This window comes from Pseudarthrobacter sp. 1C304 (assembly GCF_052245515.1).
In the GTDB taxonomy this organism is placed as follows: domain Bacteria; phylum Actinomycetota; class Actinomycetes; order Actinomycetales; family Micrococcaceae; genus Arthrobacter.
The window spans coordinates 56,997-114,667 of the sequence record NZ_JBQQCH010000010.1 but is presented as its reverse complement, the minus strand read 5'-3'; the positions used below and the strand labels follow the sequence as shown (position 1 = coordinate 114,667).

General features: G+C 61.5%; 48 protein-coding genes and 1 pseudogene (1 of these 49 only partly in view). 28 read left to right on the top strand and 21 right to left on the bottom strand.

The window, feature by feature from the left end; all coding sequences use genetic code 11:
• The 6 genes from ACTWQD_RS16630 to ACTWQD_RS16605 all read left to right on the top strand — a co-directional run.
• Positions 1-204, top strand: the 3' end of a protein-coding gene (locus tag ACTWQD_RS16630) for an ABC transporter substrate-binding protein (protein ID WP_443197238.1). 1,089 nt of this gene lie to the left of the window's left edge; 204 of the gene's 1,293 nt are visible here — the last part of the coding sequence; its start codon lies beyond the left edge, outside the window; the stop codon is at positions 202-204.
• 57 nt (positions 205-261) lie between these two features.
• Complete coding sequence (locus tag ACTWQD_RS16625; protein WP_443197237.1) at positions 262-1,167, top strand: carbohydrate ABC transporter permease; 906 nt, start codon at positions 262-264, stop codon at positions 1,165-1,167.
• Positions 1,164-2,063, top strand: coding sequence for a carbohydrate ABC transporter permease (locus tag ACTWQD_RS16620; RefSeq protein WP_443197236.1), 900 nt, complete (start codon positions 1,164-1,166; stop codon positions 2,061-2,063). The genes ACTWQD_RS16625 and ACTWQD_RS16620 overlap by 4 nt, the downstream gene beginning before the upstream one ends.
• 161 nt (positions 2,064-2,224) lie before the next feature.
• Entirely contained in the window at positions 2,225-3,088 is an 864-nt protein-coding gene (locus ACTWQD_RS16615; RefSeq protein WP_443197235.1) for a hypothetical protein, read from the top strand.
• 39 nt (positions 3,089-3,127) lie between these two features.
• Positions 3,128-4,570: an arabinose isomerase gene (locus tag ACTWQD_RS16610; protein ID WP_443197234.1), complete on the top strand. Its 1,443-nt coding sequence runs from the start codon at positions 3,128-3,130 to the stop codon at positions 4,568-4,570.
• Between the two features lie 166 nt (positions 4,571-4,736).
• Complete coding sequence (locus tag ACTWQD_RS16605; RefSeq protein ID WP_443197233.1) at positions 4,737-7,571, top strand: right-handed parallel beta-helix repeat-containing protein; 2,835 nt, start codon at positions 4,737-4,739, stop codon at positions 7,569-7,571.
• 219 nt (positions 7,572-7,790) lie between these two features.
• Here the strand turns inward: ACTWQD_RS16605 and ACTWQD_RS16600 are convergent.
• Both ACTWQD_RS16600 and ACTWQD_RS16595 read right to left on the bottom strand, forming a co-directional pair.
• Positions 7,791-7,910, bottom strand: a pseudogene (locus tag ACTWQD_RS16600) (L-rhamnose mutarotase); the annotation flags it as partial.
• Positions 7,911-7,995: 85 nt separating this feature from the next.
• A complete protein-coding gene (locus ACTWQD_RS16595; RefSeq protein WP_443197232.1) occupies positions 7,996-10,293 on the bottom strand; it encodes a family 78 glycoside hydrolase catalytic domain in 2,298 nt (765 codons plus the stop codon).
• A gap of 161 nt (positions 10,294-10,454) precedes the next feature.
• Here ACTWQD_RS16595 and ACTWQD_RS16590 point away from each other — a divergent pair, with 161 nt between their 5' ends.
• The gene (locus ACTWQD_RS16590; RefSeq protein WP_443197231.1) at positions 10,455-11,384 is read left to right on the top strand and encodes a substrate-binding domain-containing protein; all 930 of its coding nucleotides are present in this window, start codon (positions 10,455-10,457) and stop codon (positions 11,382-11,384) included.
• 100 nt (positions 11,385-11,484) lie between these two features.
• Here the strand turns inward: ACTWQD_RS16590 and ACTWQD_RS16585 are convergent, their stop codons facing one another.
• On the bottom strand, positions 11,485-12,510 hold the full coding sequence (locus ACTWQD_RS16585; RefSeq protein ID WP_443197230.1) for a LacI family DNA-binding transcriptional regulator: 1,026 nt from the start codon (positions 12,508-12,510) through the stop codon (positions 11,485-11,487).
• 176 nt (positions 12,511-12,686) lie between these two features.
• On the opposite strand from ACTWQD_RS16585, the gene ACTWQD_RS16580 reads away from it, so the two are divergent.
• From ACTWQD_RS16580 to ACTWQD_RS16560, 5 genes are all read left to right on the top strand, one after another.
• Positions 12,687-13,055, top strand: a complete 369-nt coding sequence (locus tag ACTWQD_RS16580; protein WP_443197229.1) for an L-rhamnose mutarotase — start codon at positions 12,687-12,689, stop codon at positions 13,053-13,055.
• A gap of 44 nt (positions 13,056-13,099) precedes the next feature.
• A complete protein-coding gene (gene rhaI / locus ACTWQD_RS16575) occupies positions 13,100-14,266 on the top strand; it encodes an L-rhamnose isomerase (RefSeq protein ID WP_443197228.1) in 1,167 nt (388 codons plus the stop codon).
• 2 nt (positions 14,267-14,268) lie between these two features.
• On the top strand, positions 14,269-16,320 hold the full coding sequence (locus ACTWQD_RS16570; protein ID WP_443197227.1) for a bifunctional aldolase/short-chain dehydrogenase: 2,052 nt from the start codon (positions 14,269-14,271) through the stop codon (positions 16,318-16,320).
• Positions 16,317-17,834 carry a rhamnulokinase gene (locus ACTWQD_RS16565; RefSeq protein WP_443197226.1) on the top strand — a complete coding sequence of 506 codons (1,518 nt, stop codon included), beginning with the start codon at positions 16,317-16,319 and terminating at the stop codon, positions 17,832-17,834. Before ACTWQD_RS16570 ends, ACTWQD_RS16565 begins: the two co-directional genes overlap by 4 nt.
• Before the next feature lie 534 nt (positions 17,835-18,368).
• Positions 18,369-18,839 carry a GNAT family N-acetyltransferase gene (locus ACTWQD_RS16560; RefSeq protein ID WP_443197225.1) on the top strand — a complete coding sequence of 157 codons (471 nt, stop codon included), beginning with the start codon at positions 18,369-18,371 and terminating at the stop codon, positions 18,837-18,839.
• Positions 18,840-19,280: 441 nt separating this feature from the next.
• On the opposite strand, the gene ACTWQD_RS16555 is transcribed toward ACTWQD_RS16560, so the two are convergent.
• From ACTWQD_RS16555 to ACTWQD_RS16535, 5 genes are all read right to left on the bottom strand, one after another.
• Positions 19,281-21,581, bottom strand: a complete 2,301-nt coding sequence (locus ACTWQD_RS16555) for a glycoside hydrolase family 3 N-terminal domain-containing protein (RefSeq protein ID WP_443197224.1) — start codon at positions 21,579-21,581, stop codon at positions 19,281-19,283.
• 33 nt (positions 21,582-21,614) lie between these two features.
• Positions 21,615-23,987: an alpha-L-rhamnosidase-related protein gene (locus tag ACTWQD_RS16550; protein WP_443197223.1), complete on the bottom strand. Its 2,373-nt coding sequence runs from the start codon at positions 23,985-23,987 to the stop codon at positions 21,615-21,617.
• Positions 23,988-24,102: 115 nt separating this feature from the next.
• Entirely contained in the window at positions 24,103-25,365 is a 1,263-nt protein-coding gene (locus ACTWQD_RS16545; protein WP_443197222.1) for an ABC transporter substrate-binding protein, read from the bottom strand.
• Positions 25,366-25,457: 92 nt separating this feature from the next.
• The gene (locus ACTWQD_RS16540; protein ID WP_443197221.1) at positions 25,458-26,276 is read right to left on the bottom strand and encodes a carbohydrate ABC transporter permease; all 819 of its coding nucleotides are present in this window, start codon (positions 26,274-26,276) and stop codon (positions 25,458-25,460) included.
• Positions 26,273-27,244, bottom strand: a complete 972-nt coding sequence (locus tag ACTWQD_RS16535) for a carbohydrate ABC transporter permease (RefSeq protein WP_443197220.1) — start codon at positions 27,242-27,244, stop codon at positions 26,273-26,275. The genes ACTWQD_RS16540 and ACTWQD_RS16535 overlap by 4 nt, the downstream gene beginning before the upstream one ends.
• A gap of 299 nt (positions 27,245-27,543) precedes the next feature.
• Between ACTWQD_RS16535 and ACTWQD_RS16530 the strand changes: the two genes are divergently transcribed.
• The gene (locus tag ACTWQD_RS16530) at positions 27,544-28,620 is read left to right on the top strand and encodes a LacI family DNA-binding transcriptional regulator (RefSeq protein WP_443197219.1); all 1,077 of its coding nucleotides are present in this window, start codon (positions 27,544-27,546) and stop codon (positions 28,618-28,620) included.
• Between the two features lie 325 nt (positions 28,621-28,945).
• The gene (locus ACTWQD_RS16525; RefSeq protein WP_443197218.1) at positions 28,946-29,263 is read left to right on the top strand and encodes a PDDEXK nuclease domain-containing protein; all 318 of its coding nucleotides are present in this window, start codon (positions 28,946-28,948) and stop codon (positions 29,261-29,263) included.
• Positions 29,264-29,453: 190 nt separating this feature from the next.
• Here the strand turns inward: ACTWQD_RS16525 and ACTWQD_RS16520 are convergent, their stop codons facing one another.
• Positions 29,454-30,059, bottom strand: a complete 606-nt coding sequence (locus tag ACTWQD_RS16520) for a glycerol-3-phosphate responsive antiterminator (RefSeq protein WP_443197217.1) — start codon at positions 30,057-30,059, stop codon at positions 29,454-29,456.
• Positions 30,060-30,406: 347 nt separating this feature from the next.
• Between ACTWQD_RS16520 and ACTWQD_RS16515 the strand changes: the two genes are divergently transcribed.
• The 4 genes from ACTWQD_RS16515 to ACTWQD_RS16500 all read left to right on the top strand — a co-directional run bounded on the left by ACTWQD_RS16515 (position 30,407) and on the right by ACTWQD_RS16500 (position 35,548).
• Positions 30,407-31,870, top strand: coding sequence for an FAD-binding oxidoreductase (locus ACTWQD_RS16515; protein ID WP_443197216.1), 1,464 nt, complete (start codon positions 30,407-30,409; stop codon positions 31,868-31,870).
• A gap of 90 nt (positions 31,871-31,960) precedes the next feature.
• Positions 31,961-32,749: an SDR family NAD(P)-dependent oxidoreductase gene (locus tag ACTWQD_RS16510; RefSeq protein ID WP_443197215.1), complete on the top strand. Its 789-nt coding sequence runs from the start codon at positions 31,961-31,963 to the stop codon at positions 32,747-32,749.
• Between the two features lie 24 nt (positions 32,750-32,773).
• A complete protein-coding gene (locus ACTWQD_RS16505) occupies positions 32,774-34,210 on the top strand; it encodes an FGGY-family carbohydrate kinase (protein ID WP_443197214.1) in 1,437 nt (478 codons plus the stop codon).
• Positions 34,211-34,222: 12 nt separating this feature from the next.
• Positions 34,223-35,548, top strand: coding sequence for an MFS transporter (locus ACTWQD_RS16500; RefSeq protein ID WP_443197213.1), 1,326 nt, complete (start codon positions 34,223-34,225; stop codon positions 35,546-35,548).
• Positions 35,549-35,865: 317 nt separating this feature from the next.
• On the opposite strand, the gene ACTWQD_RS16495 is transcribed toward ACTWQD_RS16500, so the two are convergent.
• Entirely contained in the window at positions 35,866-36,573 is a 708-nt protein-coding gene (locus ACTWQD_RS16495) for a hypothetical protein (protein WP_443197212.1), read from the bottom strand.
• Between ACTWQD_RS16495 and ACTWQD_RS16490 the strand changes: the two genes are divergently transcribed.
• The gene (locus ACTWQD_RS16490) at positions 36,544-37,776 is read left to right on the top strand and encodes an AAA family ATPase (RefSeq protein WP_443197211.1); all 1,233 of its coding nucleotides are present in this window, start codon (positions 36,544-36,546) and stop codon (positions 37,774-37,776) included. The two genes, ACTWQD_RS16495 and ACTWQD_RS16490, sit on opposite strands and share 30 nt — an antisense overlap.
• An 82-nt stretch (positions 37,777-37,858) precedes the next feature.
• On the opposite strand, the gene ACTWQD_RS16485 is transcribed toward ACTWQD_RS16490, so the two are convergent.
• Together ACTWQD_RS16485 and ACTWQD_RS16480 are read right to left on the bottom strand one after the other, a co-directional pair.
• Positions 37,859-38,398, bottom strand: a complete 540-nt coding sequence (locus ACTWQD_RS16485; RefSeq protein ID WP_443197210.1) for a hypothetical protein — start codon at positions 38,396-38,398, stop codon at positions 37,859-37,861.
• Between the two features lie 53 nt (positions 38,399-38,451).
• Positions 38,452-39,192: a hypothetical protein gene (locus ACTWQD_RS16480; RefSeq protein WP_443197209.1), complete on the bottom strand. Its 741-nt coding sequence runs from the start codon at positions 39,190-39,192 to the stop codon at positions 38,452-38,454.
• Positions 39,193-39,303: 111 nt separating this feature from the next.
• On the opposite strand from ACTWQD_RS16480, the gene ACTWQD_RS16475 reads away from it, so the two are divergent.
• The 3 genes from ACTWQD_RS16475 (at position 39,304) to ACTWQD_RS16465 (ending at position 40,689) form a co-directional block, all read left to right on the top strand.
• A complete protein-coding gene (locus ACTWQD_RS16475; protein ID WP_443197208.1) occupies positions 39,304-39,456 on the top strand; it encodes a hypothetical protein in 153 nt (50 codons plus the stop codon).
• A gap of 41 nt (positions 39,457-39,497) precedes the next feature.
• Positions 39,498-40,196 (top strand): hypothetical protein, encoded by a 699-nt coding sequence (locus tag ACTWQD_RS16470; protein ID WP_443197207.1) that lies wholly within the window; start codon positions 39,498-39,500, stop codon positions 40,194-40,196.
• 91 nt (positions 40,197-40,287) lie between these two features.
• Positions 40,288-40,689: an excisionase family DNA-binding protein gene (locus tag ACTWQD_RS16465; RefSeq protein WP_443197206.1), complete on the top strand. Its 402-nt coding sequence runs from the start codon at positions 40,288-40,290 to the stop codon at positions 40,687-40,689.
• A gap of 133 nt (positions 40,690-40,822) precedes the next feature.
• On the opposite strand, the gene ACTWQD_RS16460 is transcribed toward ACTWQD_RS16465, so the two are convergent.
• A complete protein-coding gene (locus ACTWQD_RS16460) occupies positions 40,823-41,569 on the bottom strand; it encodes a DUF3800 domain-containing protein (protein ID WP_443197205.1) in 747 nt (248 codons plus the stop codon).
• Between the two features lie 328 nt (positions 41,570-41,897).
• Positions 41,898-42,554 carry a GntR family transcriptional regulator gene (locus tag ACTWQD_RS16455; protein ID WP_443197204.1) on the bottom strand — a complete coding sequence of 219 codons (657 nt, stop codon included), beginning with the start codon at positions 42,552-42,554 and terminating at the stop codon, positions 41,898-41,900.
• Between the two features lie 164 nt (positions 42,555-42,718).
• Here ACTWQD_RS16455 and ACTWQD_RS16450 point away from each other — a divergent pair, with 164 nt between their 5' ends.
• Genes ACTWQD_RS16450 through ACTWQD_RS16430 form a run of 5 tightly spaced genes read left to right on the top strand, consistent with a single transcriptional unit; the run spans position 42,719 to position 48,014 of the window.
• Positions 42,719-43,912, top strand: a complete 1,194-nt coding sequence (locus tag ACTWQD_RS16450; protein WP_443197203.1) for a 4-oxalomesaconate tautomerase — start codon at positions 42,719-42,721, stop codon at positions 43,910-43,912.
• Positions 43,909-44,934, top strand: coding sequence for an amidohydrolase family protein (locus tag ACTWQD_RS16445; protein ID WP_443197202.1), 1,026 nt, complete (start codon positions 43,909-43,911; stop codon positions 44,932-44,934). The genes ACTWQD_RS16450 and ACTWQD_RS16445 overlap by 4 nt, the downstream gene beginning before the upstream one ends.
• A 28-nt stretch (positions 44,935-44,962) precedes the next feature.
• The gene (gene ligK / locus ACTWQD_RS16440; RefSeq protein ID WP_443197201.1) at positions 44,963-45,646 is read left to right on the top strand and encodes a 4-carboxy-4-hydroxy-2-oxoadipate aldolase/oxaloacetate decarboxylase; all 684 of its coding nucleotides are present in this window, start codon (positions 44,963-44,965) and stop codon (positions 45,644-45,646) included.
• Between the two features lie 19 nt (positions 45,647-45,665).
• Positions 45,666-46,583, top strand: coding sequence for an amidohydrolase family protein (locus tag ACTWQD_RS16435; protein ID WP_443197200.1), 918 nt, complete (start codon positions 45,666-45,668; stop codon positions 46,581-46,583).
• A 42-nt stretch (positions 46,584-46,625) separates the two neighbouring features.
• Positions 46,626-48,014, top strand: a complete 1,389-nt coding sequence (locus tag ACTWQD_RS16430) for an MFS transporter (protein WP_443197199.1) — start codon at positions 46,626-46,628, stop codon at positions 48,012-48,014.
• Positions 48,015-48,394: 380 nt separating this feature from the next.
• Here the strand turns inward: ACTWQD_RS16430 and ACTWQD_RS16425 are convergent, their stop codons facing one another.
• Positions 48,395-48,856 (bottom strand): hypothetical protein, encoded by a 462-nt coding sequence (locus ACTWQD_RS16425; protein WP_443197198.1) that lies wholly within the window; start codon positions 48,854-48,856, stop codon positions 48,395-48,397.
• A gap of 915 nt (positions 48,857-49,771) precedes the next feature.
• Here ACTWQD_RS16425 and ACTWQD_RS16420 point away from each other — a divergent pair.
• A complete protein-coding gene (locus ACTWQD_RS16420) occupies positions 49,772-51,103 on the top strand; it encodes a hypothetical protein (protein ID WP_443197197.1) in 1,332 nt (443 codons plus the stop codon).
• A gap of 854 nt (positions 51,104-51,957) precedes the next feature.
• On the opposite strand, the gene ACTWQD_RS16415 is transcribed toward ACTWQD_RS16420, so the two are convergent.
• The 6 genes from ACTWQD_RS16415 to ACTWQD_RS16390 all read right to left on the bottom strand — a co-directional run bounded on the left by ACTWQD_RS16415 (position 51,958) and on the right by ACTWQD_RS16390 (position 57,611).
• Positions 51,958-52,584 (bottom strand): bifunctional 4-hydroxy-2-oxoglutarate aldolase/2-dehydro-3-deoxy-phosphogluconate aldolase, encoded by a 627-nt coding sequence (locus ACTWQD_RS16415; protein ID WP_443197196.1) that lies wholly within the window; start codon positions 52,582-52,584, stop codon positions 51,958-51,960.
• Positions 52,584-53,516, bottom strand: coding sequence for a sugar kinase (locus ACTWQD_RS16410; RefSeq protein ID WP_443197195.1), 933 nt, complete (start codon positions 53,514-53,516; stop codon positions 52,584-52,586). Before ACTWQD_RS16410 ends, ACTWQD_RS16415 begins: the two co-directional genes overlap by 1 nt.
• The gene (locus ACTWQD_RS16405) at positions 53,509-54,369 is read right to left on the bottom strand and encodes an HpcH/HpaI aldolase family protein (RefSeq protein ID WP_443197194.1); all 861 of its coding nucleotides are present in this window, start codon (positions 54,367-54,369) and stop codon (positions 53,509-53,511) included. The genes ACTWQD_RS16410 and ACTWQD_RS16405 overlap by 8 nt, the downstream gene beginning before the upstream one ends.
• Positions 54,370-54,486: 117 nt before the next feature.
• Complete coding sequence (locus tag ACTWQD_RS16400; protein ID WP_443197193.1) at positions 54,487-55,332, bottom strand: carbohydrate ABC transporter permease; 846 nt, start codon at positions 55,330-55,332, stop codon at positions 54,487-54,489.
• Complete coding sequence (locus ACTWQD_RS16395) at positions 55,332-56,123, bottom strand: carbohydrate ABC transporter permease (protein ID WP_443197192.1); 792 nt, start codon at positions 56,121-56,123, stop codon at positions 55,332-55,334. Before ACTWQD_RS16395 ends, ACTWQD_RS16400 begins: the two co-directional genes overlap by 1 nt.
• 183 nt (positions 56,124-56,306) lie before the next feature.
• The gene (locus tag ACTWQD_RS16390; RefSeq protein WP_443197191.1) at positions 56,307-57,611 is read right to left on the bottom strand and encodes an extracellular solute-binding protein; all 1,305 of its coding nucleotides are present in this window, start codon (positions 57,609-57,611) and stop codon (positions 56,307-56,309) included.
• Between the last annotated feature and the right edge of the window lie 60 nt (positions 57,612-57,671).

Below are 57,671 nucleotides of genomic sequence, written 5' to 3'. Positions count from 1 at the left end.
ATCGATCTCAGCTCCGCGAACCCGCTGATGAAGGCCTACGTGGATGCCGCCAACGGGGGCTTCATCGACTCTTCGACCTACATGCCGGCGTTCTCAACGGCGGGAAACAGAACCTTTACCACCGAGGTGCTGCCCCGACTCATCTTCGATGACCTGAGTCCGGAAAAGGCCGCCGCGGCGACCGAGGGACTTTTCAATAAGTAAGCACTTGGTGCGGTGGAGGGGGCGTCCGTCACCTCCACCGCAGGGAAAGGCATTGGTATGACCGCAACTCGATCGCAGCGTCGATCCCATTCACGAACAGGTGTTCTCCTCGCCGTGCCTGCGGCGGCTCTGCTCGCTCTGTTCGTCCTGTGGCCCATTGTGACTGCTGCGCAGTACAGCGTCACCAGCGCTTCGGGGTACGGGGACGTGAAGCCTGTCGGAGTGAACAACTTTCTTCGAGCGCTGGGCGACGGAGCGCTGCACGCCTCGTTGGGCCGCAACCTTGTTTATGCTGCCATCGTTGTATTCGTCTCAGTCACTGCTGGATTCTTTCTCGCCTACTTCCTGTACCTCCGGGTCGGTGGGTGGCGGGTGTTGCAGGTGCTGTACATGGTGCCGTTCGTGATGCCAGTCGTCGTCGTGGCGCTGTTGTGGCAGTTCATCCTGGAACCCGAAAACGGCCTGGTCAACTCCGCACTCCGCGCCGTAGGCCTGGGAAGCCTCGCAAACGCATGGTTGACGGGGGAAGCAACATCACTGCTGACCGTATCTCTCATCCAAGCCTGGGTGACCGTGCCCTTCACGACGCTCATCCTGCTTGCGGCAATGACAAGTCTCTCCGATGAGACCTTGGAAGCTGCCGATCTTGACGGTGCCAACCACCGGATCAAGCTGTTCAGCATCGTGCTTCCATCGATCCAATCTTCGATCATCGTTACCGGCGCGATCGTGACGATCAACTGCTTCCGCTCATTCGATTTGGTCTACCTGCTCACCCGCGGTGGCCCCTTCGACTCCACCACCATCGCCACTTTGTACGTCTACGTGCAAGGTTTCGTCAACAACAAATACGGCTATGCCAATGCAGTCGGAATCGTTATCGGGCTGGTCCTGGTCCTCGTGGCCGCCGTGCCAATGGTCAGGAATCGACGATCCGCCCGAGTGAACGAGGTCCGCTCATGAGCATCATCACGAAAGCACATCCCTCCAAAGCACCGCACATTCTTAGCAACACGCGGCGGAGGAAGATGCCGCGCCGTCAACTGCCACCGGTTGCGATCCTTTTGGCCTGGGCGTACGCGCTGCTAAGCGTCGCGCCGCTGCTCTGGATGGTTATGCAATCTTTCCGGACTGATGCGCAGATCCTTGGCCTACCATGGGGGCTGCCCATCCCAGGATCGCTGGACGCTTATGGAACGGCGTTCACGAACACCCCGTTGTTGCAGTACTTCGTCAACAGTCTGCTCGTCACTCTAGCGGTCGTACTCCTGGCCGTCGCCTGCTGCGCGGGCGCCGGCTACGCATTTTCCAAGCTTCGATTCCCCGGCAGTAGCGGTGTTTTTGCGGTCTTCGTGGGTGTGCTTCTGATCCCCGCCCCGCTGCTCTTACTTCCGGTGTTCCTGATCTCTCGTGACCTTGGCATCCTCAACAGCTACGTTGGCCTGATCGCCCCATACGCGGCGGGTGCTTTACCCATCGGCGTGTGGCTGATCAAGACGCACTTTGACAGCGTTCCCGATTCTTTTTCTGAAGCAGCAGAGCTGGACCGCGCGACCCCGTTTCAGGTTTTCTGGCACGTCATGCTGCCGCTTGTAAAGCCGGCTGCGGCCACGGTTGCGGTCCTCACCTTCATGACCGCCTGGAACGAGTACATCTATGCACTCGTCGCGATCCGCAACGCCGAGCTCTTTACCTTACCCATAGGCATCGCTGATCTGAACGCAAAGAAGTTCCTGTACGGCTACGCACCAGTGTTTGCAGCCATGGTGTTGACCTCCGTGCCCGTTTACGCCGCTTTCCTCGCCGCGCAGCGAAGCTTCATCAACTCACTCACCCTGGGCGGCGGAGTCAAGGCATGACTCACGCCGCCAGCGAAAGGACCCCCATGAACCCGCGACAAGACCTCCCCTACATCCCGATTTCTGATTCGGTCGTTGTACTCCGGCATGGCGACCGCACATTTTGCGACCAACTCGGGGCTCGTGACGTCTGGGTTTGGAAGCACGACGATACCTACTTCATGCACTATGACGCCGCCGGAGACGCAGGGTGGCTCGCAGCGCTGGCCACGAGCAAAGACGGCGAAACCTGGGCCAAACACGGGCCCGTGCTCTCCCTCGGTGCCGAGGGTTCCACCGACTCCGGATCGGCCAGCTACGGGACTACGTACTTCGACGGGGCGAAGTGGCACATGTTTTACCTCGGGACCCCCAACGTCTCCCAGGACGGCTTACGGACACCATCATTTCCGTACCAGACAATGAAGGCCGAAGCACCCTCCCCCTATGGCCCGTGGCGCAAACGCCCAGACATCGTGCCGTTTATCGCCAAACCTGACTCCTGGTACGACGACACGGCCAGCCCGGGACAGGTCGTCAGGACGGATGACGGATACATCATGCTGTTCAGTGCTGCCACCACAGTGGACGGCTCGATCCAACGCACTCTGGGCATCGCCCGCACCAAAGACCTCGACAGCACCTGGACTGTTGACCCGGAGCCGGCCCTGCCGCTGGAGGAACAAATAGAAAATTCCTCACTCCACTTCGAAGCCGCAACCAAGACGTGGTTTTTGTTCACCAACCACATAGGACGCGCGGATGACGTAACCCCCGTCCCGCCGCAGCTCACCGGCGAATACACCGACGCCGTTTGGGTTTACTGGACCACTGACGTCACCAAGTGGGACCCCGCAAAACGAGCCGTTGTCATCGACGCGAAATCCGCTGGTTGGTCCCCCCGCGTTATTGGCCTTCCAAGCGTCGTGGTTAACGGCAACCGGCTCGCCGTCTACTACGACGGCGCCGTAGCCGACGACATAAGCCACGGCCACCGCGATGTTGCTGTCACCTACATCGATTTGCCCCTCGCCGACGGCTCCTGAGGCGCAATTACGCCTCACCACCAAACAGAGAGCAACTTAATGACCGAATTGTTAGCCCCCCTCCAAAGCACGCTCACGCCCGTAGTGCGTCGGCAACCGCGAATCGGCCTCGTCGCCGGCGGCCTCGGCACCTACTGGCCCCAGTTCCCTGACTTGCTGCCCAAACTTCAGGAGTCTTCCCGCTACGTCTCCGGGCGGTTCGCCAAGATGGACGCAGAGGTCATCGATGTAGGGTTCATCTCAGACGCACAGGAGGGAGCCGCAGCGGCCGAGCGGCTCCGCGCAGCCGACTGCGACCTCATCGTCCTCTTTCTCACCACTTATCTGACAAGTTCCATGGTCCTGCCAATTGCGCAGCGCTCCTCGGCACCCGTGCTCGTCATCGACCTGCAGCCGACCCAGCGGATGGATCATGCCTCATTCAACACTGGAGATTGGCTGGCATACTGCGGACAATGCCCGGTTCCCGAGGTCGGCAACGTATTCCGGCGCGCGGGTATCCCCTTCCGGTCCGTCTCGGGATGGCTGCACCAGGAATCCGCGTGGCGACGCATCAGCGAGTGGATCGCTGCCGCCCACGTCCGCGCGGCACTCCGGCACGGACGGCACGGGCTCATGGGACACGTATACCCAGGGATGCTTGACGTCTCCACGGATCTGACGCTCCTCCCAGCACATTTTGGATCACACGTCGAAGTACTCGAATTCGACGACCTCCGGGTGCGCGTTGACCAGGTTACCCCGGCAGAAACCCAACAGCGTTTGGACCTGGCCAAAGAACTCTTCACCATCGATGCATCCGTCGAAGACGAAGACTTCGCCTGGGGAGCACGCGTATCGGTGGGTTTGGATCGTCTGGTCGAAGACTTTGAACTTGACTCACTCGCTTATTACCACCGCGGACTCAATGGGGAACTACACGAACGCCTCGCGGCAGGCATGATTCTCGGAGCCTCACTCCTGACTGCACGCGGCATTCCTACAACCGGTGAATACGAACTCCGCACCACCGTTGCCCAGCTCGCCACACAGGTAACCGGCGCTGGCGGGTCCTTCTGCGAGATCCAGGCGCTCAACTTCGAGGACAACATTGTCGAAATGGGCCACGATGGCCCCGCACACTTGGCTGTATCAGCGAAAAGCCCTCTTTTGCGCGGTCTGGGCATCTACCACGGCAAACGCGGCTGGGGAGTATCCGTCGAATTCGATGTCCACCACGGACCCGTCACACTTCTTGGCCTCGGGCAGGACGCCGACGGCTCTCTCGCCTTCATCGCCTCCGAAGGAACCGTCGTGGGCGGCGACCTGCTACAGATCGGAAACACCACCAGTCGCGTGGATTTCGGCCGGGACCCGGGAGAGTGGGTCGATGAGTGGTCGTCAACGGGGATTGGGCACCACTGGAGCCTTGCGGTGGGGCACCGCGCATCAACCTACCGTGCCGCGGCGTCCCTCCTTGGGATCGCATTCCGGCAGGTCTAATACCGACACGCACAAAACAGCACCAGAAATGGACAAAGGCGTCAACATGGTTCACCTCAAGCTAACCGGATTGTCGCAGCCGGAATCCAACTACTACCGCAGCCCCTAAAGAACTGATCAAGAGCAGCACTGCGGTATACATCTTCATCGAGACAAGGACGTCAGAATGTTCCATCAGAGAGCCCATTTATGGGGTGCGGCCGTCACCGCCACCCTCCTGTTCAGCCCATTGGCCCCCCTAACTGTAGCCGTGGCGGCCGGAGCAACTTATTACGTCAATAGTGCAGCGGCCAGTTGTGATGACAGCGGTTCCGGAAGCAGCTTAGAAACGCCATGGTGTTCCCTGACCGCTGCCAGCCGATCATATTCACCGGGCGACCGGTTGCTCCTCGCACGCGGGTCCACCTACTCCGGCGAATTCCTGACTGTAAGCGGGCAAGGAACGGAGCAGGCCCGCATAACTGTCGACGCGTACGGAGAAGGCGATCTGCCAGTCCTGGACGGAGAAGCTGAGGCTGGCCGCGCTCTCGTGCTCCTGGAGAACCCGAGCTACGTGACCGTCTCCAATCTCGAACTGAGCTACGCCGGGGCGGGAGTTCTCGCCCAATACCGGGACGACTTCCCAGGCAAGTCCACGGGAAACAAATCACTGGAGTTCACCGACTTATACGTTCACCACATCTCCGGCATCGGATCAGCCCGTGTGAACGGTGGAGTCCAAGATTTCTTCTGCGAGTCAAATGACCTCGATCTGTGGCAATCCGGCGGCGCCGCGGTCACGGGCGACTTTGATGTCAACGTTCCCACGGACTCCTACTTCGTCAGCGGCGTCCTGTTTGACCGAATCACCGGACACGACAATCTCAACGTCGTCAATGTCGATACGTGTGACGGTCGTGTTGGCTCCCCAAACGCACCCGAACCGGCTGCGCCGCACCTCGTACGCGACGTCACCGTGAACAACGTGCACGCATATGACGGCAACGGCGCCGGCTACGCCGAACTTTGTAACGAGGGCATGCGGTTCGACGGCATCACTGGACTCACCGTTATGAATTCGCGGTTTGAGAACCTTGGTGCTTGCCACGTCTCGGGCGGCACGGCCGGATTCATCCTCGTCGCCGTCGATGACGTGACCTTCAAGAACAACATCATCAGCGATGTGCCAAATACCGGTTCTTATGACATGACGGGCATAGACAATGAGCTCTACGTGAACAATGTCACGCTTCGCAATAACCTGATCGCCCGCAATGCCGGCCCTGGAGTCGAATTCCTTTCACTGCGCTCGGGCATCAATGACTACAACACGAACCACCACATCGAGGGCAACTCTTTCTACGACAATGGCAAGGGCTCCCTCTTCCGTTTGAACCCGGCTCAAGCTCCCTTCTCTGGCCGCATTGTGAACAACCTGACTGCCGATTCTGTTTTCGTTCAGCCGGGCGCCGACTTTGTCGGGCTGGTACCAAGCGACGCCCGCAACCTGCACGCCCTCGAAGGAACGGTGCCCTTCTACGCTGCGGACCAATTCGACGGCACAGCGAATAAGGACGGCTGGTCCTACCAGGTCGGCGACGACGCCTCAACAGTAAACGACTGGGCCTCAGCTTCCTTCACACCTGGTGCACGTCAACACGGCACGTGGGGGGACGGAGCTGCCCGTTCGATGTCCGCTTTCGAGCAGACACCCGGAACCGCAAGAGTGTGGCGCGCACCGGCAGACGGTGACGTCGCCATCCGAAGTCTCGCCTTCAAAACTCGAGCTGGCGGCGGCAATGTGACCGCGACAGTTCTCCATAACGGAGTCCCAGTCAAAAGCGAAGCGATCAGCGGGACCAACACTGAAGGAATCACCCTCGACAGGGACCTGGCCGTAGCCGAGGGAGACAGGCTCGCCTTCGTCGTGACCGGGCAGCCCGCCGCTTCCGACTGGACCAGCTGGGCTCCGTCCGTCATGTATGTCGCCACACCCGGGGTTAGCACCGGCGAGGTGCGGAATGCCTCATTCGAGACCCCCTTCACGTCAGGAGCCGAGTTCGCACCGCGCGATAACGCCTGGGAATACTCCCCCTTCGCGCCCGGCGTCGGAGCGGGAATCGTCGGTAACGGCAGCGTCTACCACAATGTAGCCGCCCCCGAAGGACGGCAAGCCGCGTTCCTGCAAGGTTTGGGAAGCATGAGTCAGCGGATCTCGGGCCTTGATCCTGCACTCGCCTACGAAGTTTCCTTCGATCTAGCCTCCCGCGGCGCACAGCAGCAACAGATTGAGGTCCTCTGGGACGGGACTGTTGTTGGGGAAATCACCCCTCCGTCCGCCTCCTATACCCGGCACACCATCCAAATCCCTCGCGTCTCGGACGGTGAGAACAAACTGACCCTCCGTGGAACTGCAACTTCCGATTCCACCGCATTCGTCGATCGAATCGATCTCCGATTCGCCGTGACGAAAGCTCCCAATCAGTTCACGCAGAATGGTTTCGAGTCACCCACGGTCACAGGCATCGGCTACAGCGTGACCGGGTCGGACTGGTCTTTTCCTCCAAGCCTGAACGGTAACGGTGACGGAATCGCTGCCAATGGATCCGCATTCGGGCAAGCAAACGCCCCTCAAGGAGTCCAGTCCGCGTTCGTCCAACGTGGCGGTACATTCTCACAATCGGTGACAGGGTTCGAACCTGGCCAGCTGTACGCAGTACGGTTCCAGGCGGCTCAACGCGGCGCGGAGAAGCAAGGAATCGCAATCCTTATTAATGGCGCAGAGGTCTCGACTGTCACGCCCACCGGCCCAGCGTGGGCCGAATACACATCTGGCATGTTCGAGGCCACCGAGACCGAGCACCTCATCACTTTCCAAGGAACCTCCCCGGACGATCGGACCGCGTTCGTCGATGTTCCTGAAATCATCCGTCTGACGAAGGCCCCGGATGGGTCGACGGTGCCGGAGGTCCCTCGGGGTGTCACAGCGACCGCAGGCGACGGGCAGGCACACCTCTCCTAAGCGGCCAGGGATTGGCCCATCGCAGAGGTCCCCGTTCCATTTGGGACGGGGACCTCTTCGTTGCTGAAAGTTCAATGTCAATTTCGTTGGGCGCTTCCTTGGATAGCACAGGATGAATCTCGACTGGAGTCCTAGCCTGCCCGGCGCAGCGGGCGCAATTTCCTTGGGGTTCTTCTCGACCGGTCTTCAACCCACGGTCCGCGGACCATCCCCGAAGTCGTACTGCACCCAGCGGGCGTCCTTGAGCGCGCGGAGCATTTCCGGCCACACGGCGGCATGCCGCCGGCGGTATTCATCGATCATGGCCGGCTGGAGAGTTGAGCGGGAGCACACCCTCACAGCGGCCTTCTGTCTGGGGAAGTCCTCCGACACAGTCGTTGATCGCAGGGCAACGACTCGTGGAGAAGGAGCGTCGTCGTCATTTTCAAACGAGCGCTTCAACGTCATAGTCGACGACGATGGAGTGTCGCCCCGGGGGAATTTCGGACGAGGCGACACCTGCGAGATTGAGAACGGCCGACGTCCCTTCGGGCAGTTCAACGTCGATGATCAACTTGCAATTCTCAAGCCGCCACGCGACGTCAACCTTGCCTTGCGGGGTGAGAAGGTTTGCCCGGGCCCACGTAAGCCCTCCTCCTGGGCGTGGAGCCACGAGGACTTTGCGGTAGCCGGGTTCAAGGGGAGCCAACCCGGCGAGAGTCTTGTGCATCCAGTCCGCGATGCCGCCGAGGGCGTAGTGGTTGAAGCTCGTCATTTCACCGGGGTTAATGCTTCCGTCGGGAAGCATCGAATCCCATCGCTCCCACACCGTTGTTGCACCCATTGCCACTTGATAGAGCCAGGACGGACTGTTTTCTTGGAGGAGGAGCTTGTAGGCGTCGTCGAGGTGTCCCGTCAGCGTGAGAGCATCAGCCACGTACGGTGTCCCAGCGAATCCCGTACTGATGTGGTGATCGGAATTCTGAATGAGTTCAGCGAGCCGGTCCCCTGCCAGCTGTCGATGCGGCTCATCGAGCAATCCGAAGACGATCGCGAGTGCATACACCGTCGCCGCGTCGCTCAGGATTCGGCCGTCATCACTGACGTAGTTCTGCTTAAAAGCTCGCCGAATTCGTTCTGCCAATGCGGTAACAGCGGCAGCGTCCTGGGGTCGGCCTGTAAGTAGCCCAGCCTCAGCAACAATGCTGGCTGTCCGATAGAGGCAGGCAGTGGCCACTACGCCTGGGGCAGCTTTTGCTTCGAGGGGATTGTCGGGCGGCGCGGTGGGGTCAAGCCAGTCGCCGAACTGAAAGCCCTCATCCCACAATCCTGACGGTGAGAGGCGCTCGGCGGCGGACTGCAGATGCGCGGCCATCGAATCGTACTGTGTCTTCAGGACGTCGAGGTCACCGTACGCGGTCCACAGAGCCCACGGCACCCACACGGCGGCGTCACCCCAAATGGCCGTCGGGGGAACCGTCCCATCGAACAGAGCAAACAACTCTTGATCCCTTATCTCCGGGATGCGCTTCAATACGTCCGGAACCACGAATGGGACGATTCCGGCAGCCGCTCTCTGTTCCGCGGCCACGTCTTGCAGCCAGTCACGGAGGAACCCGTCCACGTTGTAAAGGAAGGCCGCCGTGGGAGCGAAGACAGCGATGTCTCCCGTCCAGCCGAGGCGTTCGTCCCGCTGAGGACAGTCTGTGGGCAGATCTACGAAGTTTCCCCGCAGCCCCCAGACGACGTTGCTGTGCAGCTGATTCAAGCGCTCGTCCGAACACTCGAAGAACCCTGTCCGCTGAAGGGCTGAATGAACAATTACTGCTTCGAGTGAATCCCCCGTCAGAGCGCCGGGCCAGCCCGAAATTTCAGCGTAGCGGAACCCATGGAAAGTCTTCGTGGGCTCGAAATGATCGTTTCCACCGCTCAAAATCAGCCTGTCGGTTGCACGCGCCGTGCGCAGCGGTCGCACACCGATTTCCCCCTCCTCGAGTACTTCCGCGTGTCGTATCACAACTTCGTCGCCTGCAACACCGCGAACGCTAAAGCGAAGGAAACCCACCAGGTTCTGACCAAAGTCGACCAAGGTCTTGCCACTGGGTGACGTGAAAATCTTCACGGGCTTGATCACGCCTTCGCGACGCACAGGTGGTCCGACATAGGGCGTGAGTGTGGACGTATCGAACGCAACGGCATCAACGGGCCCCCAATCCTTGGGTGCTGCTCCTGATTTCGTCCAAGAGTGATCAACGAGCCGCGCGTCTACCGTCTGGCCATCATAAAGGTCGTCAAAGAGGACCTCGGAAGCACCAGCCGACCACGTCTCATCAGTTACCACGAACTGAACGAACCCGTCGGCATAAGTGATCTCCAGTTGCGCCAGAGCGGCGACCCGTTCCCCGTACCAAGCGCCTCCACCAGTCCACCCCAAACGCCCGCGCCACCACCCGTTGCCCAGAGAGATCCCCAACACGTTCTGGCGTTCAAGCAGATGCGCAACATCGTAACTGCGGTAACGGAGCCGCCACTCGTAACTGCTCCAGCCCGGGCTGAAAAGGTCGTCGTGTACGAGGGTGCCGCCAATAGTTGCTTCGAATATCCCGTGGCTTGTCGCGTACAACGACGCCGCTACGACGGGTCCGTGATCATCGCGAAGCGAAAACTCCTTACGCAGCAGCGGTGCGCTTCCGATTACCTGACGGGGAGCTATCATTTTCGCTATCCATGTCGGCTCGGTCATCGCGCTTCCTTAGGTGAGGGTCCGGCTCCGCTGCTATGGGCAGTGTTGCGGCCGTATGCCGCGGTGGGGCGGTGACAGGGCATAAAGGTTCCTTGGACAGTGGTTGCGGTTGGTGGTGCGGTCGTGCTCGTCGCGATCATCCCTTGACGCTTCCGCTCAATATGACTAACGCGGCAACCAATGAGCGCTCCGCAAAAAGGAATGCGGTGCAGACCGGAAGCCAGTCAGACCTGACTCTAATTAAAACGATTCAATCAGACAACGGCCACCTCACTCTGGAAGTCGGCAATCCGTTCTTCGCCGCCGTCTCCGGAGGCATCGAAGTAGCGGCTGACAGGGAGGACTTTTCCGTGATGCTTGCCAACAGTGCCGGCAACGCTGACCGCGAGTCCCGGTACCTTGATCTTTTCGAAATTCAGCAGGTCCGAGGGATCGTGCTGTCCGCCGTAGGAGCCCTGGAGAGCAGAATACGACGGCTGCGCTCAAGGGGAATTCCAACCGTGGTTTTGGACCGAATTATCGCCCCCGAGGTAGCCTCCTCGGCGTTTATCGACGATGCTTCAGGTGGACATATCGGGGCAAGTCCCCTCCTGGACGTGGGAGCACGCCATCTCGCGTTCGTTGGTGGGCCCTTATCGGTAGAGACGATGGCTCTTCGCCTCAAAGGGGCGCGGGAGGCACTGGAAGGCCGTTCGGAAGCGCGACTCGAGGTGGTTGAGGTTGCCGGCCGAACGATCGTCGAAGGCCGCAGGATCGGTGAACTCCTCGGGTCGCGGGAAGCGCGTGAACGTCCAAACGGCATTTTTGCAGCGAACGACCTGCTTGCTATCGGAGTCATGCACGGGCTCATTAGCCGCGGTGTTCATGTTCCAGAGGACGTGGCGATCGTCGGGTACGACGACATTGAATTCGCAGCTGATGCCATAGTGCCCCTCAGCTCTGTGCACCGGCCGGCGGAACAGTTCGGCAAGGCGGCCATCGAATTGCTCATGACCAATATCCGCAACCCCGACAGTGCACCCCGCAGCGTTATTTTTCAGCCACACCTCGTGGCGCGGCAATCAACCCTTGGACACCGTCCGGCGTTCTGATCACCGCCCTCGCTACACTCACGCACGAATTTGCTCAGCAACATCGCACGGATTTACCTCTGGATCGCTTGCCGATGTCTACTGCGCCAAGATCGAGGAATCATGACCGTGCTTCCGCGCCCGCGGTGCTTTGGCGGACAACCAGTTCTGGCGTGAACACGACGGCCCGGTGCCGTGGATGCTTGGCGTCCAGTTCCTCCGTCAGGAGTTCGACGGCGGTCCTGCCGATTGCGTCGGTGGGCTGCCGGATGGAGGAGAGCGGTACGACGGCGGACGCGGCAAAGTCGATGTCGTCATAGCCGATAAGGGCCACATCCTCCGGAATGCGCACGCCGTTCATCATGGTCAGCGATTGCATCACGCCGAGCGCCAGCAGGTCGTTGGCGCAGAAGATGCCGTCCGGCATGTCCCCGGCGCCCCGGCCCACGAGGCGGTTGCCCACGCCGCGGCCGGAGAGCACGGACTGGCCGTCGGAGTCGAGCGCTTCCAGTGCCGCGCCGTCCACCTCGGCCACGGCGCGGCGGGCGCCCAGAAGGCGGTCGGATACCTGGCGGATGGACAGCGGCCCGCCCACGAAGGCCAGCTTCCTGCGCCCGAGATCGAGGAGGTGCCGGGCGGCAAGGTAGCCGCCGGCGTCGTCATCCACGGAGACGGAGCTAAAGCGGTCCTCGTCGGCCAGCCGGTCCACCAGAACTGTGGGTACGCCGCGCTGCCGGAGGGCATCCAGCCGGTCGGCCACGTCGCCAACCGGGGAGATGAGCAGGCCCTGGACCCGCTGTTCCTGGAAGAGGTCGATGTAGTGCGCTTCCCGGTTTGCGTCGTGGCCGCTGTCGCCCAGCAGCACGGCGCTGCCGTTCACGGCGGCAGCGTCCTCGGCGGCGCGGACCAGGGACGTAAAGAAGGGGTTGCCGACGTCCAGTACCACGACGCCGATGGTCCGGCTGTGCCCTGCGCGCAGCTGCCGGGCTGCGTCGTTGCGGACGAAGCCGAGTTCGTAGATCGCCTGGAGTACCCTGTCCTTGGTGCGCTTGGAGACGCGGTCCGGGTTATTGAGGACGTTGGAAACCGTTCCCACCGCAACCTGCGCATGGGTGGCGACGTCCTTGATGCTGGCTGCACGCGACATCCTGCTGATCCTCCGAAGATCGACTTGCCCGTCTGGGTGAATCGCTTGACACCCTTATTCCGTCCATAGTACTTTGAATCGTCACAATGAAACGATTCAAAGACGGTACGCATTAAGAGCCGATCGAATTAGTTTCCGCTTTTCCGCCGCACCCGAAACGTCCACAGGAGTACAGCATGAGGGTTTGCTTCCGATCCTCCGTCCAGCCGGAGCTGCTGGGGGAGTACCGCCGGCGCCACGCTGCCGTCTGGCCGGAGATGCTGGCCGCGCTCAAGGAGGCGGGCTGGAACAACTACTCGCTGTTTTTTGACGACGACGGACTGCTGGTGGGCTACGTGGAGTGCGATGACTTCGACGCCATCAAAGCCAGGATGGCCCTGACCAGTGTGAATGCGCGCTGGCAGGCGGAAATGGCCACACTCTTCCGGGACAGCAATGTTCCGCCGGACGAGGGCTTCCGGGTCCTCGACGAGGTATTCAACCTCGACGGACAGCTGGCCGCGGCCACAGGTGGCAACGCTGACACCGCCGTCCTCGAACACTAAATCTTCCAAGCACTTCACTGCCAAACACTGACGAAAGAAACATCATGAACAACACAGCATCGGCGCTGGGCCGGCTTTCGGAGCTCGCGATTGAGGTCCCGTCGTGGGCCTACGGCAACTCGGGCACCAGGTTCAAGGTGTTCGGCACGCCCGGCACGCCGCGGACCGTGCAGGAGAAGCTGGCGGATGCGGCGAAGGTCCACGAGTTGACCGGGCTAGCGCCCACCGTTGCGCTGCATATCCCGTGGGACAAGGTGGATGATTACGCCGCGCTGAAGGAGTACGCGGCCGGGCTGGGCGTTGGTTTGGGCACGGTCAACTCCAACACGTTCCAAGATGATGAGTACAAGTTCGGCTCGCTGACGTCAGCTGACGACGCCGTCCGCCGCCGGGCGATCGACCACCACCTGGACTGCATTGAGATCATGCATGCCACCGGCTCCCGGGATCTGAAGATTTGGCTGGCGGACGGCACGAACTACCCGGGCCAAGATGACATGCGCGGCCGCCAGGACCGCCTGGCCGAGTCCTTGCAGGAGATCTATGCCCGCCTGGGCGAGGACCAGCGTCTAGTGCTGGAGTACAAGTTCTTCGAGCCGTCTTTCTACCACACGGACGTTCCGGACTGGGGAACCTCGTACGCACAGACCCTGGCGCTGGGCGAGAAGGCCTTTGTCTGCCTAGACACCGGCCACCACGCTCCCGGCACCAATATCGAGTTCATCGTCATGCAGCTGCTGCGTCTGGGCAAGCTGGGCTCGTTCGACTTCAACTCCCGCTTTTACGCCGACGATGACCTGATCGTGGGCGCCGCGGACCCGTTCCAGCTGTTCCGAATCATGCACGAGGTGATCCGCGGAGGCGGGTTCGGCAAGGACTCAGGCGTCGCGCTCATGCTGGACCAGTGCCACAACCTGGAGGAGAAGATTCCGGGCCAGATCCGCTCAGTCCTGAACGTGCAGGAGATGACCGCCCGCGCAATGCTTATCGACACTGCGGCCTTGACCGAAGCCCAGCGCGCCGGAGACGTACTGGCCGCCAACGGCATCTTCAATGATGCCTTCTACACCGACGTGCGGCCGGTCCTGGCCGACTGGCGTGAATCCCGCGGCCTGCCCGCCGACCCGATCGCTGCCTACAAGGCCAGCGGGTACCAGAAGAAAATCAACGAAGACCGCGCAGGCGGCCAGCAAGCCGGATGGGGCGCGTAAGCATGAGTATTCAGACCACAGACAATAAGACCGTTGAAGACCTGATTTCCCGTTCCAACCGCCTGGGCGCTGATAAGCGAAACACCAACTTCGCCGGCGGCAACACGTCCGCCAAGGGCACGGAGAAGGACCCGGTCACGGGTGAGGACCTCCAACTGCTTTGGGTCAAGGGCTCCGGCGGTGACCTGGGCACCCTGAAGCCGGAGAACCTGGCCGTGCTGCGCCTTGACCGGCTGAACGCGCTGAAGAACGTCTACCCCGGCGTTGAGCGTGAAGACGAGATGGTGGCAGCGTTCGATTACTGCTTGCACGGCAAGGGCGGCGCAGCCCCCTCGATCGACACGGCCATGCACGGGCTGGTCGACGCCGCGCACGTGGACCACCTGCATCCGGACTCGGGCATCGCGATCGCCACCGCGGTAGATGGCGAGGCGCTGACCACGAAGATCTTCGGCACCAAGGTGGTCTGGGTACCCTGGCGCCGCCCCGGTTTCCAGCTGGGCCTGGATATCGCCGCGATCAAGGAAGCCAATCCACAAGCGGTCGGCACCATCCTGGGCGGCCACGGCATCACCGCCTGGGGCGCCACCAGCGAAGAATCGGAAGCGAACTCGCTGTGGATCATCGAGGAGGCCGAAAAGTACATCGCCGAGAACGGCAAGGCTGAACCCTTCGGCGCCAAGCTCCCCGGCTACGCCGCCCTGCCTGAGGCGGAGCGCCGTGCCAAGGCCGCAGCTTTGGCACCGGTGATCCGCGGCTTGGCCTCCACGGACAAGCCGGTCCTGGGGCACTTCAGCGATGACGCCGTCGTCCTGGACTTCCTTGAAGCTGCAGAGCACCCGCGTCTGGGCGCCCTGGGCACGTCCTGCCCGGACCACTTCCTGCGCACCAAGGTCAAGCCGCTGATCCTGGACCTGCCGGCTGATGCCTCCATCGAGGACTCGATTGCCCGCCTGCACGAACTGCACACCGACTACCGCGAGGACTACCAGGCGTACTACGACCGGCACGCGGACCAGGGCAGCCCGGCGCTGCGCGGCGCGGACCCGGCCATCGTGCTGGTCCCCGGCGTGGGCATGTTCTCCTTCGGTGCGAATAAGCAGACCGCCCGGGTTGCCGGTGAGTTCTACATCAATGCCATCAACGTGATGCGCGGCGCCGAGGCGGTCTCCACCTACGCCCCGATCGAGGAATCCGAGAAGTTCCGGATTGAGTACTGGGCGCTGGAGGAAGCGAAGCTCGCCCGGATGCCCAAGCCCAAGTCCCACGCCACCCGGATCGCCCTGGTGACCGGCGCAGCCTCGGGCATCGGCAAGGCGATCGCCACCCGCCTTGCCGCGGAAGGGGCGTGCGTGGTCATCGCGGACCTGAACCTCGAGAACGCGCAGAAGGTCGCCGAGGAACTTGGCGGGCCTGACGTCGCCGTCGGCGTCCAGGCGGACGTGACGGACCCGGCGCAGGTTGCTGCGGCGATCGACGCCGCTGTCCTGGCGTTCGGCGGCGTGGACCTGGTGGTCAACAACGCCGGCCTTTCCATCTCCAAGCCGCTGCTGGAAACCACCGAGAAGGACTGGGACCTGCAGCACAACGTCATGGCCAAGGGCTCGTTCCTGGTGGCCAAGGCTGCTGCGAAGGTCATGATCGCGCAGGGCATGGGCGGGGACATCATCTACATCTCCTCCAAGAACTCGGTGTTCGCCGGCCCGAACAACATCGCCTACTCCGCCACCAAGGCCGACCAGGCCCACCAAGTTCGGTTGCTCGCGGCCGAGCTGGGCGAGCACGGCATCCGCGTCAACGGCATCAACCCCGACGGCGTGGTCCGCGGCTCGGGCATCTTCGCCGGCGGCTGGGGCGCCAAGCGCGCCGCCGTCTACGGCGTGGACGAGGAGAAACTGGGCGAGTACTACGCCCAGCGGACCCTGCTCAAGCGCGAAGTCCTGCCCGAACACGTGGCCAACGCAGCCGCCGTGATCACCAGCAATGAACTGTCCCACACCACCGGCCTGCACATCCCCGTGGACGCCGGAGTAGCCGCAGCCTTCCTGCGATGAGCGAGCAGCAGAACAGGGAAACCGCCCCGGCCCAGGCCGGGGCGGTTTCCGCCGCTCCCGCTTCCCGCGTTTTTGCCGCGGTGGATATCGGCGCTTCCTCCGGCCGCGTCATCCTCGGCCGGGTAGCCAAAGGCGACGTGCAGCTCGAGGTGGTGCACCGCTTCCCGAACGGGGTGGTGGAGATCGATGGCGGCCTCCGCTGGGACTTCGACTCCCTCCTCGCCGAGGTGCTTGAGGGCCTGCGCTCTGCTGCCACTGTTACAGCGGTGAAGGGTGAAACGATCGCGAGTATCGGTATCGATACCTGGGCCGTGGACTACGGCCTGGTGGACGCCGCCGGGAAGCTGGTGGCCCAGCCCTTCAGCTACCGTGACGAGCGCGGCCGAACCGCTGTGGAGCCGGTGCACCGCAAGCTCGGCCCAGAACGGCTGTATGGGACCACGGGGCTGCAGTTCCTGCAGTTCAACACGATCTACCAACTGGCCACCGAGAAGAACCTGGATGGGCTACAGGCGCTGCTCATCCCGGACCTGATTGCCTTCCTGCTAACGGGGAATCGCAAGACCGAGGCCACCAACGCCTCCACCACCGGGCTCTTCGACGCTGTGGCGGGGGAATGGGCCACAGAGTTCATGGCAGCCTTGGGCTTGCGGAAGGACGTGTTCCCGCCGCTCATCCAACCCGGCGAGACTTACGGGCACTTGCTGCCGGCCGTCGCGGCGCAGCTAGGCCTTCCCCAGGACACGCAGGTGGTGGCCGTGGGATCCCACGACACAGCGTCCGCCGTCGCAGCCGTTCCCGCCCAGGCGGAGAACTTCGCCTACATCTCCTCCGGCACCTGGTCCCTTGTGGGGCTGGAACTAAAGCACCCCGTGTTAACCAAGGCCAGCAGGAAAGCGAACTTCACCAATGAACGTGGAGTGGACAGTACCGTCCGCTACCTGCGCAACATGGGCGGCCTCTGGCTGCTGAGCGAATGCCAACGGACCTGGGCCGCCGAAGGCTTCCAGCTGGAGCTGACTGCTCTGCTTACCGCTGCCACAGCGATATCGGCAGGGGGACCACGAATCAACCCGGATGACCCCTGCTTCATCGCCCCGGAGAACATGCCCGAGCGGATACGCGCTGCCGTGCGCCACACCGGTGACGTCCTGCCGGATGATCCGGCGGCCATCACCCGCTGCATCATGGACAGCCTCGCCTCGGGCTACGCCAAGACCATCCGGGCTGCCGAACGCCTGGCCGACCGGTCCGTCACCGTGGTCCATGTGGTCGGCGGCGGTTCCCAAAACGAATTGCTCTGCCAGCTCACCGCGAACGCCACGCGGCGCCCCGTCATCGCCGGTCCCGTCGAAGCAACGGCGCTGGGCAATATCCTCGTCCAGGCACGGGCAGCCGGCGCCGTGGCCGGCGGGCTGCCGGAACTGCGCAGCATCATCGCCACCGGGACCAACCTGCGCCGGTACGAACCCCTCGAACTTGCCCAACCACGGACTGCTCTGGACCCACGATGAATCACTGGGCAACCGACTTCTCCTAGACATGAGTGAGGTTGAATGCTTCGTATCCGACCGGCCGCAGGTCCGAACCTTTTGCATTCCGAGACGGGAAAAATCTTGCGAGAGCTTCGCGCCCACACGTTCGACTTCGGAAATGACTGAGGCCCGCCACATTGTCGCGGAAACCACCTCCAGCTAATCGACGGGCGCGCATGCCCAAACGCCGTCGAAGGCCGGAGGCCCATCATGTGCTGGTTCCGCAGCCAAAGTCGGTAGTACCGGAACAGTCCTTGAGCCGGCGTGACCCAGCCCAAAATTGACGTACCAGGCGGCACTGTCTTCCCGACGATCTGTCCGCCGGCTCAAGGTCCGTTAAAGGGGGTGTAGAGCCAGGCGGACATGACCTCATAGGAGCCTGATACGACCAGTTCCATTACCGTTTTGTCTGCCCACCTAGCATCCAGGCATCGGTTGATGTGACCACCGATCCACGGGCCTACGTGGGATGCTGAGGTGATGGCATCAAACTGCTCCGCTACGCCCGCCCTGATGACTGCCGACGTCGGCTCAGAAACCTTCAGCCTCCGGCGCGCCACCAAAGCCGACCTGACCCAGATCCTGCAGCTACTTGCAGACGACCAGCTCGGGTCCATACGGGAAAGTGAGGACGATGCAAGCCCGTACGAACTAGCTTTTGAAGCAATCGACTCCGACCCCGCCCACCTACTGCTTGTCGGAGAACTCGGTGGAGATGTGGTGGCCACATTCCAGCTCAGCTTCATCCCGGGACTGTCCCGGAAAGGGTCCTGGCGCGCCCAGATTGAAGCGGTGCGCGTGGCCAAGAGGTTGCGGGGCCAAGGAACCGGGGCACTTATGATGCAGTGGGCCATTGGACATGCCCGTGAACGCGGCTGCTCACTTATCCAGCTGACCACCGACAAATCCCGCCCTGCAGCCCACCGCTTTTATGAGCGTCTGGGCTTCGCCGCCAGCCATGAGGGCATGAAGCTCACCCTCTAACCTCCGCCGCGCCAGAAGTGGAATTCCTCAGAAACACCTGCGCCATAGCAGCACGCTCAGAACCTCCGCTCAGGATCGGGACGTGCTGAATGGGAACCCGTGTCGGAGCAATATTTTGATTTTGTGTCTGATCTGACGCCTATACGAGCATCGTCAATTGCTTGAATCATGCGCCACCTGCACGCCGACTAGTACCGAACGTTGTGGTTCCCTCAAAGGGTCTTGGTTATGTCCGCGGGAGCTGAAGGGCTAGCAAAGTTGGCCTAATGATGCGCCGGTCAAGGATCGTCGGACCTGGACCTTGCTGTATTCGCCCCAGGGGACGAGGCTGCGTTCACGGGCTTGAGAAAGCTTCGTCGGTTTTAGCACCTGGGCAGGGCAGGTCCACTGAAAGCATGGCCTGCCCTGCCCTGCCCTATGCGGCAGCTTTGGGGCTGGTACTTACTGGGAAATCCGGAAACGGGCTGACAACATCTGCGGATCGCGGGAGTTTCGTCCTACGAGGAGATCGAAGGTGCCTGGTTCTACGATGCGCTGACCGTCCTGGTCCACCAGCGAACAGGCACTGGCCGCAAGCGAGAGCTTCACGTCGACGGATTGGCCCGGCAGGACCTGGACTTGGGCGAAGAACTTTAGTTCGCGTTCGGCCCACGTGACGCTTGTGACCAGGTCAGCGATGTAGACCTGGACGGTTTCGGTGGCTGGTCGTGTTCCGGTGTTTGTCAGGGTCACAGTGGCTGCCACCTGCCCGTGGGCCGTGACATTGTCGGTGAGCAGCTGGAGGTCGCTGTACTCGACCGTGGTGTAGCTGAGGCCGTGGCCAAAGGGGAACAGAGGTTCTTGGGAGAGGTCAGCATAGCGTTCGCCGTGCTGGCCTCGGACCTGGTTGTAGTAAATCGGCAGCTGCCCTGCGTGCCTGGCGAAGGAAATCGGCAGCCGCCCAGCGGGTTCGATCAGACCCAGGACCAGTTCGGCGATCGCCAGCCCACCTTGCATGCCCGGGTTGAAGGCCTCGATGATCGCTGCCGCGTCCAGGACAGACTGGGGGAGGACCGAGGGTTTTGATTGGATGAGCACAACGATGACGGGAACGCCGGTTTTGATGAGCCGTTCGACCAGTTCGATTTGGCCCCCCTGCAGCTCAAGGGTTGCCGTTGATTTATGTTCTCCGGCCAGGGCTACGGTGTCGCCGATAACTGCGACGACGTAATCGGCGTTCCGGGCCGTATCGACGGCTTCGGCGAGCATCGCTTCGTCGCTGCCGGCGGGGACGAAGAGTTTCGGCCGAGGCTGGCCGTCGATGAGGGTGGGCCCTGCCGGGTCCGGGATTTCATGGCCGATATTGGCGCCTCTGGCGTGGGTGACGGTCCAGTTGTCAGGGGCTATGGCGCGGAACCCGTCGAGGACGGTGGTGGTCAGGTGCCGCGGGTGTCCGTCGGGGAGCCAGGGGATTTGTCCGGAGGCACCGGCCCAGTCTCCGAGTTGGGCGTGCTGGTCGTCAGCGTTGGGTCCGATCACGGCGATGGTCCGTGTCTCGCCGCGCCCTTGGGCTTTTCCACTGGCCGTCGCGCTCAGGCCTCCATCCAGGGGGAGGGTGCCGTCATTGGTGAGCAGGACCAAGGCCTTGCGTGCCAGGTCGAGGTTGGTCTGGGCGTGGGCGGCGGAGCCGATGACTTCTGCCTGCTGTTGACCGTCCGGGATGCGGGGGTTTTCGAAGAGTCCAAGCTCGAATTTGAGGGTGAGGAGTCGGCGGACGGCGTCATCGATCAGGCCTTCGTCGAGGTCGCCCCGCGTGACGGCTTCCTGGGCTCCTTCAAAGAATTGGGAGGTGGTCATGACCAGGTCGTTGCCGGCCTCGACGGCGATTTTGGCCGCCTGGACGTTGTCCTCACAGACTTTTTGTTCCCACACCATGCGGCCGACGTTGTCCCAATCGGTCACGAGGGTTCCGGTGAATCCCCATTCGCCTTTCAGGACGTCGTTGAGCAGCCACTTGTTGGCCGTGACCGGTACCCCGTCGATGGCCTGGTAGCCGAGCATGAAGGTCCGGCATCCTGCCTTGACCGCTTCTTCGAACGGGGGAAGGAACCAGGAGCGGAGCTTGCGGCGGCTGAGGTCGGCTTCGCTCGCGTCACGGCCGCCCTGCGTTTCGGAGTACCCGGCGAAATGTTTCGCGGTGGCAAGAATGGCGGTCGGATCGGTGAGGCCGTCTCCCTGGTAGCCCCGGATCATCGCCTGTCCCAGGGCACCGATGAGGTGTGGATCTTCGCCGAACGTCTCGTTCACCCGGCCCCAGCGCAGGTCGCGGCTGATGCAGAGGACGGGGGAGAAGGTCCAGTGCAGCCCCGTCGAGGCCACTTCCACCGCCGTGGCGCGGGCACCGCGTTCAACCAGGGCAGGGTCCCATGTGCAGGCCATTGCCAGTTGGGTGGGGAAAATTGTCGCTCCGGGCCAGAAGGAGTGCCCGTGTATGCAGTCGTCAGCCATGAGGAGGGGGATCTGCAGGCGGGTTGTCAGGACGAGATCCCGTGCTTCGACGATCCGTTCGGGTGATGCGTGGAGGAGGGAACCGACGAGTTTTTCAGTTACGAGGTTCCCGAGGTCTCCCCGGGCGTCCAGTTGCAACATCTGGCCGACCTTCTCTTCCAGGGTCATGCGGCCCAGGAGGTCTTCAACTCTGTCCGGGATAGGCAGTGCAGGGTTGGTGTAGGGGGCGGTGCGGAGGTCATTCTGGGGTGTCATGGGGTCTCATTTCTTGCGTGGAAGGCCACTTGTCTAAAGCGTGAAAGTGAGTGTGCGTTGGCGGGAGTCGAGCTGTTCGGTGATGTTGGTGGCCGTGTCGGCAGGTATTACTCCCAGCCCGGCAGGCGCAGTGACGGTGACGGTCCGTCGGTCTTCGCCGGTGCGTGTCCAGTGGACGGTGATGAGTCCTTGCGGTGTTGGAACGGTTCCTCGTGCCCATTTGAGGTCGCTGGGGGCTGGGTGGATGGTGGCGGTTGCAAAGCCGGGCGCTGCAGGGCGCACACCCAGGATGTAGCGGGGGAAGTGCTGCAGCGGAACGCTGCCCCAGGCGTGGCAGTCGCTTCGCTGGCTGACAGTGTCCTCTTCCCAGGTGGTGAGGTTCATGGCCAGCATCTCTTCCCACGGTGTCCACACAATGGCGTCATCGACGCCGGCGCTGCGGAGCGCGTCGAACAGGTCAAGGGTGGCGGCGTAGGAACAGGGAGCCAACTGGTCATCACTGGCAGCACGGCGGAGCAGGTCGGCCGCTTTGTCGCCTTTCACGGCGCCGGAGAGCACTGCCCATACTTGGGCGTGAACGCTGGCGGGGCATCCGCGGTCACTGTCGCGGAAGTATCTGGTTTCTGTGTCCCAGGCCGGCCCGGAGGTGACCTGTTCCGTGAGGTTGTCGGCCCGGGAGGTGTACTCCAGGCCTAGCCCGGTGCGGTCGCAGAACTGGGCGATGGAAGCGGCTGCCCGCAACGTGGCGATGTACATGAACGTGGCGATGGTGTTGGTCCGTCGGGGCCCAAGATCCGGGACACCGCGGCTGATGCGCCAGGCGTCGGTCCAGTCGACGAAGTTCCATACCGGGCCGTTGTCTTCGGGCGAGATGATGAACCCGTCGGTGGAGAGCCTGTCGTTGAACCAGCCGAGAACCCCGTCGATCCTGCCGATGAAGCGTTCGGTGAACGCCCGGTCCCCGATGTGATCGACGTGGTCGGCGACCATCCTGACCCAATACAGCGAGAATCCGGGGATGAATTGCGGTTCGACGCTAGGTGAGCGGCTCTCGGTCAGCCCCGTCGGGTCTCCGGAGGCCGCGAAGTCCTCGATGGCGCGTCTGATCAGCCGGTCATCGGCAGAGAGGTGGAGGGAGAAGAGTGCTTCGGCGCGTGTGTCCATGGCATATTGCAGTTGCTCGTAGAAGGGGCAGTCTTCGAAGGTTTCGTGCATGCAGTTCAGCAGGGTCCGGACACTTACCTCCCACAGTGCCGCGTCCTTGTCCGAAGATGAGGCGAAGGAGCCGCTGATATCCAGGGGGTAGTGGGTTCTGGTCAGGTTCAGTGCCCGGATCCGGAGGCTTGCCTCTGCTGTCGTGATGCGCAGGCGAACGTACCGGAAGGTCCTGAACCAGAAGGGCGAGTATGTTTCCGCGTGCACGGGCGTGCCGGTTCCGGCGGCCCGGTAGTGGTCCGGATCGCCGTGGAGGTCACCATTGACGTGGTCTGTCCGGTCGGCCTTGCGGCGAAGCCATGGAACGTCGGTGGGGGTTTGTTCGTAACACTCCGCAGCGGTCAGCTCTAGTGACGCTCCGCTGCCCGCTTCCAAGGCGAGCGAAACGAACGCGGTCATCAGTTCGCCGGCGTCGAGGTCGACTACTACGTCGCGTCCTGCCGGAATATCGACGCTGCCGCCACGGATCAGGGCGTCCCAGTCCAGCGAGGCGTCCGACGATGACACGACTTTCGCGATCGGTACGGCATCCAGGGTCAGGTGCGGGATTGGCCGAGGCGCAAGATACGGCCGCGGAATGGCGCTGAATGGCTCCAGCGTGTCCGGAAGCGGGGTTGGCCAGGATGCGTCGTCGAAGTCGTGGTCGAACCATCCGGGTTCGCAAGCTGACCCGTCGACGGTCTCCTGGTTGCCGAGGAACAGGGTGTTCCGGCCCTGGTGGAAGCGACGTCCGGCGACCGGCTTGCACTTCCATGCCGCGGGTTTTGAAAGGTCGGTGCAGCCGATCGTTCCGCGGACGTAGAGGCCGGGCCTGCCGGTGCGTGGAACGGACGCATTGCCGAGCGTGGACACCGAGTAGGACAGCACTTCGATGCCGATGATGTTTTCGCCCAGGACGAGTGCCGGGCCGAGATCCACGAGATCCGCGAACCAGGTTCCGCCGGAGGGTTTGGCGGGCCCGGCGGCGAGGAGTTCGCCGTTGACGGTCAGCCGGTAGCGCGAGTCGGCAGCGATCTGCAGGTAGGTCCCGCCGTCGAGCAGGGGCTCGACCCGGACGCGTGCCCGGAACAGCGTCGTGAAGGCCACACTGTCGGTCAGTTCTAAGGGCTTGGTGGGCAGCTTGAACCACGGGCCGGTCAGGTCCTCGCCGGTGAGGTTCTGCTGGTCCTGGACCAATTCGTTGCTCGTCATCTTCTTATCGGCTCGTCACGGTCTGGTGGGGGCTGGGTTGCTGTTCTGCGGTGCAGGGCGTCACGGCGAAGGCGGCGTTCATCGACGATGAACGCCGCCTTCTGCGGGTGTTGTCCTACTTCAGCGCTGCTGTGTAGGCGTCCTGCATCGAGGTCAGGACGTCCGTCGGGGTTTTGGAACCGCCGAGCATCTCCTGGACACCGGTCAGGTGCAGGTTCTGCACCTGCGGTGAGGGCCAGTCGACGTCCATGAACGGGACCGTCTTTTCATCCTGGACAAACGGGATGTTGAGCTTGTTGACCTCGTTGACTTCGATCTCGCCCTGGGGGGCTACGCCAAACTTGTCCGCGTTCATCGCGCTGCCTTCCTTGCTTGCGAGGAACTCGACGAACTTTTTGGCACCGGCTGCGTTCTTGGCTTTGGCGTTGACACCCCAGCCCACGCCCAGACCAAAGGCCAGCCTGGTATCAGCCGGGTTGTCGGTGGAGGGCAGCGGCGCAAGCTGAACCTTCAGGTCGGGATTGGCTTTCGTCATGGGGTTCGCCATGGTCGAGATCTGGATCGCTCCGAGTGCCCGCCCGTCGGCGACCATGGCTGTCTGGTTGTCCACGGAGGTGCCGAGTGCGTCCTTGTTGAAGCAACCCTTGTCGAACATTTCCTTGTACTTGGTCATCGCATCAACCCATGCACTGTCCTGGAACGTCGCCTCCTTGTTCAGCTGCTTCTCATTGAAGTCCGGGTCCTTGGCATAGACATCGGTAGCGGCCAGCGCGTAGGTGACCAGCTGCGTGACCCACTGTGTCTGCGCGCCCAGAGCGTAGGCGACCTTGCCGGCCTTCTGTGCGTCGTCACAGAAGGTCAGGACCTCGGAGTACGTCGTGGGGATCTTCAGGCCTGCATCAGCCAAGGCCTTGGAGTTATACACCCCGCCCAGCATGTTGGCTGTGGCAACGTCGGTGAACATGTACCTTTTGCCCTCGTAGCTGGTGGCGGAGGTGGTCGACTCGGACTGGGACGCGGCCCAACCTTCGCCCGTGAGGTCCGCGAGGTAGCCGTTCTTGGCCAGGGTCCGGACTGCTGTGGCGTTGCCGCTGCCCGGGAAGACGTTCAGGACGTCCGGAGCCGTGCCGGCGGACAGGCGGGTGCCCATCTGCTGGTTGTAGGCATCCGTGGGGATGATGGTGTACTCGATGGTCAGGTCAGGGTTGACCTCGTGGAACTTGTCTGCGATGGCGGTCCACTTATCGTCCGAGCCGGACAGGCGGGCAACGGTGACGGTCCCGCTGCTTGCTTGCGGAGCGTTCGATGAGCAGGCTGTGAGCGTGATGCCTGCGGCAGCAATCGCACCGATGACGGTGAGGACTTTCTGGTGACGCATGGTTCTCCCTTGAGATGCGTGGAGCGGGTTGGGTGGGGTGGTTGGTGCGGTGGTGGTCTCGGTCGTGCCCTGACGTTGGGTACGTCGTCGGCTCAACCCTTCAGCCCTCCGGCGAAGCCCTTGATGATGCTTTTTTGAAGGAGGAAGTAGAAGATCAGGAGGGGGACGACGCCGATGATGAGCGCGGCGAAGATAGTTCCCCATTGGTTGACGTACTGTCCCGTGAAGGAGTAAATGGCGATTGGGATGGTGTTGGTTCCGCTGCCGGAGAGGTACAGCAGGGGAGTGAAGAAGTCGTTCCAGACGTGGATCGTGTTCAGGATGACCACGGTGCCGGTGATGGGCCGCATCAGCGGAAAGACAACCTGCCAGAACACCCGGAATGGGCTGCCCCCGTCCAGCGTCGCTGCTTCTTCGAAGTCCAGCGGCAGGGAGCGCAGGAACTGCACGTACAGGAAGATGGAGAAGGGCATCTGCGCACCGACGTAAATGAGGATCAGCCCCCAGATCGATCCGATGAGCTGCAAATCGCGGAAGGTCGTGTACAGCGGGATCAGGGCCAGCAGCCCCGGGATCAGAAGGCCGCCGAGGAAGAACGCGAAAGTCAGTTTGGACCAGGTGCGGGTGATGCGTGCCAGTGGGTACGCGGCAGAGGCGCTGACGACCACGATCAGGAACACCGAGACGATCGTGACGATGATGTTGTTGATCATTGCCGGGCCTAGGCCACCGCTGACCCAGGCGGTCACGAAGTTATCGAACGACGGGTCCGTGGTCGGGGCCAGCGATGTGGTCACACCACCGGATTTGAGCGCGGTGTTCAGTAGGACGTAGACGGGGGCCGCGAACAGCAGGGCGACCAGGACCATGACGACCTCAAGGACGCCCGTCTTGAGGGTGTAGCGCTTCATTTGTTTTCTCCTCGGCGGAGCAGGGTGAACTGGATCAGGGAGGCAACCGCAACGAAAGCGGTCAAAACGAGGGTCAGCGCGATGCTGTACCCGAACTGCTGAAACTGGAACGCATCCTTGTAGGCGATGGTGCTCAGGGACTCGGTCGCGCTGCCCGGTCCTCCCTGGGTCATGATCAGGACCTGGTCAAAGAGCTTCAGGCCTCCGATGAGGGACAGCATGAGGTTGATGGTCATGGACGGCGCCAGCAGCGGGCGGGTGATGTTCCAGAAGGTCTTAAAGGACCCGGCACCGTCGAGGCTGGCCGCCTCGTACACGTCCTCCGGAATGCTTTGAAGCCCCGCGAGGAAGATCACCATGGAGTAGCCGGCAAACTGCCAGACGACAACCGAAACGATCGCGGGCAATGCCAGTTGCGCGTTGCCCAGCCAGTCCTGCGCCAGGAAGTCGAGGCCGACCGCCCGAAGCGCTACATTCAGTGCACCCTGCGGGGCAAGAATGTACTGCCACAGGTTCGCAACAACCAGCGGAGTGACGACCGCGGGGGCGAAGAACAGCACCCGCAGCCAGTTACGGGACCGGATCGCAGAGTTCACGCCCAGCGCCAGGAGCAGGCCGATGAAGTTCTGCACGACCATGATGCCCACCGCATACAGTGCGGTGTTCATGATCGACGCTCCGGCCGCCTTGTCCTGGAAGACCCGGATGAAGTTGTCGAATCCGATGAACTCGAAGTTCTGAGACAGGCCGTCCCAGTCCGTCAAAGCGTAGAAGGCACCCCGCCAGCTGGGGATGACGACGATAGCGGTGAAGACAGCCAGTGCGGGAACGACGAACCACCAGGGCACCTTGACGCCGGCCCCGCCCGTGTCGCGGCCACGACGCCGGGCCTCAGGAAGCTCCGGCCGGGCCGCTACGGATGGTCCAGCAACTCCCACCGGAGGGCTCGCGAGTTCACGCTGCGTCATCGCATTGTCCATTCTCTTCGTTGAGGACGTACCGCTGTTCGGCGGAGTTGAAAGCCCACGGCTGTGAATCGTTTCAATCTGCCCGGGGTGCCGAGCCTGATTCATCTACTGTCCGGGGATTCAGTATCATCCAAGTTGTTTTGGTCTAAATAGTACGTTCTACGCTAGCGGTCCATAAATAGCGGACTTTTCGTGTAGTACGTTATACACTTTCTATAGCGTAGATCACAAAGAAGTGATTTGCCAAGGGGCCGCACATATTGAGGCGGCATGAGATGCGGTAAGAAGGGTTGTCTGGCATGAGTACACCCGAAAGAAGGCAAGTGGACACCATGGGCACTGCTTCCGCGAGCAAGCGCCCCACGATCGTCGACGTCGCGCGCCTCGCCGGGGTATCAACCGCCGCGGCCTCGAAGGTGCTACGCAATGCCTATGGAGTGAGCCCGGAGATGAAGGCCAAAGTCGAGGCCTCAATGAAATCCCTGGGTTACCGGCCCCTGGCGTCGGCGCGGGGCATGCGGGGTCGGACGCACACCATCGCCGTCGTTGTTGCCGACCTGCACAACGAGTTCTCCTCCGTGCTCGTCGAAGGCATCCGGCAGGAGTCTGAGCGGCGCAAGTACCGACTGCTCGTAGCACCCTCAGGCTCCGGCAAACAGGCCCAAAACCGCATGATCGAAGACCTCATTGACCGTGGAATGGACGGAGTCGTCCTCATCTCCCCGCTCGGGACAGACGCAGAACTGGAAGCTGTAGCTGCCAACATCCCGGTAGTGGTCCTGGGTCGTCACGGCTCCAGCACCCACTTCGACTCTGTTGCCGTCGACGACTTCGTAGGCGCAAGTCTCGTGGTGGACCACCTGGTCGGGCTCGGACATCGCCGTATCGCGTACATCAACCACACAACAGACGGCAAGAACGACGCCCGCATGCCGGAAGAGGTGCGCGTCCGCGGTTACGTCGACGCGATGATCCGCCACGGACTCGGCGACGGGATCGACATCGTCCAGTCCCAATGGAGCCAGGAAGACGGCGAACAGGCTGGGAGAATGCTCCTGGCCCGGGACGAACCGCCCACCGCCATCTTTGCCGGCGCCGATGTCGCAGCCATAGGTATCCTCACGGCAATGTGGGGCGAAGGCATCCGGGTTCCACAGGACATGTCCGTAGCCGGCTTCGACAACATATTCACGACATCGCTGGCGCCAATTGCGATGACCACCGTCGATCAAGCCGGTCTGGATATGGGAGCTGCCGCCTGCCGTCTGCTCCTGGAACGGGTAGGTGGCCGCACCGAGGCCGTCAACACCCTGATGCGGCCATCCCTCATCCCTAGGAAAACCACAGCCGCTCGCGCACCCTCAGTGATTCAGTAGTCGTCAGAACAGGCGCCTGCTCATGTGCTTTTACGCCGTCATCAGGCGTTGCTTCGACCTGCAAGTCGATGTGGCCGTAGGAAGAAAATGATGCAACTGATGCAATATGAAGCCCTCAACACGACATAATATCCGCTATCGGCCTGCAGTTAGCGACTCACAGACTCCCGTAGTAACAGACTTTGGAGCCTTGTGCCTTCATCGGTCAACCCCAAGTCCGTTCAACGAGGCCGCCTGGGTGCCATCCACGGCCTGGGTGACGTGGAAGCTGATATATCGGCTGGCGCCCTCCGCGTGGTGAAGAGCCGCCAACGGCCGGCCGATAGTGCGGTTAACGGGCTACGTCGTCATTGAGCTGAAAACCGGCAAGTTCCAGCCCGAGTACGCCGGCAAGCTCAACTTCTACGTCGCCCTCGTCGACGACGTCCTCCGACGGGACCACCACAACGAGACCATCGGGATCCTTATCTGCGGCAGCAAAAAACGACCGCAGCGCCCGGTACAGCTTGGGTCGTTCCGCTTCACCCATGGCCGTCGCCGCCTACACCTACGACAGTCTCCCCCCGCCGAACAACAGACGCTTCCCAACGAAGGACACATTGTCGCCGCGCTGGAATGGGCCGAACCCGATGGAAATGCCTGACGTTACGAAAATTTCTCCGCTCTAAGCGGAGTGCCACGACGCTGAGGCGCCCTGACGCCCGTAGACGGAATGATATCCAGGCAGCACTTCTGCCGCGCGGCCGGCCCTTACCGGCAGCCACGTCATCGGAGGAGGCGCCTCTCGGCACGCCAAATTCATGCGGCCTTGGGTTGCTTGCCGCCTCAGCGAATTACATCTGCCAGACGTCGCGATTGGACGATGCGATGGCGACCGCCCCGGCCCCCAATGCGCTGATGACGTCCTGCTTATCGCATACCAGACCTCCCGCGATAAGCGGAAGATCAGTGTCCTCGCGAACCCACGAAATAACGCGCGGCATGCACCCGGGCAGTATCTCGATGGCGTCTGCGCCAGAAATAGCGACTTGCTTTGGCACATTGTTGTAGCTGAATGAATCTACGAGGAACAGCCGATGGATGGCGAGAAGTCCTGTCGCTTTCGCGTGCTTGATCATCATGGATTTCGAACTGAGCACACCGTCCGCTTCCGTGTGCTGCGTCAAAAAATCGATGACGACAGGCTTGGTCGAGAACCCATCGACCAAATCGACGTCGACGAACACGATGCGCCCATCATCCTTCAAAGTCTTAACGATGTCCGCAATGGTCAGTACGGAGCCGAAAAGCACGAACACAACAGGGCAGTGCGTCCGCATCACTGCCCGCAACCCGCCCTCGTCCTTGATGCTTGCGATCACTGGATGCAGCAGCAGAATTTTCTCGATCGGGTGGGCCGTCTTGTCCAACGTACCTTTGCCCGCGCGCGCTGTGGTCACCGATGGCCTCTTTCAGAGTTGATGAACGATTATAGCTCGGTTACACCTCACGGAGGACCCCCGCCGGGGACCGCGCCCTAACTTCTCGAAACGCGTCGATCCAGTCTTCACTCCCGCTCTGCGGCTCCTGAGAAGTTGCCTTTCATTTGACACCGGCGCCTGGACGGCCTTGTGACGTGTGCTACAGTAGCGTCAAACTTCATACACATTCCGCATCATGCGGAATGGTTGCTAGAGCCTAGAGAACAGCAACCTCCTATTCCATGGGAGGTTGCTGTTCTTTTTTGTTTCATCTCCCCGACGAGGTCGTCTTGCCTGACCTCCCTATGAAAAAGGAACCCGAATCCTTGTCTCCCACCCTTACTGACCAGATCACACGCGAAGAGATCGTTGCTGCATTCACAGAGATGCTTGGCTCTGACCGGGTCATCACTGATGAACAGGTACTGAAAGAGAACAGCGTCGACCGCTACTACAAAGTCGAGAACATTTTTGGCGTCTACTCGCTCCCGCTTCCGGCCGCTGTCCTGAAGCCGTCGAGCACTGAGGACGTAGCAAAGATCCTTTCCTTCGCGAATGAGCACCTGATCAACGTCGTTCCAAAGACCGGCGGCAGCGCCACGGAGGGCGGCCTGGAAACTGTCATTGAGAACTCGATTGTGGTCGACGGCTCCACGATGGACCAGATCATCGATATCAACACCGAAGACATGCTTGCGACCGTGCAGTGCGGCGTCGGCCTGGAGCAGCTCGAAAACGAGCTGCGGGAAATCGGATACACCACCGGGCACTCGCCGCAGTCCAAACCGCTGGCCCAATTCGGTGGACTCGTCGCCACCCGCTCGATCGGGCAGTTCTCGACCCTCTACGGGGGGATCGAAGATATGGTCGTGGGCGTCGAGACGGTGTTTCCCAACGGTGAGATTTGCCGCATCAAGAACGTCCCGCGTCGCGCCGCCGGGCCCGACATCCGCCACCTCGTTATCGGCAATGAAGGCGCCCTGAATTACATCACTGAAGTGACCGTCAAGATCTTCCGGTACTACCCCGAGAACAATAAGTTCTACGGGTACCTGCTCAATGACATCAAGACCGGCCTTCAGATCCTTCGGGAAGTTGTTACCCAGGGGTACCGCCCGTCGGTGGCGCGGCTGTACGACAAGGAAGATGGCCTTTACCACTTCAAGCACTTCTCCGACGGCCGGTGTGTACTGATCTTTGTGGCCGAAGGCCCCGAGCGCATCGCCCAGGCAACCGGCACGGCGATCGAAGAAATCGTCGCCTCGTTCGAGGGCGCTGAACAGGTGGATGGAGCCCTGATCGAGGACTGGTTCAACCATCTGAACTGGGATGTATCCAAGCTCGAAGAAGAGCGCATCGAGATCCGCGAGACGCTCGTCAACGGGTTCACGACCGAGATCTCCGGGAACTGGAGCGTCATCGGCGACATTTACGAAAACGCGCTCAAGCGCATTCGCGCTGAGATTCCCGCGCAGTTCACAATGTTGGGTGGCCACTCCAGCCACAGCTACCTCAACGGCACGAACATGTACTTCGTGTACTACTACAAGGTCGACGTTGACCCCACCGAAGAGCGGACGACCTACCACGACCCGATCCAGAACATCATCGTGGAAGAGACGCTGAAACTCGGCGGCTCAATGTGTCACCACCACGGCGTCGGCAAGCACCGCACGCACTTCCTCGCGGAGGAGTACGGTTCATCGCTCTACATGCTCGAGACGCTCAAGTCGGCGTTCGACCCCAACGGCATCATGAACCGCGGGACAATTTTCCCCCTTCAGAAGTAGCTATACCCTCCGGGTGCAGCGCCGGGACCTCACGGACCCGAGCGCGCTCCCTCAGGGCAGCTCCCCTTTCCAACTAATTGACAGGTACTCATGAACGACATGGACATCGCCGACTTCGGCGCGGACTTCTTTTCCCTGAAAGGGAAGAACGCGATAGTCACCGGCGGCAATACAGGCTTGGGGCAGGCTTTTACCCTGGCGCTGGCTAAAATGGGCGCGAACGTGCTCGCGGCGAGCATCATGCCCGATGACGGCGCCACGGGTGCGCTCGTTGAGGACGCCGGGTCCCGTTACTCTTACCTTCGCTCTGACATCACTGCCGAGGGAAACCCGAAGCGGGTAGTCGATGCCTGCGTCGATGAGTTTGGCAGCGTCGATATACTCATCAACTGCGCCGGCCGGGGCATCAACGAGCCGGACGTGTTGAAATTTACACGCGCCCAGTGGGACCCGATGGTGGCCCTTAACCTCACCGCAGCCTTCGAGATGTCACACGCAGTAGCGCAGCATATGGTGCCCCAGCGCAGCGGCAAAATCATCAACATCTGCTCGGTTTTCTCGTTCCTGGGAGGTCAGTGGTCACCGGCCTATGCGGCGACAAAGCACGGCATTGCCGGGCTGACGAAGGCCTACTGCGACGAGCTGGCTCCGTTCGGTATCCAAGTCAACGGGATCGCACCCGGATACTACGCCACCGCCCTCACTGCCGAAACGCGGGCAAACACCCAAGCCAACCAGCGGGTAATGGATCACGTTCCAGCAGGTCGCTGGGGGCAAACGCAGGACCTCATGGGTGCAACGGCGTTCTTGGCCAGCCGCGCCTCAGACTACGTCAACGGTCATATTTTGAGCGTCGACGGCGGATACCTGGTGCGCTGAGCGCCGGAGGATAGCGACTAACAGATGACAAAGAAGTACATCGTGGGTATCGACGGCGGCTCACAGAGCTCGAAGGTGCTCATATTCGACACAGAGGGCCGAATCGTGAGCGAGGCGGCTGAAGCTTTGGCTCCGATGCACACCCCCCGGCCCGGCACGGCAGAACACCCTGACGACGACTTGTACGACACGATCGTGGCTGCGGCGCGCAGGGCACTGGCCGCCTTCACCGGCGACATATCCGACATCGTCGGGGTGGGGCTGTGCACCATTCGGTGCTGCCGTGCCTTGGTGCGTGCAGACGGCACCCTCGCGGAGCCGGTGCAGAGCTGGATGGACCACCGTCTGTCACGCCCGTACGAGCATACAAACGACGAAGTCGCGTATGTGACAACTACCTCGGGCTACTTGATGGGACGACTGACAGGAAACCGCACGGACACCGCGGCGAACTACATCGGGCCGTGGCCGATGGATGTGAACACCTGGGACTGGTTCGCCGACCAGAAAACCTTCGATTCCTTCAACGTGCCGCACAACATGCTCTACAAGCTACAGATGCCGGGGGAAATCGGCGGATATGTGACAGAGGCGTTCGCTGCGGAGACCGGCATCCCCGCTGGCCTTCCTGTCGTCCACACCGCAAACGACAAGGCAACGGAGGCGCTCGGCGCGGGCCTGCGCGACGCGAGCACCGGACTCATCTCACTCGGCACCTACATCGCCGGCATGGTCGTCGGCGAGGATTTTGTCGCGGATCCTCAGAGCTACTTCACTAACTTCGCATCGGAGCCGAAGCGCTACATCTACGAGAGTGCCGGCATCCGCCGGGGAATGTGGACCGTTACCTGGCTCCGAAACCTCGTCGGTGCCGAGATCGCGCAGGCCGCATCAGATGCAGGAATGACGCCTGAGCAGCATCTCAATGCCCTCGCCGCTCAAGTGCCGGCCGGGTGCGACGGCCTCATGTGCGTTCTCGACTGGCTGGCCTCGCCAACGCAGCCCCACAAAAAGGGGATGTTCATCGGCTTCGATGAACGCCACGGGTACCCGCATATGTACCGTGCGATTTTGGAGGGCATTTCGTTCCGGATGAAACAGAATGTCGCGGACATGGAGGCAGAGCTCGGCATCCAGGTCGAAAAGCTCGTCATCTCAGGCGGCGGTTCAAACAGCGATGTGGGGATGCAAATCTTCGCCGACATGTTCAACCTGCCAGTCGTGCGCAATGAAGTGCGCAACGCTGCCGGGCTGGGGGCGGCGATCTGCGTCGCCGTGGCGTGCGGCATCTACCGCGACATCGACGAGGCCACATCACGAATGGTGCACGAAGCCGACGGGTTCACGCCCGACGCGGCCCGCGCGCAGCTATACCGCAAACTCGGCGCGGTCTACGCGGATATCTCCGCGGAGACCGACGCCATCCTCGAACGCACTCACAGCATTCTGTCCGAACAATAGGAGTATGACGATATGCCCAAGCTCGCCCAATCAAGGAAGATTTTCGAGCTCGTCCTTCTGATCCTCGCCGCAGGATCCATCTATCCGTTGGTCTATTTACGCCAGAACTTCGAGGAGACCATCCTCATCTCGTTCGACATGAACCAAGCGGAGCTCGCCAACCTCTATACGATGCTCGGCATCATTTTCGTCATCGGGTATCTGCCCAGCGGATGGCTGGCTGACCGCTTCCCGGTGAAGTTCCTCATCATCTTCTCATTGCTGCTGACGGCCGGCGCGGGCCTGTGGTACGCGCAGGTCCCCGACAAGTCCACCCTGGTGTACATCTACCTCATCTGGGGTTTCGCGACGGTCTTCACGTTCTGGAGCGCGATTCTGAAGACGGTGAACTTGCTCGCCGATGCGAACGAGGAAGGCCGCTATTTTGGTGCTCTCGACGGTGGACGGGGATTGGTAGAGGCAATTCTGGCAAGCGCCGCGGTCGCGGTTTTTGCCTTCGCCGCAGGTCCGGGTGAGGCAGACGGAGCGGCAACGCGCGCCGGCTTCCAAGCGGTTGTCTACATGTACTGCATCGCAATCATCGTGATCGCCGCAGGATTGTTCTTCCTCATGCCAGGCGGGCGTGATAACGAGATCAAGGCCGACGCTCAGAGCAAGGGATCCGTTAAATCGACGTTTACCGCGATCGCAGGGATCCTGAAGATTCGCGAGGTGTGGGTAATGATCGTCATCCTCTTCTGCGGGTACACGCTGTTCTGGGGTCACTACTACTTCTCGGGCTTCTTGAACGTAAACCATGGAGTATCACAAGTCGGTGCCGGCGTCGTCACGGTGATCGTTCTGTGGATGCGCCCGATCGGGGGATTCGGCGGCGGATTCCTCGCCGACAAGTTCGGTCGATCCAGGGTGCTAACAGTTGCAATGACGCTCACTGCGGCACTAATGATTACACTCGCGGTGCTGCCAGGCGGGTCGCCGATTGGCCTGATCTACGTGCTAATTGTCGCGGCAGGTTTGGTGATGTACGTGGTACGTGGCGTGTACTGGTCCATTCTCGATGAGTGCCGTGTGCCGGTTGCGGTGACCGGTATTGCGATCGGGATCATCTCCTTCTTCGGATACTTGCCCGACATCGTCCTGCCGCAAATAAGCAGCGCGATCTACACCAACTTCGGCGACAACGTCGGAGGCGCAAACAGCGTCTACTTTGTGACAACTGCGGTGATCGGTCTGATTGGTGCCGGCGCCTCCATGTACTTCACGATGCTGATGAAGCGTCGCGCCGCTGCCGAGGCCTCCCAGGCAAAAGTCTCACCTGAGTCTGTGATCGACGCCTAGAGCACGTCAGGGCACAACGCCCGCCCCAAACAGGGCGGGCGTTGTGCCCTGACGAATGCAGGAACTGCGGGTCAGAGGCACCTTTTCTGTCATTCGGGGCTCAAGCTCGGCCCGCCCGGTCATGGCTGGAGCATCGACTGGACTCGGACAGAACCCCTGAACGTTGCGGCACGAAGGGGCCTCGAACGCCTGGCGCGGGACTCCGTGGGAGAGGGTCTGAATGATTCATCTGACTCATCACGCAGCCTCTGGCTTGACGTAATCTTCATTATCGGCGTTGGGCATGGGGTGGCCGAGAGAGGCTAACTTGAGACTTTTCAGCGCACGAAGGGCGGTACAGAGGCGTTGTTGAAGGGCTCGAACCAGTGCTCGAGTTTCATGGGCGCAAAGCCAAGCTGCTTGTTCAGATCGACATCGTCTTCGAAGCCGTCCATGGCGTTCTGGTAGAGCATTTCGCTGTCCGTGTCCTCTAACATGTGTTGTTCCAGCATGCCGCGCCAGTCGCGCGGAAGGTCCAGGTCGTACAGGTCCTGAATGATCTCCACTTGGTCAAAAAGGCAGCGGAGCGCGAGTTCCTGGGCGACGCACGACGGGCGGGTCCATCCGCGGATCAGCATTCCGGTCATGTCCGCAGCGATGACGATGAACTGCCGGGTGAATCGGACGTCGTATTTGTCGGCCTGTCGGGGTGGCAGTCCGGACAGGACGAAGGTGGCGGCGATGTCTTGGCGGTCGATGCGGTCGAGCTTAACGAGGCTGTCAAGATCCTCGAAGAGCTGGTCGATCAGGACTGCCGATGCTTCCCAGAGCGCACCGGCCAGGAGCTGTGCCTGGAACAGGCTCTGGTCTCGCCGTGCCGGCGTGATTGAACTCATCCGCTCGAGGTCATCAGCGTCCAGTCGATTTCGCTGGTGTTCATCAAGATCCTCCAGCCGGGGCTCGAAACCCAGCTGCTCGAGGCTGAGGCCGGTCAATTCCTTGCCGACAATGAGCGCGTGCTCGATGTAGTTCTCTTCCCCGGTCATGGCCCGATGCTACCGCCACCACTGCCCGCCTTGATCCTGGCGGACGGTACGGCTTATGGTTGCAGGAGTTTCACCACTTTCACCAGTTTCACCTGGTTTCACCCAAGGGGGCGTGCGATGCAGAATCCTTTCAAGCCGACGGCCGGGGCCACGCCTCCCGAACTGGTCGGGCGCGCCGGGTTGTTGGACGAGTTCGAGTACGGCCTCCAGCAAGGTTCCGGCGCGCCAGGTCTCCTGACCATCATCACCGGCTCCCGGGGCATCGGCAAGACGGTTATGTTGAGCGAAGCTGAGGGCATTGCCCGGAATCACGGATGGGCCGTCATCTCCCGGACAGCCACGCCAGGCTTCCTAGCCGGCGTCGGTGACGACATGCTCCGCATCCTCGACGAACTTGGGGACGGGCCTCCATCCCGGAAGATCACCGCTTTTTCGGCAGCAGGGTTCGGACTGACAACCCAGCTCCCCCCGGAACGGTCCGCGGACTGGCGCCGGACCGGAAACGAACTGCTGCACCTGCTGGCTGCAAAAGGCACAGGACTCGTTATCACCATTGACGAGATACATGCCGTTGACAGGGTGGAAATCGCCCAACTGGCCGCCGATGTCCAGCACTTCATCCGCGACGGGCTGCCCATCGGCTTGATTTTCGCAGGCTTGCCATCAGCCGTGTCCGACCTCCTGAACGAAGGCGTTGCCACCTTCCTGCGCCGGGCTGACAGGATCAATCTCCACGAAGCAGCCATCGCGGAAGTCAACACGTCGTACAGCGAGCTCTTCAGCAAGGGGGGCATCAGCATTTCCGCCGACCTCATCAATGAGGCAGCCGAAGCCACCGAAGGGTATCCCTTCCTGATCCAACTGGTCGGCTACTACCTTTGGCTGGAAGCCGACAAAGCGGGATGGAAACTGGACCAGAGCCGTGTCCAGCGTGGAATTGCTGCCGCTCAACGCCGGAACACCTTAGTGGTCGTCGAGTCAGCACTGTCGGACATCTCAGACCGAGATCGCGAGTTCCTGGACGCGATGGCCGCCCAAGATGGCCCTTCTGCCGCCGGTCAGATCGGCGCCCTCCTCAAAGCCAAGCCCAATGTCGTCTCCAAATACCGGAACAGGCTCATCGCGGCGGGCCTGATCGAGTCCGCCGGCTACGGCAAAGTAGATTTCGCCATTCCCGGGCTCCGCCAATACCTCCGCGCCTAGAGTGACAGAACGTCGATTATCGGATGCCCGAGTATTCGGCTGGTCATGGGAACTGACCTCAAGTCAGACCCCCTCGGCAGGATTAGCGGATGGCCGGGTTTTCAGCCGCGTATTCCCTGAGGCGCTTCACAATATCGCGCCGTTTCTTCCCGAATACTGTTTTATGGCCGCAAACCGCCATTGCCCGGACCCATTCAACGCCTGCACCCTTGGTGTTCAGCGATTCTCCTAGCCGCTCGGCGGAGTAGCTCACAGAGGCGCTCTGACCTGGTGCAAGAGTGATGGGCAGCTCAGAATCCTCCTGCCATCGCTGGAGGCTTAGCTGACCGAGCACTTTCTTTTCGCTGGTCAGCAGCGTCAGGACGGTGACTTCTGTGGTTGCAGAGCGGCTTCGATTGGTGACCTCGATCGTTACCCGGTCGAGCCCCGTGAATGGTTGCTTAGGTGAAGCGATGACCGTCGTCCAGTCGGCAGCAGCCGATAGCTTCAACCTGTCGAAATACCTGAACAGAAGCGTCAGCGCGACCGAGAAAAGTGAGATCAGTAAGGCAAGAGCAGGGAGAACCTGCTCCCACAACGAATTCACAAGCTGTACTTGAACCGTCTCCAACGGAAATTCCATAGCACTGACAGTACCGGCCGTCATTCACTATCGAGTTCACCTGCACCGGGATCTCAGCCTTGTGACGCGGCTTCTAGCCTCTGCATGAAATTACTGGTCAACGGACCTTTTCCATAGAGAGGCGAGTAATTTGGGCCGGGGACACTGACGCCCCAACGCGCCTTATCGTGCTGTGAAAGTTCCTCGAAGGGGATTTCCCGCATCAGGCCGAGCGACAGCAGCGTACTTATAAGCACCGAAACTGTAGATGAAAGGCCACATTCTTCACGAAGTTCGTAGCGCTTCCACAGCCGTGAATACCCCTCATGCTCAGGGTCCATCTGGCAAAGTGCTTTGACCATTCGGACATGTGCCCGATCGACCTTGGAAAAGATGTCTATCCAAATCGTCGATTCGTCGACAAGTGCGTCGTCATTTGCAAGTTGACCCACGGCACGGCCCAGTGCTTTTACCTTGTCGTCGAGAGCGGTCCGTCTTGCAGCGTCGCAAGCGGTGACGAACGGCAGTAGGCGTTCGGGGTCAGCCGTAACGGCCGCCAACAACTCTTCGGGGGTCATGCCCCCTTCGGTTCCACCCGCAGCCATCATCATGTTGATGTTTTTGTCCTGATGCTCTTGCAGCAGCGGCCCTACACCCTTCAACGCCGTGGCTCCTGCTGCGATAAGGGGAGCGCCAGCAGGAAGGGCCACACTGAGGATGACTGCTGTCCCGTCGATAAGCGCTTCCACGAGGACCTTAGAAACCCCTTGCGTCCCAATCAATGGCCCCTTGCCCGGGTCCTCTTCATTTTGCATTGTCATAGGCTACAGGCCACCGGTAACGCACACGGAGTGGCGCCGCCCCCACCCGGTCTGCCTCGTCATCCAAATCTTGCCCTGTCGGACCGTACCTTTTAGCCTGCCCGAATGGTGAAGTTTGATCCGGAAGGTTTCGTGCCGATGATGGACCGGATAGCCGCGGAGGACGAAGCGGCTGCTGCAGCCGGCAGGTACGAGGACATGGAGCCGGACTACGAGTACATGACGGCGGTGGCTCGCTGTTCCTGCCCGTGCCACTGACGCTGCCGGTCTAGGCTGGTCCAGTGCAAATTATCGCTGCAATGGATCCCGATGAACTCGCCCAGCGTTCGGCTGAGATAGCCCAGTCGGCCGCCGATGCCGCTTGGCTGGCGGCCTATGCGGCCCTGGCCACGGCTGTCCTTTCCCTCGGCCTTCTGGTCGGGGCTGTCCTCGCTTGGAGGGTAGCCAAGGCCACGTTGGATCAAAGCAAAGCCGCACACAGACAGATGGAGAAGGACAGCATCGAGCAGACCCGGCCCTATGTTTATGCTCACTTGGTGCCCGGCCTGGCCGGCGAATCAACATGGGATCTGCTCATCACCAATACGGGGAAGTCGACGGCCCGGGAACTCCTGATTGACTGTGACACCTGGCCAAAAATAGAGGACGAACTTACAGGTCCCCTTCGGAAGATGTTCAGCACCCCGCAATCTCTACCGCCTGGTGTATCTCTTAGGACCATGTGGAAGCTTGGCTTGGGCGAAAATGAGCGATGGGTTGACGGAACAACCGATCCCGCTGGGATTGCATCAGGAGCCACGCTTCGTCTGAACTACACCAGCGACGACGCTTCTAAGCCTTCGTACCGTGACGTCTACAGGGTTGATGACTCCGTGATCGGCTTGACTCCTGTTCCCAGCACCGGCCCTGATGCGAAGTCAGGCCTCACGGCTGCCGAGAAGGACCTCCATAACGTCCTGCGTGCGGCCACCCTGCATTTGGGTGAGCTAAGAAGGTGAGGTTGTCGCCCAGGGGCTAACGCCGAGACCGCGCAAACCAGGCACTGACGGCTCGTGGACGCGGCTCCACCGCTCTGCATAGCGTGGGCTGGTGGAAAATCACCAAGCATTTACAGCCGACAAGATCCTAGAGCGTGTTGCCTCAGATAAGGCCCTCCACGACGTCCTGCAGCCCCTGCTCGAGGAAGTGCGGCAACTGCGTAACGACATCCGGGAGATGCGGGAGACGATCGCGGCCACAGCGCCAGCACAATATCTCACGGTCCGGGAACTCGCCGAAACGCTCCAAGTGTCGTACGAGACAGTCCGGCGGCGGGTTGCGGCAGGGGAATGGCCAGCTGTGATGATCGGCCGCCACGCACGCTTCGGACCCGAGGAGTTGGCCGCCATCCGCAAGCGTCTCAGCAGGCCCGTCCATGATCCGCCTATGAGCAGTTGGGAGCGGCGGCAGAGGAACAAACGGCTGCGCAACCTGTTCCCAGCTGGAGGGTGACCAAGGCATCTCCGGGGACCTCAACGGTAGTCAGTTGAGTGGCCAGTTTGCTTGAACTGTGCGAGTATTGCATTACGCCGTGACTGCGTCGTTATCGCAGGTTTAGGGGAGACCCTGACACGGCGTCTTTACTTTAACGCCCGTGTGGCACCCGTGCGATTCCAAAACCCTCAACACGTCCTTGCGGACTTTGACGGAAGGACGGCAGGAGGGGATCGAGGAAACGCCGGTCACCCTTCGTCTCTGCCCGGTACACGGCACCCCCCACCATGTCCGCGAGCTGGATCCCGACGCTGTGGTGAGAAGGTGCAATGAAAAGCCCTTCCACGAAGTTGTTGTAGGTGCTGCGGTTTGTTCCCTCGCCATTCACCAAGGAGCTGTGGAAGTCCTGCAGCAGCTTGTCGTCTCTCGGCCCGCGGTTATCCATGACGATCATGCCGTTCACGGTCATACCACTGTTTCGCTGCAGGTCTTGAAGGAAGTACTGGAAGCGTTCGCTGAGGACCTTGTATGCCCGTTGGTAAATGTCATCGAGGCACGTGATCCCCGGTGATGCGTATGCGCGGGACTGGTCAACTACTACTGCTAGCAGGCGTATAGATTTAGTGCTTGTAATCACCGCGTAGAGCTTCTCCCTCATGGCATCTTTGTCTGCCGGAGACAGGTGAGCGAGCGGGCTGTCACCTGAGCGGTTGAAAAAATGCCGCCATTTCAGTTCGCCTGGGGCCCGGTACTCGCGCTGCAGGTCCTTCATCGCTCGGTTGACCCGATGCCAGACTTCCTCTGGGATGATGGCGCCCCCAAGTACGAAGAGGTCACCGGGCTGGACTTTGTTTGGCGGCTTTGGGCTCCCGGACTCGTCGGAAAACAGGATGTGCATCTGGGCCAATCTCGAGAACGAATGAAGTCTCGTAAAGTTTGCCATCCGTGATGGACAATTTCCGGCCGAGAGTGTGCGTGATCCACCCTGTGAGCACGCACCACGTAACACGAGTGGGCACAAGGTGATCAGGCACACTGACGTGGGCCCTAGGATCTCCCGATTTTGGTACGTCATGGCATGAGGCGTGCCAGCTGATCACATAGGTGAAATCACTGTAAATCAGTTCACAAGGTAGCCGCTGCCATGCGCTCAATGAGGCGCTACCTTACATAAGATCCATTATCGGCGTCGGGCGAGGGACTCTCACGCACCCCGGCGCGCGCCGCTATCCTGAAGCTCTAATTGCGTCAGCCACGCTTTCCAGATGCAGTCTCATGGCTTCGGCGGCCCGTTCGGGGTCGTGGCTGCATACGGCGTCGATGATGGCCAGGTGCTGGGGAAGTGACACGTTTGGCCTGCCCGGTTGCCGGGCGAGCTGGAACTGGAAGCGGACGGCTTGGCCGCGAAGCCTTTGAATAGTCGCCGCGGCTGTTGCCTGCGCACTGACATCGATGATTTTGGCGTGCAGCCGCTGGTTGCAGGCCGAGTAGGACTCCCGGTCGCCCCGTGAGACGGCGTCCTCCATCTGAAGTGCGAGCTCCCTGAGTTCCTCGGCGCCATCCTCCGTGATCCGTTCAGCGGCCTTTCGGGCGCAGAGCGCCTCAAGCGCGGCGCGAACCTCCGTGATTTCAACGGCTTCGTCGATGGAGACGGCCCTGACCCGGGCACCCCTGTTCTGGACCCGCTCAACCAGGCCCTCGACACTGAGTTCAGTGAGGGCAACCCGGACGTTTCCCCTGCTGGCCCCGTACTCGTCGGCCAGATCGGCCTCCACAAGACGCTGTTTGGGCACGAGCTCCCCCGTGATGATCGCCCGGCGCAGTAGGTCCACCAGCTCTGGCGCCGACAGAGCGCGCCCTTCGGTTCCAGAAAATGCTGTCATGGTGCCCCTGTCTATGCTGCCCGGACACCTATTGTAAACAATTTTGTCAGGAGGAGCCCTGCCTTGCGGGCACCACGCCCTTAGACAAATCGTTAAAGGGATTGCTAACAATTTAGTTTATGGCTAGGGTGTGTACTGCATCACCATCTACGGAAGGGAACGTCGTGGTTCCAACAGCCATTCGAACTGGGCCCGTCACGGGCCTTCGCCGGGCCGGCAGCCAGACGGCGGTGCCGTGCTGGTACATGCGCGGCGGCACGTCCAAAGGTCCGTTTTTCCGGGCTGAGGACCTGCCCCGGGAACCTGCTGCGCGAGACGCCGTCCTGCTGGCGGCAATGGGTTCGCCGGATCCCCGCCAGATCGACGGCATGGGCGGGGCCCATCCCTTGACCAGCAAGGCAGGCATCGTCTCCCGGAGCCAGCGACCCGGCGTCGACCTCGAGTTCCTCTTCGCCCAGGTCCAGCCCGGCAACACCACAGTGGACACCACTGCCAACTGCGGCAATATGCTGGCCGCCGTGGTGCCGTTCGCAATCGAATCAGGCCTGCACGTGCCCGACGGCGAGGCCACTACCGCCCGGGTCCTCACCTTGAACACGGGGATGGTCGCCGAGATCACGGTCCCCACGCCTGCGGGAGCCGCCGGCCGGTATGTTGAATACGGCGGGGACACCAGCATTGACGGCGTCCCCGGCACCTCAGCGGGAGTGGTAATTGGCTTCCTCGACACCGCAGGCTCCGTCTGTTCCTCCCTGCTTCCCACGGGCAACCTGCGGGATTCAGTGAGCGTCGATGGTGTTGGCCCGGTGAAGGTCACGTGCATCGACAACGGCCAGCCTCTCGTGATCGTCGCCGCCGCCGCACTGGAACGCACCGGCCGGGAGCCCGTCTCCACGCTGAATGCCGATACAGAGCTGAAGGCGAGGCTCGAAGCGCTGAGGCTCAGCTGCGGGGAACTGATGGGGCTCGGCAACGTGGCCGGGAAGAACTACCCGAAGATGACGCTCGTCTCATCCCCGCAACACGGCGGAACCATCGCCACCCGCAGCTTCATCCCGCATGTTTGCCACGAATCGATCGGCGTGTTGGCCGCCGTCACCGTCGGAACCGCCGCGATCCTGCCGGGTACGGTGGCAAATTCCCTTGCCGTCCTGCCGCCAGGTGACCGCCGGGGAGTTTCGGTCGAGCACCCTGGCGGGCAATTCGCCGTCCAGCTGGAACTGGACTCCACCGACCCCACGCGCGTGACCAAGTCTGCGCTCATCCGCACTGCGCGTCTCATTATGGCCGGCGACGTCATGATCCCCGCCTCCGTCTTACCTGTGCCGGCCGAACCCTCCGAGGAGCAAGACCTGTGATCATCGATATCCACGGCCATTACACCACCGCCCCGCCGGCCCTTGGCGAGTGGCGTGACCGCCAGATAGCCGGGCTGAAGAATCCGTCGCTGGCGCCGCGTCGCTCGGACCTGGAGATTTCCGACGACGAACTGCGGAACAGCATAGAACAGAACCAACTGCGGCTTATGGATGAACGTGGAATCGACCTGACGGTCTTCTCACCAAGGGCCTCGTTTATGGCCCACCACGTGGGAACGTTCGAGACTTCCGCGGAGTGGGCTGCGATCTGTAATGAGCTCTGCTACCGGGTCAGCCGGCTCTACCCTGATCGTTTCGTCCCGGCAGCCATGCTGCCGCAGTCGCCCGGTGTCGATCCTGCCAGCTGCATCCCGGAACTCACCCGGTGCGTGGAAGAGTTCGGTGCGGTGGCGCTTAACCTGAACCCCGATCCGTCCGGCGGGCACTGGAGCGAACCGCCTCTGACCGACCGCCACTGGTACCCCATCTACGAAAAAATGGTGGAGTACGACATCCCAGGCATGGTCCACGTGAGCACCAGCGTCAACCCCGCCTTTCACACCACCGGCGCCCACTACCTGAACGCCGACACCACAGCGTTCATGCAGCTGATCCAAGGAAACCTGTTCGCCGACTTCCCCACGCTAAAACTCGTTATCCCCCACGGAGGCGGGGCCGTGCCGTACCACTGGGGGCGCTTCCGCGGCCTCGCCATGGCGCTGAACAAGCCCTCGCTGGAAGAGCACCTTCTGGGCAACGTCTTCTTCGATACCTGCGTCTACCACCAGCCCGGTATGGATCTCCTGCTGGATGTCATCCCCACCCGCAACATCCTGTTCGCGTCAGAGATGATCGGCGCGGTCCGGGACATCGATCCATGCACCGGCCACAACTTTGACGACACCGCCCGGTACATCGAAGCCGCCCGCCTGGCCGCCCCGGACCTCGACGCCGTCCAGGAACAAAACGCCCGCACCGTCTACCCCCGCCTCAACGCCCTGCTCAAACAGCAGGGCCGCTGAGGCATCCCACGCACCAAGGAGCCACCACATGCAGGAACTCGGAGTCGTCCATCGCGCCATCAGCCGCGCGGCAGAGAAAGACGTCAAAGCCCTCTCTAACTACGGCGTCAGCACCCTTCACGAGGCCATGGGCCGGCTGGGCCTAATGCGGCCGTACATGCGGCCCGTCTACCCCGGCGCCAAACTGTGCGGAACCGCGGTTACCGTGCTGCTGCAGCCCGGTGACAACTGGATGATGCACGTCGCCGCCGAACAGATCCAGCCCGGCGACGTGCTCATAGCTGCCTGCACCACCGAAAGCGAGGACGGCTTCTTCGGCGACCTGCTCGCCACCTCCCTCCAGGCTCGCGGCGCAGCCGGACTTGTGATCGACGGCGGATGCCGGGATGTTGCTGCACTCCAGGAAATGAACTTCCCGGTCTTCAGCCGCGCCATCAACTCCAAAGGCACAGTCAAAGCCACCCTCGGGTCGGTCAACGTTCCGGTGGTGTGCGCGAACGCACTGGTGAACCCGGGCGACGTCGTGATCGCTGACGTCGATGGAGTGGTGGTGGTCCCGGCTGCGCGTGCGGCCGAGGTCGCCGAAGCGGCAGCCACGCGGGAAGCCAATGAGGAGTCCAAGCGCTTGCGCTTTGCCGCCGGCGAACTGGGTCTGGACATCTACTCGATGCGCGGTCCCCTTGCCGCAGCGGGATTGCGCTATGTCGACTAACACGAGGACGGAGCAAACCATGGACGCTTTCACCAAGACCCCGGGATGGCTGGACTGGCACAGCAACCCGTCCAAGCCCAGGTTCCAGCTGCCTGCCGGCACGGTCGACTCGCACTGCCATGTCTTCGGGCCAGGCGCGCAGTTTCCCTTCGCGCCTGAAAGGAAGTACACCCCCTGCGACGGCGGCAAAGAAGACCTTTTTGCCCTCCTGGACCACCTTGGTGTCAGCCGCAACGTCATCGTCCAGGCAACATGCCACGGGGCAGACAACAGCGCCATGGTGGATGCGGTGCAGTCTTCTGGCGGCAGGGCACGCGGCGTCGCAACCGTACGACCCGACATTTCGACGGCAGAGCTGCTCCGGCTGGATGAGGCCGGGGTTCGGGGCGTCCGATTTAACTTCCTTAAGCGGCTTGTCAGTAGCGCCCCCAAAGAGGACCTCGCCGCAATCGCCAGGAAAATCGCGCCGCTGGGCTGGCACGTTGTGGTCTATTTCGAAGGCGAAGACCTGGGAGAGCTGGAAGGGTTCTTCGGTTCCCTTCCCACCCCGCTGGTGGTGGACCACATGGGCAGGCCGGACGTCACCAAGCCCGCGGACGGACCCGACTTCGGCAGGTTCCTGCGCTTCGTCGATCAGAACGATGTGTGGGTCAAGGTCAGCTGCCCAGAGCGGCTCAGCGTAAGCGGTCCTCCCGCTCTGAACGGCGAGCAACACGCCTACACGGACGCCGTCCCATTCGGCCGGCGGGTCATCGAGGAGTTCCCGGATCACGTCCTATGGGGCACTGACTGGCCGCATCCCAACCTCAAGAGCCACATGCCAGACGACGGCCTGCTGGTGGACTACATTCCGCACATTGCCGTGACCACCGAGCAGCAGCACAAACTGCTCGTTGCCAATCCCATGCGGCTCTACTGGCCGGGCGAAGACGCCTAGGGCCACCCCAACTCGAACCACCGAACACACCAGAGGACTCCAATGATGCATTCCAATGCTGCGAACCGGCTCGACCGGCTTCCCATATCCCGCATGCACAAGATCACCCTGATAGCTGTCTCCTTCGCCTACTTCTTCGAGTTCGCGGACATCAACAGCTTCGCCACCACCGTCCCCAAGCTCGTGAAGCTGTGGGGCGTCACAATCAACCAGATTGCTTACGTCACCTCGCTGTCCTTCGTGGGCATGTTCTTCGGCTCCCTCATCGCGAGCTGGCTCGCTGACCGGTGGGGGCGCAAGAAGGCCCTGACCATCACCACCGTGTGGTTTTCGGTCTTCTCCTTTGCAGCCGTGTTCTCCTGGGACATCGTCTCTCTGGGCGCCTTCCGGGTCCTGACCTCTGCAGGCCTGGCCGCGATGACCGTGGTCGCCGTTATCTACGTCAACGAGATATTCCCGGCCGCAGTCAGGGGCAAGTACCAGGCGTACGCCATCGTTATCGGCATCTGTGGAACCCCCGCCACCAACCTCCTGGCGAGCTTCGTGGTTCCTCTTAGCGATTGGTCGTGGCGTCTGGTCTACCTGTGGGGCGCCATGGGCATCATCTTTATTCTGTTCAGCCGGCATCTCAAAGAGTCACCCCGCTGGTACGAGAGCAAAGGCCAGTTCGACAAAGCCGACGCACTGCTGACGCAGATGGAAGCCCAGGTCAGTGCCGAAAAGGGAGCGTTGCCCGAGCCCGCCCCTGCGCCCGCCTTCACCGAAGCGACGAAGAGCCGGTCCAAAGCCCCGCTCAAACTCCTGCTCCAGAAGAAATACCTAGGTCCCACAATCCTTTTGACCGTGCTGTGGGTAACCCAGACCATCGGATTCTTCGGCTACTCCAGCTGGGCGCCGACGCTCCTGGCGCAGGAAGGCTTCAGCGTCAGCGACTCAATCTTCTACGTTGCACTGACCACCGTGGGCGCTCCACTGGGTTCATACCTGGCCTCCCTAGTGACGGACCGCTTCGAACGCAAATGGTGCCTCGTGGTCTTCGGAACCACCATCGCGGTCTGCGGCCTGTTCTACGGACTCACCTTCAACCCTGTCCTCATCGTTGTCTTCGGGTTCCTGGTGAACCTTTTCGAGCGTGGCTACACCGCCCTCGCCTACGCATACTCCCCGGAAGTCTTCGACACTGCGGGACGGTCCCTGGGCACCGGTGTCTCCTACGGTTTGGGCCGGCTCTCAAACGCTGCGGGCCCGCTGATCATCGCGGGCCTCTACACAGGGAGCGGCTACCAGAGCGTCTTCTTTTTCATCGCTGGAACCTGGATGTTCGGGGCGATCGTCCTTGCCATATTCGGCCCCAAAACCCGCCCCAAGCCGTTCTCTCCTACGTTGACTCAAGAGTCGACGGCTCCTTCATCCTCCACCAAGGTGTCATAAACTCACCTGGCCGATCACAGAGGTTCAGGGATAGACGGCGCAGGCGCTCGGCTGGCATACCCAGCCGAGCGCTTCACCGTAGGCGCCCGGCCGTTTCTGGCCAATCAGAGAGACTCGGTAAGCGTCCTCAAAGGTAACAAGCAGGGTGCGTCTTCGCAGGTACCGATTAGGAAAGCGACGAGGACGCTCCCCTTCCTCCATGGCGGCGGCGTCACCGAGGGGAAATTTGTTGCAGCCAAGCAAGCCGCACGGTGGGTGAGGGCCCATGAAAGCGCATGATCCCGCGGAAGTTCTGCCATCTCGGCAACATCCGCTGAGCAAAATCAATAATGCGGTCAAACTTGAGAACTGGGTAAAACGCTCCCGAATCTCCGGACCGCTCAACGATCCGCGGTTCTCCATCTGGAATAAAAGTCCCTACACAACAGCAGATCCTGCAGCTCGGTTTCCAGCGGACTGCGAAGACCGGTCCGGCCTGCCCGGATGAGAGCCCGCCCGGAGGCCAGTTCCATGCCCAGCGCTGTCGCGGCGATATCCTCGAGGGCTTCGTGGGCCCATTCTACGGCGGCCGCGTTGGCAGCGGCTGAAGCCGACTCGAACGGTTGGACCTCGCAGAATGAGGCAAAGCGAGTCACTTTCCTCTTCAGTTCGACGGCGAGGTCCTCTATCTCCTCCAAGAGCTTCGGGACCGCTTGCTGGCCGTTTCGCAGCTCATCGAGCTCCGCGGCCAGGTCATACCGCTTTCCGCCAGCATTCGCGCGCCCAGGGTAAGTGCCGCCGGCAGTTGGAACGGGCAGGCGGCGCGGATTGTACGCGTCGCTGTCAGCTGGGTTGTCTCTCATACTGCTGTCACTTTCTGTCGAGGATGGCCGGGGGTGAGTGCATCAGCGGTCAACTCGCCGATCCGCATTTCCAGTGAAATCCCCCAGCGGTGCGCAAAATCAGGTCCTCCCGTGTTCCGGGCGCTCGTCGCCACATACGTAGCGATTGTCCGGTTGCGAAATTCGATGAACGGCAATGTCGATCAGTTTTCGCTCGCCCAAATCTGTGAACACCCACACGAAACCGTGTTCCAGAAAGGGCGTATCAACCCATCCCCGCCAAACCTCACCGGACTCCGGGTCTAAGGCGAAGATTCGACTCCCCGGCACAAGCATGAGAAATGTTTCGACCTCACAGCCCGTGAGGGGACGCCTAGGCCCGGTTCGCTCAACTGTTGTCCCCAACGGGTTGCCGCCCTGACCCTCCGACAGGCATTCGCAATCCATCAGACCGGCTGATGTAGCAGTAGTGACGGGAACGTTACCGTGATTCATCGCAACCCGCTCCCCAGCATTCCCTCGTCATCCCAGGTCGCCCCTCGGCGTCGAGTCGCGCCTCATAACGGCCCGGTCCGAGCCGTGTCACCACGATCCCGAGTCGCCCGGTTACAGCCACGGGCTTCAAAATCTCCAATGCTTTGTCGAGAGCGGCGTCAAGCTCCCTTCGTGTCTGAACGACTACGACGATGCGATCCATTGCGTCTTGAATAATCCTGCTCCCACCTTGGCCAGCGCGGTCCCCACCCGCTTCACCGCCGTATGATCCGGACCGACTGGCGGCTACACCCAAGATGACGCCGGCCGAGACGGACGAAGTTCCACCGGGGATGGATGGCGGACTCCTACGGAACAAAAATTGCGTTGTGAGATTCATCATACGCGACTAGCATTCATTCTTGGCACTATGCACTCGCATGGTGAATAGATGATTCGGAGATGGATATGGTTCTTTTTCCTAGATCGAGCAAATTAGCGGCCTTTTCCCTGATGGCGGTGTCACTGCTCGTCGCCCCAGCAGTGGCCCAGGCTGGCGACGAAACGGCAGGCACAACGTCAACTGCGCTGTCATACGTCCCGACGGATTACTCCTTGAAGTATGCCGACGAGTTCAACGGGACCGCGGTCAATGCCAATGACTGGTACTACCGCATCACCGGCCCATACGCTGCCGGCTACATGACCTCCGAGTCGGTATCCACGAGCGGGGGCTCTTTACGGCTGGACTACACGCGGGACCGTGACATCAACGGTGACGGGACCCTCGACTACGAAAGTGGCGGGCTGATTTCCCGCAAACAATTCGGCTACGGCTACTACGAAACCCGCGCCAAACTTTTTGACACGACTAACGGACTCCATACCTCCTTCTGGAGCATGGGCTTACGTAAGGACATCGCCGGAGCGGCCGGCGACCCCCGGATCAACGCGGACATCGCTGCAGCGACAGCACCTGAGTACAACCAGGTGTTCGAGATCGACGGATTTGAACACGATTCGAACCAACGGATGAACATGGGCAATTACAAGCAATCGGAAGGGGTCACACAGGTCAAATCGCCGTACTACACCGAATCCACCCTTGGCATCGATTTCGCAGCCTGGAACACCTACGCCTACGAATGGACCCCAACAAGCCTGACTTTCTTCATCAACGGCCAACAGGTCCATTACATCGACCAAACCGTGAGCGGCCACTCATTCTCACCAATGAATCATTGGCTCACGGCCCTTCCCTACAGCGCGAACAACAACCCGGCCGCCCTTCCGGGACAGGTGGAGTTCGACTACTTCCGTTTCTATGCAAAGCCGCAGACAGGCAACCACTACCTCGGGAACTCACACTTCGATACCCGCCCCATCAACTCCTACCCCGGGCTTCATCTTGTGCCGGGCTGGATCGAAAATGGCGACAGGGCCGCCAGCAACCTGGTAACCGACGACGTCCATGCCGGGACGCGGGCCTTGCGGCTTGGTTCGGACTCTCCCTTCACCATCACCACCAAGCAGAACCTCGAGTTTTTGCCTAACGGCACCTACACGCTCTCTGCGCGGGTCAAAAGCGGAGGCGGTCAGGACTACAACCTCCTTCGCGTCCTTAACCACGGCAGCACCGAACAAATAGTGACCATTCCAACCACCAGCACATGGACGCAGATCACAATTCCGAACGTGCAGGTCACCAACGGCAAAGCCACTGTGGCCCTCTCGGCCAAGGGATCCGGCGGCCAGTGGACACTCATCGACACCATGTCCTTCACCCGCGACTAGCAAGCCTGGCCGTGGCCGCTTGCCGGCGATCGGTCAGCTGCTTCAGCTGCTCTCGACCCATTGCCCAAGGAAGTGGGAGTAGCCGTCTATAGGATCGAAGCCCCGGGGGCCTGAGCACGGTATGCACTTCGCTCAGGCCCCCGGATGCCGGGCAGATTGCTCAGCTGATTCTGTCGGCCGGAACGTCGGGTGCAGTAACGCCAGGGCGACGGGACGTGGTCGGGTCCTTCACTGACACGGCCGCTGGAGTCCGCTGTCGCCTGCCCTGCCTGAGTTCAGCCTCCGCCGGATCGAAATCGTCTCAACGAAGCGGACCAAGGCGGCGCTAGTTCCACATCTTTCGGATCAACGACCTTGGATTTCTGCGAGACTCGGCCATCTGCCCCCCAACCCAGCGGAGCTGGACAACCCGAAGCGGGCGTCCCTGAACTCTCCCAGTGGCAGTTCGGACGGAGGAGAGCTTGATGGTTCGAGCTGCCTGCAGCCCGCGCTGAAAACGCTTAGTCCATCCGTTGTGCTTTGGATCCCGTCACCGCGCTTATCAAGTCGCTCGGCGGCGTGGACCGGCCGCACTCGGTCTCAGACCGAGCAGCGGCTCTCGGCAATGATGCATGGCCCTCCACTCCCCCTACCTCCTTGGTCAACACCTCGGACAGACCCACTTCTCCCCCTGGCCTGGTTCCGAGCCAGATTTCAGCGTCATGAACGAGGCTCGTCAAGTGAGGGCTGGCCGGCCTGGCTTTAAGGGCGGTTTTCGCTGGCGCGACTACCACTGGCGGTGCTGACTATGGGGGGAACATTTTGTTCGACCAGCAATCCACTAACGGAGGGCATGGGACGGAGCGCGTCCGCAGTCAGACGCCTGATTTCCTTCGGCTCAGCACTCCGAGGAGATTCAGTTGTGCGGTATCCGACAACGCCGAACCGACGGCCACAGCGGACGCTCCGGCATAGAGGAAGTCCTGGGCGTTTGTTGCCGAGATACCGCCGGTCGCCACAAACCGTACGTCGGGAAAGGGTGCCCGAAGCGCCGTGATCCACGCGGCGCCAAGGTCTGAGGCGGGAAACGCTTTCAGCCAGCCTAGACCGAATCGACGGGCATGATGCACTTCGGTCGCGGTGGCGACACCGGGCAGATGCGGCATACCGGCGTCGAGTGAAGCGCGAGCAACCTCAGGATCGAATCCGGGGCTGACGGTAAAGGCGGCGCCCAGGCTTCTCGCGAAAGAGACAGCATTGACATCGAGTATTGTGCCGGCTCCGACCACACAGCCCTCAGCTGCGGCGGCCTCGGCGACGGCAGCCAAGGTCTCGGCATCGCGCTGCGATTGGAGCGGGACTTCGATACAGGTGATGCCGACGGACCAGGCTACCCGCGAGAGTTCAAGGGTGCGTTCGGTTCCGTATCCGCGCAGGATGGCCATCACCGGAGCCTCGCCGAGTAAAGTGCCGAATTCGCTTGCAGGGGTGGGATGCGTCATTACCCAGCTCCTTTCAAGTTAGAGGGACGTGCGAGTTGGGGCAGTTTGTTGATTTCCGGTAGATCGCCGACGGTCGCCAGCACTCGGGCGGCCGCGAGATGTCCCAGGTCAAGCGCTTCAGATCGATGAATCCCCCGGAGGTAGCCCGAAAGGAAGCCGGCAGAAAAGGCATCGCCGGCACCGACGGGCTCTATGACCTCTACGACGTGGGCCGGGACGAAGACTGCGGGCAGGTCGCGTTCGAAAAGTGTTGCCCCGACGTCGGCATCTTTGACGATGAGCAGCGGGGGTTCGGGCAGCAGCTTTCGTACGGCTTCGGCTGTTCCGGTCCCCCATAGCGTCTGGGCCTCGTCGCGGCCGACGAACACGAGGTCGGCGCGGCGACCGATGGCGAGCAGGTGCGCGGCAGCGCCACCCCCGCCCCATAGCTTCGGGCGGTAATTGATATCGAATGAGAACTCGATGCCCGCGTCGTGCGCGTCGTCGATCAGACGATCAATCATTCGTGCGCACGAGGCCGAGAGTGCTGCCGTGACTCCCGTCGTGTGCACGACCCTGGTGGATTCGAGGACAGCACGGTCGAGAAATCCCCTATCCATTGCGGCAGCGGCCGAACCCGTGCGGTAGTACTGCACGGTGGAGCCGCCCGGCGCTGGATCTTTGAGCATCAGGCCCGTCGGTGCGGCCGGGTCGATGACTACTGGGGACAGGTCGACTCCGTGGGCTGCTAATTCGATGAGAATGCGGCGACCCTGCGGGTCGTCGCCGACGCGGGATGCCCATGCCGCTCGGTGCCCGAGACCTGCGAGGTTCGCAGCGACGTTCGATTCACCGCCGGCAGAACTAGCCCGGAATACCGATGCTGAGGCCAGGTCGCCGTCGACGGGGGTGATGGCGAGCATCGTCTCGCCGACTGCAATGACATCAAGCATGGACACTGACCGGTTCTTTGTTGCCGACAACCGCAACACGGGCCGGAAGCGCGATGCTGCAAGGGACCTCGCCTGCCACTGCGGGCATGAAATCGGCCACAAGTTTCTCGCTGCCGCGTGCCAGCATCGCGACATCCGCTCCGACCAGCATGAAGGAGGCACCAGCATCCGCGTATCTGCGCGCAATGGACGGATCGAAAATGTTGACGCCCACAGGTTTCCCTGCGCTTCGGACAGAAGCAAAAGTCGAGAGCACTGCAGCCTGGACTTCAGGGTGCATTTGCTGACCTAACAGCCCCATCGAGGCGGCGAGGTCGGAAGGGCCGACGAAGACGCCGTCGACGCCATCGACTGCGGCGATTTCGGCCGCGGCGAGGACGCCGTCCTTAGTTTCAATCTGAACGAACAGTGAAGTGTGGGAGTCGGCGTTGACGAGGTAGTCTTCCACTCGATTCCATCGTGCTGAACGGGCAAGCGCGCTGCCCACCCCCCGTTGTCCCTGCGGCGGGTAGCGTACGGCTTGAACCAGCTCGCGTGCTTCGCTCGCGGAGGAGATGGAGGGCACGATGATGGTCTGCGCACCGAGATCGAGGACCCGCTTAATGGTGACTGCGTCTGCGGACGGTAAGCGGACGACCGGCGTCGCCGGGTACGCGGCAACGGCCTGCAGCTGTGCCAGTGTCGTTTCCAGACTGTTGGGTGTGTGCTCCATATCGATGAGTAGCCAATCGAGGCCGCCACCTGCGCAGATTTCCGCAATGAGTGGGCTGCCGGAACACACCCACATCCCGTACTGTGGGCGGTCAGCATCGGCTATCCGGTCACGGAGCGTCGGGTTCAGGGATAGCGGCATGGTCGGAGTTCCTAGTTTTTGTCGTTGGCAGCGGATGGCGTGAAGCACGGTGTTCAAGCAATGGAGTGCCCGGCGGACCGTTGGGCGGTAACCGTCGGTCCGCCGGGTTCTCGGTTATCACTTGAGCATGCCGGAGGCGGACAGGCCCGCCATGATGCGCTTGCTGAAGAAGAAATAGATAACGACCAATGGGGCTGCTGCCAGGAGCAGTCCGGCGAACTGCACCCCGAGGTCGGTAAAGAATTCGCCCTTGAAGGCGAGCAGGCCAACCGGCAGCGTCTTGCTCTCTCGCTCCGTCAGCAGAACGAGGGCGATGCCAAACTCGCTCCAGAACCCGATCAATTCGATGATGAACACACTGAGGATCGCAGGCCACGCCAGCGGAAGGTAGACGGCGAAGAAGGTTCGGATCTGGCCGGCTCCGTCCAGCTGCGCCGCTTCGCTGAGCTCGATGGGAATCGACGCGAAGAACGGTCGGAGCAGGAGGGTCGCCAGTGGAACGACGAAGGCCGCATAAATGACGCTGATTCCCCAGGCGCTGTTGCGAAGGCCCAGCGACCCGGCGATGAAGAAGATCGGCACCAGGATTGCTAGCAATGGGATGGTCAAGATAAACGTGAACAGCCGGGTCACGAGCATGCCGACACGTCCTCCGGCCCTGGCCAGCCCGTATGCGGCGAAGGTGCTCAGGGTTACGCCGATCAGCAGGGTGCATGAGGTGGCGATAACACTGTTCATTACGTACTGCCACAGTGGCCCGCCACCAGGAGGGCCATTCCAGGCGCTCACGTAGTTTTCCCAGCGCAGGTTCGCCAGGTCAATGCCGAAGGGGTTCGCAAAGATTTCGGTGTTGGTCTTCAGCGATGCGAGTACCGCCAGAGCAAGCGGTACGAGAACGGCGATTGCCCACGCGGCCAGGAGAACCTGGCCGGCTATCTTTAGGGTCTTGCCTGCAACGATCATTAGTGTCGCTCCATCTTTGCCGGGCGAAGGAAGGACAGGTACACAAAGGAGATCACGGTGATGATCACGCTTGCCAGGACGGCGGTGGCCGAAGCCATTCCGAAGTCCCCGTCGGTGTATGCGCTGCGGTAGATCAATGTGCCGAGTACCTCGGTGGAGGAGCCGGGACCTCCGGCGGTCATCGCTTGGACGATGTCGAAGACTTTGAAAGAGAAAATCATCTGCAGCAGCACCACGGTTGCGATCACGTCTTTGATCAGCGGAAGCTGGATGCGCCACGCCAGCTGCGTGGCGTTGGCGCCGTCGAGGCGTGCCGCTTCTATCAGCTCAGCGGGAAGGCTTGAGAGGGCGCCGGCGAACATCACCATCGGGAATCCGGCGTGCTGCCAGATGCTCACGAGGCAGATCACCATCATGGCCGTCTCGGGGTTGCCGAGGAGGTCGCTCCACTGCGGGTTGATGGGTCGCAGAAGCTGCGTCAGCCATCCGAAGTTTGGATCGAGGGAGTTAGTCCACAAAATTGCTACGACCGTGACCGGAAGAATGTGCGGCAGGAAAATGATGAACTGGTAGGCGCGCCAGAACCGGACTCGACCTGCGATTGCCAGGGCGAAGACCAGTCCGAGTCCTATCGTTCCGGCTGTGAGCAGCACAGCAAACAGCAGGTTGTTCTTGAGCGAAGACCAGAACGCGTTGTCTTTAAGGAGGTTGGTGTAGTTGTCGAGCCCGACAAAGGTCAGCGGTCCGAGCCCCGGCCACTCATAGACAGAAAGTCTTATGGTTTCGACCATCGGATAAACGATAAATACCAGCGTGAGCAGGACGGCAGGCAGCGCCCACCACAGGGCGCCGTTAAGCCGTGTGCGGACCCGGGCGGCTTTTCGTCGCGGCGTTGGATGGGACGGGGGGCCAGGGTCGCGGCGCGGAGTGGGGGGTGCCGCGACCCTCGTCGTGGAGTTCATTCGGATCCTGTCCTACTTGGATAGTTTCGCGTGTAGTTCGTCGATGAACTGGTCGGCCGTGAGCTCGCCGACCATGACCTTCGAGAGGCCGTCCATCAGCGCCGGCGATAGCCGGGCATCAACCCAAGGGCTGACCTCCCCAATGCTCGTGAATGCCTCCCGCATTTCGTTGGTGTTGGGAAGCAGGGCGCTGGCGAGGGTGCCTGCGTCGACGTCGGTTCGTGTCGGTACCTGGCTGCTTGAGCTGGCAAGGAGCGCCTGGCCGTCCGCGCTGGCCAGGTACTCGGCGAACTTCTTGGCTCCGGCCACGTTGCTCGCGCTCTTCGGGATGACAAGCCCGCCGGTGTTGACTGTGAGGAACTTGGCGTTCTCCTCAGCGGAGGGGTAGAGCATCCAGCCCGTTTCGAAGGGAACCTTCTGGGAGTCGATGATTCCGTCGCCCCAGACGCCAATCGAGAGCATTGCGGCGCCGCCGGCGGTGAACAGGCTGACGGCCTGCGCCTCCTGTGACGTGGCAGACCCGTTCGCGAAGACGCCTGCCTTGTTCCAGGTTACGAGGTCATCCATCGCGGCCCGGAAAGCGTCCGATTTGACTACCTCGGCATCAACTGTGGGCTTTGTGAACTTCTCCCACTCCGTGGCACTGGCGTGCACCTGGGTACGGGCGAGGAGGAAGTGCATCGCACCGGCCTGGCCTGTTCCGGCACCCACAGCGAGCGGCTGCAGGCCTTTAGCTTTGAGCTTGGAAATGATGTCATCCCACTCCTCCGCGGTGGGCGCCCCTGTGGGAGCCTCAATGCCGGCTTCTTGGAAGAGGGCTTTGTTGTAGAAGATCACCGGCGTCCAGGTCTTTGTGAGCGGCAGGCCATACTGGACGTTGTCCTTGGTCCAACCTGCCTTGACCTGCTCGGTGTTATTGTCCGCCAGGCCGCTGTTCTTCCAGACATCCGTAACGTCCGAGAGTGCCCCGGCATTGAGCAGCGTCTGGTACTGCTGTGTAACCCACTGGCCCATGGCCAGGTCCGGGGCGTCCGAACTTGCATAGAGTTGAACGCTCCGGTCGCGAATGGCAGCGGCCTCCTGGACATCCAGCACGATATCGAAGTCCGGGTTCGCCTTCTCGAACTCCGGGATGGCCGCCTCGAGCCACTTGGCGTTGCCGCCGGAGTTGATGAGGACACGGACTTCACCGCCGGCTTTACCCTCCGGGGCGGCGGCGGTTTCGCTGGATGCGGCCGATCCGATGCAGCCGCTAAGCGTCATCGCGAGAGCCGCTGCCGCGGCAGCGACTCCCAGCATTTTATGGGGATTCTTCATCGTGCTACCTCTCTGTGGCACAGTTCTGCAGAGTTCTGCAAAGTCCTGGTCTTGTGGGAT

Bases quoted from the DNA above. Each gene is read 5' to 3' on its own strand.
- ACTWQD_RS16625 (WP_443197237.1), top strand. From the start codon at position 262: ATGACCGCAACTCGATCGCAGCGTCGATCCCATTCACGAACAGGTGTT.
- ACTWQD_RS16620 (WP_443197236.1), top strand. From the start codon at position 1,164: ATGAGCATCATCACGAAAGCACATCCCTCCAAAGCACCGCACATTCTT.
- ACTWQD_RS16615 (WP_443197235.1), top strand. From the start codon at position 2,225: ATGCACTATGACGCCGCCGGAGACGCAGGGTGGCTCGCAGCGCTGGCC.
- ACTWQD_RS16610 (WP_443197234.1), top strand. From the start codon at position 3,128: ATGACCGAATTGTTAGCCCCCCTCCAAAGCACGCTCACGCCCGTAGTG.
- ACTWQD_RS16605 (WP_443197233.1), top strand. From the start codon at position 4,737: ATGTTCCATCAGAGAGCCCATTTATGGGGTGCGGCCGTCACCGCCACC.
- ACTWQD_RS16595 (WP_443197232.1), bottom strand. From the start codon at position 10,293: ATGACCGAGCCGACATGGATAGCGAAAATGATAGCTCCCCGTCAGGTA.
- ACTWQD_RS16590 (WP_443197231.1), top strand. From the start codon at position 10,455: ATGACTAACGCGGCAACCAATGAGCGCTCCGCAAAAAGGAATGCGGTG.
- ACTWQD_RS16585 (WP_443197230.1), bottom strand. From the start codon at position 12,510: ATGTCGCGTGCAGCCAGCATCAAGGACGTCGCCACCCATGCGCAGGTT.
- ACTWQD_RS16580 (WP_443197229.1), top strand. From the start codon at position 12,687: ATGAGGGTTTGCTTCCGATCCTCCGTCCAGCCGGAGCTGCTGGGGGAG.
- rhaI (WP_443197228.1), top strand. From the start codon at position 13,100: ATGAACAACACAGCATCGGCGCTGGGCCGGCTTTCGGAGCTCGCGATT.
- ACTWQD_RS16570 (WP_443197227.1), top strand. From the start codon at position 14,269: ATGAGTATTCAGACCACAGACAATAAGACCGTTGAAGACCTGATTTCC.
- ACTWQD_RS16565 (WP_443197226.1), top strand. From the start codon at position 16,317: ATGAGCGAGCAGCAGAACAGGGAAACCGCCCCGGCCCAGGCCGGGGCG.
- ACTWQD_RS16560 (WP_443197225.1), top strand. From the start codon at position 18,369: ATGACTGCCGACGTCGGCTCAGAAACCTTCAGCCTCCGGCGCGCCACC.
- ACTWQD_RS16555 (WP_443197224.1), bottom strand. From the start codon at position 21,581: ATGACACCCCAGAATGACCTCCGCACCGCCCCCTACACCAACCCTGCA.
- ACTWQD_RS16550 (WP_443197223.1), bottom strand. From the start codon at position 23,987: ATGACGAGCAACGAATTGGTCCAGGACCAGCAGAACCTCACCGGCGAG.
- ACTWQD_RS16545 (WP_443197222.1), bottom strand. From the start codon at position 25,365: ATGCGTCACCAGAAAGTCCTCACCGTCATCGGTGCGATTGCTGCCGCA.
- ACTWQD_RS16540 (WP_443197221.1), bottom strand. From the start codon at position 26,276: ATGAAGCGCTACACCCTCAAGACGGGCGTCCTTGAGGTCGTCATGGTC.
- ACTWQD_RS16535 (WP_443197220.1), bottom strand. From the start codon at position 27,244: ATGACGCAGCGTGAACTCGCGAGCCCTCCGGTGGGAGTTGCTGGACCA.
- ACTWQD_RS16530 (WP_443197219.1), top strand. From the start codon at position 27,544: ATGAGTACACCCGAAAGAAGGCAAGTGGACACCATGGGCACTGCTTCC.
- ACTWQD_RS16510 (WP_443197215.1), top strand. From the start codon at position 31,961: ATGAACGACATGGACATCGCCGACTTCGGCGCGGACTTCTTTTCCCTG.
- ACTWQD_RS16505 (WP_443197214.1), top strand. From the start codon at position 32,774: ATGACAAAGAAGTACATCGTGGGTATCGACGGCGGCTCACAGAGCTCG.
- ACTWQD_RS16500 (WP_443197213.1), top strand. From the start codon at position 34,223: ATGCCCAAGCTCGCCCAATCAAGGAAGATTTTCGAGCTCGTCCTTCTG.
- ACTWQD_RS16495 (WP_443197212.1), bottom strand. From the start codon at position 36,573: ATGACCGGGGAAGAGAACTACATCGAGCACGCGCTCATTGTCGGCAAG.
- ACTWQD_RS16485 (WP_443197210.1), bottom strand. From the start codon at position 38,398: ATGGAATTTCCGTTGGAGACGGTTCAAGTACAGCTTGTGAATTCGTTG.
- ACTWQD_RS16480 (WP_443197209.1), bottom strand. From the start codon at position 39,192: ATGCAAAATGAAGAGGACCCGGGCAAGGGGCCATTGATTGGGACGCAA.
- ACTWQD_RS16475 (WP_443197208.1), top strand. From the start codon at position 39,304: ATGGTGAAGTTTGATCCGGAAGGTTTCGTGCCGATGATGGACCGGATA.
- ACTWQD_RS16470 (WP_443197207.1), top strand. From the start codon at position 39,498: ATGGATCCCGATGAACTCGCCCAGCGTTCGGCTGAGATAGCCCAGTCG.
- ACTWQD_RS16460 (WP_443197205.1), bottom strand. From the start codon at position 41,569: ATGCACATCCTGTTTTCCGACGAGTCCGGGAGCCCAAAGCCGCCAAAC.
- ACTWQD_RS16455 (WP_443197204.1), bottom strand. From the start codon at position 42,554: ATGACAGCATTTTCTGGAACCGAAGGGCGCGCTCTGTCGGCGCCAGAG.
- ligK (WP_443197201.1), top strand. From the start codon at position 44,963: ATGCAGGAACTCGGAGTCGTCCATCGCGCCATCAGCCGCGCGGCAGAG.
- ACTWQD_RS16435 (WP_443197200.1), top strand. From the start codon at position 45,666: ATGGACGCTTTCACCAAGACCCCGGGATGGCTGGACTGGCACAGCAAC.
- ACTWQD_RS16430 (WP_443197199.1), top strand. From the start codon at position 46,626: ATGATGCATTCCAATGCTGCGAACCGGCTCGACCGGCTTCCCATATCC.
- ACTWQD_RS16425 (WP_443197198.1), bottom strand. From the start codon at position 48,856: ATGAGAGACAACCCAGCTGACAGCGACGCGTACAATCCGCGCCGCCTG.
- ACTWQD_RS16420 (WP_443197197.1), top strand. From the start codon at position 49,772: ATGGATATGGTTCTTTTTCCTAGATCGAGCAAATTAGCGGCCTTTTCC.
- ACTWQD_RS16415 (WP_443197196.1), bottom strand. From the start codon at position 52,584: ATGACGCATCCCACCCCTGCAAGCGAATTCGGCACTTTACTCGGCGAG.
- ACTWQD_RS16410 (WP_443197195.1), bottom strand. From the start codon at position 53,516: ATGCTTGATGTCATTGCAGTCGGCGAGACGATGCTCGCCATCACCCCC.
- ACTWQD_RS16405 (WP_443197194.1), bottom strand. From the start codon at position 54,369: ATGCCGCTATCCCTGAACCCGACGCTCCGTGACCGGATAGCCGATGCT.
- ACTWQD_RS16400 (WP_443197193.1), bottom strand. From the start codon at position 55,332: ATGATCGTTGCAGGCAAGACCCTAAAGATAGCCGGCCAGGTTCTCCTG.
- ACTWQD_RS16395 (WP_443197192.1), bottom strand. From the start codon at position 56,123: ATGGTCGAAACCATAAGACTTTCTGTCTATGAGTGGCCGGGGCTCGGA.
- ACTWQD_RS16390 (WP_443197191.1), bottom strand. From the start codon at position 57,611: ATGAAGAATCCCCATAAAATGCTGGGAGTCGCTGCCGCGGCAGCGGCT.